This is a genomic window from Sphingobacterium sp. UBA6317 (genome assembly GCF_002440385.1).
Lineage (GTDB): Bacteria > Bacteroidota > Bacteroidia > Sphingobacteriales > Sphingobacteriaceae > Sphingobacterium > Sphingobacterium multivorum.
Genome location: NZ_DJTD01000044.1, coordinates 1 through 57,671, shown reverse-complemented (window position 1 = coordinate 57,671; position 57,671 = coordinate 1). Strand labels below are relative to the sequence as shown.

At 40.0% G+C, this 57,671-nt stretch carries 43 protein-coding genes; 20 read left to right on the top strand and 23 right to left on the bottom strand.

Annotation, left to right across the window (positions count from 1 at the left end; all coding sequences use genetic code 11):
- Positions 1–306: 306 nt before the first annotated feature.
- From B3E92_RS14465 to B3E92_RS14455, 3 genes are all read left to right on the top strand, one after another.
- Positions 307–939, top strand: coding sequence for a porin family protein (locus B3E92_RS14465; RefSeq protein WP_070562978.1), 633 nt, complete (start codon positions 307–309; stop codon positions 937–939).
- A gap of 116 nt (positions 940–1,055) precedes the next feature.
- A complete protein-coding gene (locus B3E92_RS14460) occupies positions 1,056–2,192 on the top strand; it encodes an AI-2E family transporter (protein WP_083295825.1) in 1,137 nt (378 codons plus the stop codon).
- Between the two features lie 53 nt (positions 2,193–2,245).
- On the top strand, positions 2,246–2,872 hold the full coding sequence (locus tag B3E92_RS14455) for an outer membrane beta-barrel protein (RefSeq protein ID WP_070562975.1): 627 nt from the start codon (positions 2,246–2,248) through the stop codon (positions 2,870–2,872).
- A gap of 213 nt (positions 2,873–3,085) precedes the next feature.
- Here B3E92_RS14455 and rpsJ read toward each other — a convergent pair whose 3' ends face one another.
- The 4 genes from rpsJ to rpsL all read right to left on the bottom strand — a co-directional run bounded on the left by rpsJ (position 3,086) and on the right by rpsL (position 6,625).
- Positions 3,086–3,391, bottom strand: a complete 306-nt coding sequence (gene rpsJ / locus B3E92_RS14450) for a 30S ribosomal protein S10 (protein ID WP_028070501.1) — start codon at positions 3,389–3,391, stop codon at positions 3,086–3,088.
- 78 nt (positions 3,392–3,469) lie between these two features.
- Positions 3,470–5,593: an elongation factor G gene (fusA, locus tag B3E92_RS14445; RefSeq protein WP_070562972.1), complete on the bottom strand. Its 2,124-nt coding sequence runs from the start codon at positions 5,591–5,593 to the stop codon at positions 3,470–3,472.
- 131 nt (positions 5,594–5,724) lie between these two features.
- Entirely contained in the window at positions 5,725–6,192 is a 468-nt protein-coding gene (rpsG, locus tag B3E92_RS14440) for a 30S ribosomal protein S7 (RefSeq protein ID WP_046671863.1), read from the bottom strand.
- Positions 6,193–6,211: 19 nt separating this feature from the next.
- Positions 6,212–6,625, bottom strand: coding sequence for a 30S ribosomal protein S12 (gene rpsL, locus B3E92_RS14435; RefSeq protein ID WP_002993550.1), 414 nt, complete (start codon positions 6,623–6,625; stop codon positions 6,212–6,214).
- 585 nt (positions 6,626–7,210) lie between these two features.
- On the opposite strand from rpsL, the gene B3E92_RS14430 reads away from it, so the two are divergent.
- The gene (locus tag B3E92_RS14430) at positions 7,211–7,630 is read left to right on the top strand and encodes a hypothetical protein (RefSeq protein WP_083295824.1); all 420 of its coding nucleotides are present in this window, start codon (positions 7,211–7,213) and stop codon (positions 7,628–7,630) included.
- Between the two features lie 121 nt (positions 7,631–7,751).
- Here the strand turns inward: B3E92_RS14430 and rnr are convergent, their stop codons facing one another.
- The 3 genes from rnr to fsa form a co-directional block, all read right to left on the bottom strand.
- On the bottom strand, positions 7,752–9,884 hold the full coding sequence (gene rnr, locus B3E92_RS14425) for a ribonuclease R (RefSeq protein ID WP_070562969.1): 2,133 nt from the start codon (positions 9,882–9,884) through the stop codon (positions 7,752–7,754).
- A 256-nt stretch (positions 9,885–10,140) separates the two neighbouring features.
- The gene (locus B3E92_RS14420; protein WP_046671865.1) at positions 10,141–10,569 is read right to left on the bottom strand and encodes a Fur family transcriptional regulator; all 429 of its coding nucleotides are present in this window, start codon (positions 10,567–10,569) and stop codon (positions 10,141–10,143) included.
- Between the two features lie 266 nt (positions 10,570–10,835).
- Positions 10,836–11,495: a fructose-6-phosphate aldolase gene (fsa, locus tag B3E92_RS14415; RefSeq protein ID WP_070562966.1), complete on the bottom strand. Its 660-nt coding sequence runs from the start codon at positions 11,493–11,495 to the stop codon at positions 10,836–10,838.
- A 181-nt stretch (positions 11,496–11,676) separates the two neighbouring features.
- Here fsa and B3E92_RS14410 point away from each other — a divergent pair, with 181 nt between their 5' ends.
- Positions 11,677–12,897 carry an MFS transporter gene (locus tag B3E92_RS14410; RefSeq protein ID WP_286770003.1) on the top strand — a complete coding sequence of 407 codons (1,221 nt, stop codon included), beginning with the start codon at positions 11,677–11,679 and terminating at the stop codon, positions 12,895–12,897.
- On the opposite strand, the gene B3E92_RS14405 is transcribed toward B3E92_RS14410, so the two are convergent.
- The 7 genes from B3E92_RS14405 to B3E92_RS14375 form a co-directional block, all read right to left on the bottom strand.
- A complete protein-coding gene (locus tag B3E92_RS14405; protein ID WP_286897366.1) occupies positions 12,883–13,326 on the bottom strand; it encodes a retropepsin-like aspartic protease in 444 nt (147 codons plus the stop codon). The genes B3E92_RS14410 and B3E92_RS14405 overlap by 15 nt on opposite strands.
- A 154-nt stretch (positions 13,327–13,480) precedes the next feature.
- A complete protein-coding gene (locus B3E92_RS14400; protein ID WP_046671868.1) occupies positions 13,481–14,419 on the bottom strand; it encodes a malate dehydrogenase in 939 nt (312 codons plus the stop codon).
- A 370-nt stretch (positions 14,420–14,789) separates the two neighbouring features.
- Positions 14,790–17,114, bottom strand: a complete 2,325-nt coding sequence (locus tag B3E92_RS14395) for a BamA/TamA family outer membrane protein (protein WP_286831958.1) — start codon at positions 17,112–17,114, stop codon at positions 14,790–14,792.
- On the bottom strand, positions 17,086–22,371 hold the full coding sequence (locus B3E92_RS14390; RefSeq protein ID WP_286897365.1) for a translocation/assembly module TamB domain-containing protein: 5,286 nt from the start codon (positions 22,369–22,371) through the stop codon (positions 17,086–17,088). The genes B3E92_RS14395 and B3E92_RS14390 overlap by 29 nt, the downstream gene beginning before the upstream one ends.
- 377 nt (positions 22,372–22,748) lie before the next feature.
- Positions 22,749–23,123: a MauE/DoxX family redox-associated membrane protein gene (locus B3E92_RS14385; RefSeq protein ID WP_070562952.1), complete on the bottom strand. Its 375-nt coding sequence runs from the start codon at positions 23,121–23,123 to the stop codon at positions 22,749–22,751.
- A gap of 19 nt (positions 23,124–23,142) precedes the next feature.
- On the bottom strand, positions 23,143–23,445 hold the full coding sequence (locus B3E92_RS14380; RefSeq protein ID WP_112375521.1) for a DUF4342 domain-containing protein: 303 nt from the start codon (positions 23,443–23,445) through the stop codon (positions 23,143–23,145).
- 475 nt (positions 23,446–23,920) lie between these two features.
- Entirely contained in the window at positions 23,921–26,557 is a 2,637-nt protein-coding gene (locus tag B3E92_RS14375; RefSeq protein ID WP_286897363.1) for a valine--tRNA ligase, read from the bottom strand.
- 287 nt (positions 26,558–26,844) lie between these two features.
- On the opposite strand from B3E92_RS14375, the gene B3E92_RS14370 reads away from it, so the two are divergent.
- Both B3E92_RS14370 and B3E92_RS14365 read left to right on the top strand, forming a co-directional pair.
- Positions 26,845–28,725 (top strand): LTA synthase family protein, encoded by a 1,881-nt coding sequence (locus B3E92_RS14370; RefSeq protein WP_286897361.1) that lies wholly within the window; start codon positions 26,845–26,847, stop codon positions 28,723–28,725.
- 4 nt (positions 28,726–28,729) lie between these two features.
- Entirely contained in the window at positions 28,730–30,655 is a 1,926-nt protein-coding gene (locus tag B3E92_RS14365; protein ID WP_286897359.1) for an LTA synthase family protein, read from the top strand.
- An 11-nt stretch (positions 30,656–30,666) separates the two neighbouring features.
- On the opposite strand, the gene B3E92_RS14360 is transcribed toward B3E92_RS14365, so the two are convergent.
- The 4 genes from B3E92_RS14360 to B3E92_RS14345 form a co-directional block, all read right to left on the bottom strand.
- Positions 30,667–31,737 carry a hypothetical protein gene (locus B3E92_RS14360; protein WP_286897357.1) on the bottom strand — a complete coding sequence of 357 codons (1,071 nt, stop codon included), beginning with the start codon at positions 31,735–31,737 and terminating at the stop codon, positions 30,667–30,669.
- Positions 31,738–32,081: 344 nt separating this feature from the next.
- Positions 32,082–33,323 (bottom strand): 2-oxoglutarate dehydrogenase complex dihydrolipoyllysine-residue succinyltransferase, encoded by a 1,242-nt coding sequence (gene odhB / locus B3E92_RS14355; protein ID WP_112375525.1) that lies wholly within the window; start codon positions 33,321–33,323, stop codon positions 32,082–32,084.
- Between the two features lie 63 nt (positions 33,324–33,386).
- Complete coding sequence (locus B3E92_RS14350; RefSeq protein ID WP_115046707.1) at positions 33,387–36,128, bottom strand: 2-oxoglutarate dehydrogenase E1 component; 2,742 nt, start codon at positions 36,126–36,128, stop codon at positions 33,387–33,389.
- A gap of 181 nt (positions 36,129–36,309) precedes the next feature.
- The gene (locus tag B3E92_RS14345) at positions 36,310–37,566 is read right to left on the bottom strand and encodes a deoxyribodipyrimidine photo-lyase (RefSeq protein ID WP_286897354.1); all 1,257 of its coding nucleotides are present in this window, start codon (positions 37,564–37,566) and stop codon (positions 36,310–36,312) included.
- A gap of 482 nt (positions 37,567–38,048) precedes the next feature.
- Between B3E92_RS14345 and B3E92_RS14340 the strand changes: the two genes are divergently transcribed.
- The 3 genes from B3E92_RS14340 to B3E92_RS14330 all read left to right on the top strand — a co-directional run bounded on the left by B3E92_RS14340 (position 38,049) and on the right by B3E92_RS14330 (position 41,302).
- Positions 38,049–38,918 (top strand): hypothetical protein, encoded by an 870-nt coding sequence (locus B3E92_RS14340; RefSeq protein ID WP_286897350.1) that lies wholly within the window; start codon positions 38,049–38,051, stop codon positions 38,916–38,918.
- A 132-nt stretch (positions 38,919–39,050) separates the two neighbouring features.
- Positions 39,051–40,889, top strand: a complete 1,839-nt coding sequence (locus B3E92_RS14335) for a UbiD family decarboxylase (protein WP_286897348.1) — start codon at positions 39,051–39,053, stop codon at positions 40,887–40,889.
- A 77-nt stretch (positions 40,890–40,966) separates the two neighbouring features.
- On the top strand, positions 40,967–41,302 hold the full coding sequence (locus B3E92_RS14330; protein ID WP_286897346.1) for a HopJ type III effector protein: 336 nt from the start codon (positions 40,967–40,969) through the stop codon (positions 41,300–41,302).
- A 203-nt stretch (positions 41,303–41,505) separates the two neighbouring features.
- On the opposite strand, the gene B3E92_RS14325 is transcribed toward B3E92_RS14330, so the two are convergent.
- Together B3E92_RS14325 and B3E92_RS14320 are read right to left on the bottom strand one after the other, a co-directional pair.
- Positions 41,506–41,967 carry a VOC family protein gene (locus tag B3E92_RS14325; protein WP_286897345.1) on the bottom strand — a complete coding sequence of 154 codons (462 nt, stop codon included), beginning with the start codon at positions 41,965–41,967 and terminating at the stop codon, positions 41,506–41,508.
- Between the two features lie 178 nt (positions 41,968–42,145).
- Entirely contained in the window at positions 42,146–42,721 is a 576-nt protein-coding gene (locus tag B3E92_RS14320) for a Crp/Fnr family transcriptional regulator (protein WP_070562917.1), read from the bottom strand.
- Between the two features lie 235 nt (positions 42,722–42,956).
- On the opposite strand from B3E92_RS14320, the gene asnB reads away from it, so the two are divergent.
- The 3 genes from asnB to B3E92_RS14305 all read left to right on the top strand — a co-directional run bounded on the left by asnB (position 42,957) and on the right by B3E92_RS14305 (position 47,498).
- Positions 42,957–44,645 (top strand): asparagine synthase B, encoded by a 1,689-nt coding sequence (gene asnB, locus B3E92_RS14315; protein WP_286897343.1) that lies wholly within the window; start codon positions 42,957–42,959, stop codon positions 44,643–44,645.
- Positions 44,646–44,958: 313 nt separating this feature from the next.
- Positions 44,959–46,527, top strand: a complete 1,569-nt coding sequence (locus B3E92_RS14310; RefSeq protein ID WP_112375533.1) for a M20/M25/M40 family metallo-hydrolase — start codon at positions 44,959–44,961, stop codon at positions 46,525–46,527.
- Positions 46,527–47,498, top strand: coding sequence for a polysaccharide deacetylase family protein (locus B3E92_RS14305; protein ID WP_286897342.1), 972 nt, complete (start codon positions 46,527–46,529; stop codon positions 47,496–47,498). The genes B3E92_RS14310 and B3E92_RS14305 overlap by 1 nt, the downstream gene beginning before the upstream one ends.
- A gap of 78 nt (positions 47,499–47,576) precedes the next feature.
- Here the strand turns inward: B3E92_RS14305 and B3E92_RS14300 are convergent, their stop codons facing one another.
- Both B3E92_RS14300 and B3E92_RS14295 read right to left on the bottom strand, forming a co-directional pair.
- Positions 47,577–49,760, bottom strand: a complete 2,184-nt coding sequence (locus B3E92_RS14300) for a S9 family peptidase (RefSeq protein ID WP_286897341.1) — start codon at positions 49,758–49,760, stop codon at positions 47,577–47,579.
- Between the two features lie 269 nt (positions 49,761–50,029).
- Entirely contained in the window at positions 50,030–50,758 is a 729-nt protein-coding gene (locus tag B3E92_RS14295; protein ID WP_070562903.1) for a 3-keto-disaccharide hydrolase, read from the bottom strand.
- Positions 50,759–50,830: 72 nt separating this feature from the next.
- Here B3E92_RS14295 and B3E92_RS14290 point away from each other — a divergent pair, with 72 nt between their 5' ends.
- From B3E92_RS14290 to B3E92_RS14280, 3 genes are all read left to right on the top strand, one after another.
- Complete coding sequence (locus B3E92_RS14290) at positions 50,831–51,199, top strand: dihydroneopterin aldolase (protein ID WP_046672427.1); 369 nt, start codon at positions 50,831–50,833, stop codon at positions 51,197–51,199.
- Between the two features lie 78 nt (positions 51,200–51,277).
- Positions 51,278–51,988 (top strand): AAA family ATPase, encoded by a 711-nt coding sequence (locus B3E92_RS14285; RefSeq protein WP_286897340.1) that lies wholly within the window; start codon positions 51,278–51,280, stop codon positions 51,986–51,988.
- 464 nt (positions 51,989–52,452) lie between these two features.
- Positions 52,453–52,896, top strand: a complete 444-nt coding sequence (locus B3E92_RS14280) for an Hsp20/alpha crystallin family protein (protein ID WP_112375535.1) — start codon at positions 52,453–52,455, stop codon at positions 52,894–52,896.
- Positions 52,897–53,051: 155 nt separating this feature from the next.
- On the opposite strand, the gene B3E92_RS14275 is transcribed toward B3E92_RS14280, so the two are convergent.
- On the bottom strand, positions 53,052–53,489 hold the full coding sequence (locus B3E92_RS14275; protein WP_286897339.1) for an acyl-CoA thioesterase: 438 nt from the start codon (positions 53,487–53,489) through the stop codon (positions 53,052–53,054).
- A gap of 117 nt (positions 53,490–53,606) precedes the next feature.
- Between B3E92_RS14275 and B3E92_RS14270 the strand changes: the two genes are divergently transcribed.
- From B3E92_RS14270 to B3E92_RS14255, 4 genes are all read left to right on the top strand, one after another.
- Positions 53,607–54,110, top strand: a complete 504-nt coding sequence (locus tag B3E92_RS14270) for an RNA polymerase sigma factor (protein ID WP_112375536.1) — start codon at positions 53,607–53,609, stop codon at positions 54,108–54,110.
- Entirely contained in the window at positions 54,100–54,741 is a 642-nt protein-coding gene (locus B3E92_RS14265) for a hypothetical protein (protein ID WP_070562889.1), read from the top strand. The genes B3E92_RS14270 and B3E92_RS14265 overlap by 11 nt, the downstream gene beginning before the upstream one ends.
- Positions 54,742–54,946: 205 nt before the next feature.
- The gene (locus B3E92_RS14260) at positions 54,947–56,599 is read left to right on the top strand and encodes an ABC1 kinase family protein (protein WP_286897338.1); all 1,653 of its coding nucleotides are present in this window, start codon (positions 54,947–54,949) and stop codon (positions 56,597–56,599) included.
- Positions 56,600–56,676: 77 nt separating this feature from the next.
- A complete protein-coding gene (locus B3E92_RS14255) occupies positions 56,677–57,462 on the top strand; it encodes an SDR family oxidoreductase (protein ID WP_088162867.1) in 786 nt (261 codons plus the stop codon).
- The last annotated feature ends 209 nt before the right edge of the window (positions 57,463–57,671 follow it).

Here is a 57,671-nt window from a genome sequence, read left to right as displayed (position 1 = left end):
GCAGCAACATATCGGAGGGTTTTCAGCTTGGGATAACCAAGACGTTTTTGACAAAGCACTTTCCTCGGTAAAATCAAACACCGAATCCCTTGCAGCTCGCCATCAGATTGAAATAATACGCCAATCACTGTATCTTTTAAAGGACAATGCTAAATCGTGAAAAGATACTTTTTTGTGATGTTTTACTTTGTAAATTAAAGGCTTATGGATTTTGGAATAGATATTGCAAATGGGAATGTAATAAATCTCATACAGGAAATTATGAGATTAAGTGATAAAAGAAGAAAGTAAATTAAATTAGGAAACATGAAAAAACTATTATTATCTGCAGCAATTTTATTTGGTTCATTAGGAGCCTTTGCACAAGGTGGATTGGGATATGGACTACGTGCGGGGGTAAATATTCCTAAATATTCATTTGAAAATGGAAGTTCTGAATCTAACACGGGTTTTTTTGTAACGGGTTATTTAGATGCACCTATTTCTCCAAACTTTTCCATCCAACCGGGGTTGTCTTTGCAAAATAAAGGTGGTAAATATACAGCAACTTCTGATAACGCTACAGGTGAGTTAAAACAAAGTATAATGTCTTTGGATATCCCTGTAAATGCGGTTGCTAAATTTCCTACGGGAGGATCTGGTAATTTCTTTATTGGAGCTGGCCCTTACGTGGGATTTGCACTTAGTGGTAAAAATAAATTTGAGGCAAGTTCAAATAATGCTAGTGTAAAAAGAGAATGGGATGTAAAATTTGGTAGTGGAGATGGTGATGAATTAAAACGTACCGATTTCGGTATAAACTTCTTGGCAGGCTATCAATTATCAAACGGTTTTCAGATTAATGCTGGTTACGGACTTGGTTTAACTAATTTATCTCCAGTATCTAACCTTTCAACGAAAAACCGTGTTTGGTCTGTGGGTATCGGTTTCGGACTATAAGAAATATAAGTACTTAAACTTATTATGAGGAAAGAGTCCCTGCATTTGTGGGGACTTTTTTATTGGATTAAACTTAAGTCAACCGAAATTGTTATTTTTATTCAAAAGATTGCTGCATGAAAAGATTTCTTCCTTTACCCTTTTATGTTAAACTTGTCAGTGTATTGATCAGTATACTTTTATTGGGATATTTGGCAAAGATCGGAGATACCATACTTATTCCCATGATTTTGGGCTTGTTGTTTTCGCTGCTGCTGATTCCGTTAAGTAATTTTTTGGAGCGAAAGCTGCGGTTCCCAAGGACATTGGCTGGCATATTGAGCGTTATTTTATTTTTCGGTGTGTTAGGTTACGGACTTTTTCTATTAGCTTCTCAGCTTACACTCCTTAAAGAAGATTTCCCGGCTTTTAAGCAACAGATTATGGATGGTGTGGGCAATTTACAGACTTGGGTGAGCCAGCAGTTTGGAATACAGCATAAAGATCAGATTGATTTTATTAATAAAACAGCATCAAAATCCGTTGATTCGGGAACTTTATTTTTAGGTACTGCATTGGTTTCCCTGTCGTCGATGTTTATTCTGTTTGTCTTTACCTTTCTTTACACATTCTTCTTACTGATATATAGGGGACATATTGTCAAGTTTCTTTTATTTGTCAACCGTATAGAGGACCGACCTATTGTCCTGGACGTCGTTCAACAGGTTCAGTATGTCGTCAAAAAATATCTTATTGGCCTACTGATCCAAATGAGCTTGGTTTCCCTTTTGGTCTTTATTGTCCTTTCTTTAATTGGGGTAAAATACAGTCTGCTTTTGGCATTGATTACTGGCGTATTCAATGTGTTGCCTTATGTTGGTATTTTCTCCTCAATGCTCATCATTGCCATTCTGACGTTTGCAACATCTTCTTTTACCCATGTCGTCCTGGTCATCATCGCCCTCATTATTATACATATGATCGACAGCAACTTTATTGTCCCTAAGATTGTGGGTTCTAAGGTGAAAGTTAATTCGCTGTTTGCTATGCTCTCCATTATTATTGGCGAAATGGTATGGGGTATTTCCGGTATGTTTTTGGCGATTCCTATTTTGGCGATTGTCAAAATTATAATGGACCGCATTAAGGAGTTAAAACCTTGGGGATTTCTTTTAGGGGAAGAAGATAGTAAGGATGACGTTTACAATGATATGTACGCGACCTTGCACCATGAACTTCCCCCTTCGACTGAAATTGATAAAGAAGCCGAATAGTTTTTTTATTACTTTTGCCCGCTATCTCAAGCATAGCGAATAAAAGTAATTATATGAAGAGAATATTATTAACCACATTTGCCATTGTGGGAATGACAACCGGGCTTCAGGCTCAAATGTCTTTCGGCCTTCGTACGGCAGCCAATTTTGCAAAGGAAGTGAGATATTCAAGCTATGGAAGCTCGGCCTATCCTGCCATTACAAGATTACATGTAGAAGCATATGTAGAGCTTGCATTGCGTAATAATTTTGCTTTGCAACCTGGTGTGGCTCTTCAACAGACAGGATCCAAAATGAGTACAGGTTCGCAAAATGGTGAAATTTTGATGGATGGCTGGCGTAAGGTACAATATCTTGAAGTCCCTTTAAACTTAATGTATTACTTTCCTCAAAATAATTTTGGACAATTTTTTCTAGCTGGGGGACCATATACAAGTGTTGCAATCTCTGGGAAAGAGAAATTTTCTAGGACTGTAGAAGAAATTCAGTTTGGGACTAGAAAAAATAGCAATGAGATGAAGAAATATGATGCTGGATTAAATTTTTTAGCGGGATTTAAATTAACAAATGGCTTTTCGGTGCATGGCGGATATGGGTTAGGTCTTTTAGATATCAAGCTAGATGATAAGATTAGTACCTATAATCGTGTATTTTCAATCGGACTTGGTTATCAGCTATAATTTTAATTGGTCGAAAAATGTCTTTCACCTCATGTTTTGGATTTATTAGTTTCATGAGGAATATTTGCGCAAACAAAACCTTCATCATTCCGCGGACAGCAACAGCAATGGAAGCCGACTGAAGGTTTCTTTCTGGCTAATAATATCAGACACATTCACAAAAAAAGGGCTTTTCTTCCGAAAGGCCCTTTCTTTTTCAGTGATTGAAATCTATCACACTTTGATTTCTACTTCAACACCTGAAGGTAATTCAAGTTTCATCAATGCGTCAACAGTTTTAGCGTTTGATGAATAGATATCCAACAATCTTTTGTAAGCACATAATTGGAATTGCTCACGTGCTTTTTTGTTAACGTGTGGTGAACGTAATACCGTGTAGATTTTTTTCTCAGTAGGCAATGGAATAGGACCACTAACAACTGCACCTGTAGGTTTTACTGTTTTTACGATTTTTTCAGCTGATTTGTCAACCAAATTGTAATCGTAAGATTTCAATTTAATTCTGATTCTTTGGCTCATAGTATATGATATTATTTAAAAATGACCGCTGATTAGAGCTATTAACAACCAGCGGTCGGTTTATTTTTGAGTTCTATATTATTCTACAGAACCTTTGATTTTACCTTTTGATTTTGCAATCACCTCATCAGCAACGTTACGAGGAGCTTCTTCGAAGTGATCAAATTCCATCGTAGATGTTGCACGACCTGAAGTGATTGTACGTAATTGCGTTACGTAACCGAACATCTCAGAAAGTGGAACCAATGCTCTGATTACCTGTACACCGTTACGTGAATCCAAACCTTGCATTTGACCACGACGACGGTTTAAGTCACCCATTACATCACCCATGTTTTCTTCTGGTGTTAAAACCTCTATTTTCATAATTGGTTCCATTAACACTGGAGAACATTTAGGCAAGCCTTCACGGTATGCTTGACGAGCAGCTAATTCGAAAGACAATGAATCTGAATCGACAGCGTGGAATGAACCATCAATCAAACGAACTTTCATTCCTGATAATGGGAATCCTGCTAATACACCATTTTTCATTGAAGTTTCAAATCCTTTTTGAACTGAAGGGATAAATTCTTTAGGGATTTTACCACCAACGATTTCATTAACGAATTGAAGCGGTGATTTTGTTAAATCGAAATCTTCGTCCGCTGGAGAAATAACAACTTTGATATCCGCGAATTTACCACGACCACCGGATTGTTTTTTGAATACCTCACGGTGCTCAGTAGTACCGTTGATAGACTCTTTGTATGATACTTGAGGAGCACCTTGGTTAACCTCTACTTTAAATTCACGTTTCAAACGGTCGATCAAGATCTCTAAGTGAAGCTCACCCATACCAGAGATAACTGTTTGACCAGTTTCTTCGTCAGTTTTTACAACGAATGTAGGATCCTCTTCAGCCAATTTACCAAGACCAATACCTAATCTATCAACGTCAGCTTGAGTTTTAGGCTCGATCGCCAAACCAATTACTGGTTCAGGGAAAGTCATAGATTCAAGAACGATAGGTGCTTTTTCGTCACAAAGAGTGTCTCCAGTTTTGATGTCTTTGAAACCTACAACAGCACCGATATCACCAGCCTCGATGAAAGGGATCGGGTTTTGTTTGTTTGCGTGCATTTGGAAGATACGAGAGATACGCTCTTTGTTTCCTGAACGTGTGTTCAATACATAAGAACCTGCATCTAACTTACCAGAGTAAGCACGGATAAAACATAAACGACCTACGAATGGGTCAGTCGCAATTTTGAAACCTAAAGCTGCGAAAGGTTCGTTTACAGATGGTTTACGGAAAATCTCTTCACCTGTATCCGGGTTAGTACCTTTTACAGCTTCTACATCAAGCGGTGAAGGCAATAATTCCATGACCAAATCCAACATAGTTTGAACACCTTTGTTTTTGAAAGATGAACCACAAACCATAGGAACGATAGAGTTATCCAATACAGCTGCGCGTAATGCATTTAAGATCTCGCGCTCAGTCAATGAATCTGGATCTTCGAAGAATTTCTCCATCAAAGTCTCATCATAACCAGCTACTGCTTCCAATAATTTCTCACGGTATTCAGCAACTTCGTCCAACATATCATCAGGAATAGGAACTTCAGTGAAAGTCATTCCTTTGTCGTGTTCGTTCCAAACGATACCACGGTTGTTGATCAAGTCAACTACACCTTTAAAACTATCTTCAGCACCGATAGGCAATTGCAAAGCAACTGCATCAGAACCTAACATATCTTTAACTTGTTTTACAACTTTCAAGAAGTCAGCTCCTGAACGGTCCATTTTGTTAACGAAACCGATACGAGGTACTTTATACCCATCAGCTAAACGCCAGTTTGTTTCAGATTGAGGCTCAACACCATCAACAGCTGAAAACAAGAATACTAATCCGTCTAGTACACGTAATGAACGGTTTACCTCAACCGTGAAATCCACGTGTCCAGGAGTATCGATTACGTTTACTTGGTATTTGTTGTTACGGTAGTTCCAGAATACTGTTGTAGCAGCAGAAGTAATCGTGATACCACGCTCAGCTTCTTGCTCCATCCAGTCCATTGTAGAAGCACCTTCGTGAACTTCACCAATTTTGTGGTTTACACCTGAGTAGTAAAGGATACGCTCAGTTGTTGTAGTTTTACCAGCATCAATGTGGGCAGCGATACCGATATTTCTAGTGAATTTTAAATCTCTTGCCATAATATTTTTAAGCAGCGGACCTTAATGGTCTTATGTGTTTAAATGTAATGTTAAATAAGTACACCGACCTTGATAAAAGATTGTTTTTATCGGAGGTCGGTGTAATCATATTTTTTTGAATGTCTTCAAAATTAGAATCTGAAGTGTGAGAACGCTTTGTTAGCTTCCGCCATTTTGTGCGTATCTTCTTTCTTCTTAACAGCAGCACCTTCACCTTTAGAAGCTGAAATGATTTCTCCTGCTAATTTTTCGAACATTGTTTTTTCACCACGTTTACGAGCGTATGAAATTAACCATTTCATACCCAAAGCGATTTTACGATCTGGACGAACTTCCATAGGAACTTGGAAGTTAGCACCACCAACACGGCGTGATTTAACTTCAACAGCAGGCATAACGTTGTTCAAAGCTTTTTTCCAAGCTTCTAAACCGCTTTCTTGTGTTTTTTGTTCTACTAATTCTACTGCATCGTAAAAAATAGAATAAGCGATAGATTTTTTACCATCCACCATCATATTGTTTACGAAACGTGTTACCTGAACGTCATTAAACTTTGGATCAGGTAAAATGATTCTCTTTTTCGGTTTTGACTTTCTCATTTTTCTTTCCTCCGTTTAATTATTTCTTTTTACCTTTTGCTGGAGCTGCAGCTGCTTGTCCTGGTTTAGGACGCTTAGTTCCGTATTTAGAACGACGTTGGTTACGACCTGCTACACCTGAAGTATCTAATGCACCACGGATGATGTGGTAACGTACACCTGGTAAATCCTTAACACGACCACCACGAATCAATACGATCGAGTGCTCTTGTAAGTTGTGACCTTCTCCAGGGATGTAAGCGTTGACCTCTTTTCCGTTTGTTAAACGTACACGAGCTACTTTACGCATTGCTGAGTTTGGTTTTTTAGGGGTAGTAGTATATACACGTGTACATACACCTCTTCGCTGTGGACATGAGTCCAACGCTGGTGACTTACTCTTATCAACCAGAGCTACTCTACCTTTTCTAACTAATTGTTGAATAGTAGGCATTTACCTGTTTTTGTTTATAAATTTTGTACCTTAAATATTTTAAGTTCGCAAAGATACTGATTCTCTTTTGAATATGAAATAGTTAGTGTATAAAATTTAGATTATTTTTTGAATTGGCGCTGCTCTTTTCTGGAATATACCCATGCCCTTCTTTATTACCTCTTCATGCTTCTTTATTATCTCACTATCCTAATGACCTGGTCGCCCTCTCCGGGATGTTTAGCCTGTAGTCCAACATCTTCATCATTTGTACGCTTCCACTATCAAACTAATTTGTCAGCCACTTATGCTGTCATATGTTGCCAAAATCGAAGAGATAACTCCTTATGCTTGGTTGTACAAAAATATAGACGATTTTAGGGGGGGCGAATAGCCACTCAATGGGGTGAATAGGTTTTTTCTTATATCTGCCGTAAGCTGTTCTTTCTCTGTGGAATATTCTTTAAAAACAGCCTTTTTTCAAAATTTCTCTTCTACTGGTTTCTGAGTATATTGCCTGCTTTGCCTGTTTTTGCGTTCTGTTTGGCAAAGCGTTTGATAAAAACGTATAAATATTTAGTAGAAACAAATTAATGTATTCAAGTTATGAAAATCAAAATGAAATTAATGTATGCAGTGGTATTGGCCTTGGTCACTTTCGCTTTTGTTGGATGTTCAAAGGACAAAGATGAACCTATCCAAACAGGTGGTAGCATCGATGCAGCTGTAGGTACGTATAAAGGTAAATTGGATCTATCAAACACAACTGGTCCTATGTTTGATAAAATCGTGACGGTTACAAAAGTATCTGACAACACACTCAAAGTTGAGATCGGGGACAAAGCATTAAAAATACCAACGAAAGAATTTAAGGTTATTAATAATATGAATGTATCGATTCAAACAGCAGGTGTTTCTCCCGAAGGAACATTCTTGTTTGATGTAAAAAATAAGACCCTTCTTTGCCAGGGAGAGAAAACAAGTGCAACAGAAGTCTTTTATACTTTCGAAGGAACGAAACAATAACTTTTTGTTTCTTATTCCAATGAAAAAGCGGTATTGACTAAATTCAATACCGCTTTTTCATGTCTTAAATCCGATTGGGTACGTTTAATAAGCTCGTTGGACCAGTTATGGTGGTTTTATATTAAGACAATAACGTAAAATCAATCTGCCGTTTATCCAGATCTACTTTCTTTACCCGGATTTGCACCTCATCACCCAACTGGAATTTCTTTTTCTTCCGTTGACCAATAATGGCATAGTTCTTTTCATCAAGTACGTAAAAGTCATCGGTGATATCCCGCAGCCTGACCATACCCTCACATTTATTCTCTTCAATCTCCACATACATACCCCATTCTGTAACACCTGAGACAATACCTGTATATTCAGTGCCAATCTGATCCTGCAAGTATTCGGCCTGTTTGTATTTGATCGATGCACGTTCGGCTTCAGCTGCTTTTTTCTCCATTTGGGAAGAATGCTCGGCCATCTTCTCATAATGTTCCGCATTGATTTTGGTACCTCCCTCCAGATAGAATTGTAAAAGACGGTGTACCATCACATCGGGATAACGACGGATAGGAGAGGTGAAATGAGTATAATAATCAAATGCAAGTCCATAGTGACTTGTCTTCTTTGTCGTATAGATCGCTTTGGCCATCGAACGTACCGCAAGTGAAGTCAGCATATTTTGCTCTTTGCTACCTTCTATCTTCGTCATCAGCGCATTTAAAGATTTCGCTGTTTCCTTATCCGTTTTGATGGTCAATTTATGACCAAACCGCGCTGCAAATTGAGAGAACGTCGTCAGCGTCTCCGGATTAGGTACATCGTGGAACCGGTATACAAAAGTAAGCTTGTTTTTTCCACGGCCTTGTTTGCCAATAAACTCGGCAACCTTACGGTTCGCCAATAACATAAAATCTTCAATCAGCTTGTGCGCATCTTTACGGACTTTGGTATATACCCCTGTAGGTTTGCCATTTTCATCCAAAGTGAATTTTACCTCTTCACTTTCAAAGGCTATTGCACCATTCTTAAATTTACGCTCCCGCAGAATATAAGCCAGTTCATTTAATTTTAGGATCTCTTCACTGAAATCACCCGATTTCGTTTCGATCACCTCCTGTGCTTCTTCATAACTGAAACGTCGGTCCGAATGGATAATCGTACGGCCGAACCATTGATCATGCACATTGGCTTTTTCGTCCAATTCAAAAACAGCCGAAAAACAAAGTTTATCTTCATGCGGACGTAGCGAACAGACACCATTGGAAAGACGCTCCGGAAGCATCGGGATAACACGGTCCACCAAATAGACCGATGTACCACGGTTAAATGCTTCTTTGTCCAATTCTGTATCGGGTATCACAAAATGCGAAACATCCGCAATGTGAACACCGATTTCATAGTTGCCATTCTCTAATTTTTGAAAAGAGATGGCATCATCGAAATCTTTTGCATCCGCGGGGTCAATGGTAAAGGTTGTAATGTTTCTAAAATCACGCCGCTTGGCAATTTCCTCCTTGCTTATTTCTTCTGGAATTTTATTCGCTTCATCCTCTACTTTTTTAGGGAACTCCAATGGGAAACCATAGTCGGCCAAAATAGCGTTCATCTCGGTGTTATTTTCCCCTTTGGTGCCCAAGACATGTTTAACCGTTCCAACAGGATTCTTGCTCCCGCTTGGCCAGTCGATAATCGACACGACCACTTTTTCTTTGTCCTTGGCTCCATTCAGATTGTCCAAAGGAATAAAAATGTCGTGTAGCATCTTGCGGTCATCCGCAATAAAAAAAGCAAAATTGTTGGAGATGCTGATTGTTCCCGTGAAATCAGTCTTGGCCCTTTGCAGAATTTCAACGACTTCACCCTCTTTTTTGCGGCCACCTTTTCTTTTTTCGAAGGTATGGACCTTGACAATATCGCCATGGAGTGCCTGTCTAAGTTTCCGTGGAGCGATATAAATATCATTTTCAAATTCGTCATCCGGAATTACATAGGCAGAACCATCGGCGGTCATATCTACTTTCCCTGTGACATACACTTTGAGTTGCTTCAAATTAAATTTGCCTCGATCCACCTCAATAAAAAGCCCATTCCTTACATTGTCATGTAAAATATCGGCGATAGCGACTTTCGAGTCGTTATCGTTGAGGTTCAATTTTGACGAAACTTGTTTATAGTTGAGGGGCTTATTACCCGATTTTTCGAAAATATCGATAATCAGTTGTGTTAACACCTCTTTATATGGATTTTCTTTTCTTGTTTTCATTCACTTATTATTTATTATTATTCATTTACATTGGTCTTTTACAGCCCAATGGATCCTTTGACTGGCTACGATAATGGATTTCAAAAAACCAGTCTTTACCACAGATTACGAGCGCTGTACATCAAGATCGATGCCAATACAATATACGAAAAAAACTGCATTTGACAGGACAATAAGGAGCTAAACGGAGCACCTTCCGATAGCCAATGTATAGACAGTTCAGCCGAAAAATAGTTTTGGATTGGTACAGCCTGATTTACTTTTTGCAATGATTGCACACACCAAGTGCATTTACTGCGATCGCTTCAAGACTAAAACCTGCTGGGATCGACACCTTTGGTAAGGTCATATCTTCCAGACAGTATACAGAATTGCATACCCGGCAAATAAAATGCACGTGTTGATCATGATGATCATGTTCTGAACAGTTTGTCGAACACATGGCATAAGTCGCTGTACCATGTAGATCAAAGATTTTATGGATAATCCCTTTCTCTTCAAAACTGGCCAATACCCGGTATAATGTGACACGGTCAATATCCTTGCCCAGTAATTTCTCTAGCTCCGGCTGCGAAATTGCCGAGTCTTTCCTCGAAATAATTTCAAGTACCTTCAACCGGGGTTGGGTAACTTTTAAACTATTTCGTTTGAGAATTTCTGGATATACAGTGTTGGAATCTTCCATGGATTTCTTCGTTAAGCCTTAGATCAAATACAAACTAAGAGAAATTTAAACTTATTTGCAAGTTTAAAAACTATCCGACGGATTTATTCATCGTATTTTTTCCCTTTAAATAGACCAGTAAGGAACAGAAACTGAATGTTTCATTTCTCAGAGATCATTTTTACAGTACAAAAATACGGAATCTTTTAAAAATAAGAAAACCGATAAGTTTAAGATTAGTGTCATCTTACCTATCGGTTTTCGTTATTATATGAAATATAGGAATCTTATTTGCCTGCAGCTTTCGCGTGATCAGCTAAGAATGTCGCTAGACCGCTATCTGTCAATGGGTGTTTTAATAAAGCTACAATCGCTGATAATGGACCTGTCATGACATCAGCACCGATTTTAGCACAGCCTAAAATGTGTGCGCTGTGACGTACAGAAGCTGCTAAAATTTGTGTAGGGTAGTTGTAGTTATCATAGATTAAACGAATATCTTCGATCAACGCTAATCCATCTGTAGAGATATCATCCAAACGACCGATAAAAGGAGATACATAAGTTGCCCCAGCTTTAGCAGCCAATAGTGCTTGACCAGCTGTAAATACCAATGTACAATTTGTTTTAATACCTTTTTTGCTGAAATATTTAATTGCTTTTACGCCATCTTTAATCATAGGGACTTTTACAACAATCTTGCTGTCAAGAGCCGCTAAAGCTTCTCCTTCTTTGATCATTTCTTCATAAGTTGTAGAAATAACTTCAGCACTGACATCGCCATCAACGATTGCGCAGATCGCTTTATAATGGTTGATTACGTTTTCATCACCGCTAATACCTTCTTTAGCCATTAAACTTGGATTGGTTGTTACCCCGTCTAATACACCTAAGTCTTGGGCTTCTTTGATTTGCTCTAGGTTCGCTGTGTCAATAAAAAATTTCATTGTATATGTTATTGAATGATAATAATTTGATTATTCTAATGTTCAAAATAATGACGCAAAGTTATTGATTATATTCCAGTATTGAAGCATTGATTTTCACCTATTGTATCTTTATTTTAGCAAAAAGGAATCTCTTCTCCTAATTTTTTGTTATACTTTTAATATACTATTATCTTTACGTATGCAGGTTTTTCGTTCTCTCCATTATAGAAATTTCCGTTTACATGTTATAGGACAAGCAATTTCCCTTATGGGGACCTGGATGCAGCGAATAGCCATCAGTTGGTTGGTCTATGAATTGACAGGATCAGTGTTTTGGCTTGGTTTTGTTCAGTTTATCTCCCTATTGCCCTCTTTGGTCCTGTCTCCATTTATCGGCAGTTTTGTCGATAAGCACAAAAAGTATAAATTGGTTCTGATGACCCAAATTGGTTTGATGATACAGGCTGGAATCTTGACCTTGGTCGTTTATCTGAAATGGGAGAGTGTCTTATGGCTTTCCATCTTGGGTCTTATACAAGGGGTTATTAATTCCTTCGATGTTTTGGGACGTCAATCGCTGATGATGTATCTGGTTGGTGACCGTAAAGATCTGCCGAATGCCATTGCCCTGAATTCAACAATTTTCAATGGTGCCCGAATGTTGGGACCTGCAATAGGAGGTATTTTACTGAGTACATACGGTGAACTCGTCTGTTTTGCCCTAAATTTTATCAGTTTTGTTCCGGTCATTATTACATTGTTGATGATGCAGGTCGATGAAACGCATGTTCAACTGAGCAAGGGAAGCAATTGGGAAGGCTTGGTCGAAGGCTTTCGTTACCTCAAACGCTCACCGCATATTGCTTCACTGATTATTATCATGACATTCTCCAGCTTGATCGTTATTCCGTATACCTCGTTGCTACCTGCCATAGCAAAAGAAATGTTTCATGGCGATGAGCGTACGTTTTCCTGGTTTGAAAGTGCCGCCGGCTTGGGTGCAATGATTGGTGCATTTAATATGGCCCGTTTAAAATCGGGCACCAATTTGCGCTATCAGGTGATGGGTGCTGCTGCACTTATGGGAATTGCGTTATTGTTTTTGGCGCATTCAAGTATGCTGCAGATGGCACTCGTCTATGTGATGTTGGTGTCCTTTGCCATGATGATGCAAAACTCAAGTATCAATACCTATATTCAGACGCATGCCATACCAATCTATCGCGCCCGGGCAATCTCGTATTACGTTATGGCTTTTCAAGGAATATTTCCCATCGGTACATTGATGATCGGTTCCTTAGCCAGTTACTGTGGGCTTCGAATGACATTATACGTCATGGGTGGATTGGGGATATTGATCGCAATCGTATACTATGGCTATCTCCGGCTCCATATCCACAAACGCCTATTTAAGTTTTAATTTCCGGTTTCTTAATTTTAAGGTGCGTTTGGCATAATCAATGACAGCGCCATAGTCTGCAAAAATATCTCCACCCAATACGCCGATCACGGGTTCCAGATCCATCTGCTGATAGGCATAGTTGATCGAGCTTAAATCCAATACCGCCGTATTTAAGTTTTTTATCCGCCATTCACCTATGGTCAGACTCGGAATTTTCATGTTGAAACTCTCCATCGAATTGGTGCCAAGTCCTGTTGATAATGTTTCTGAAGGCTCAAGCTGTAATTGGTCTTCCAAAAGATGGACTAACTGTGTTTTGTCAAATACAGTTTTAGAGGCACCTGAATCAATCACCATCTTGAATGAACGGCTATATAATTCCACATCGACTAAAATATGTGTGCCCTGGCCCTGCAGATCCAGTAATTGAAATGGTACTGTTGTCATATAACCAAACATACCCAAAAAATCCCTTAAAAAAGAAATTTAAGGCCTCTAGCGTATGTTTAAAATGCCCTGAAAACGTTTATGCGTTAAGCCGATCATAAAAAAAGCTGTTATTTGAAGAATAACAGCCTTTCACCTTTTTATAGTTTATGCGCTACAGCGCTTTTATTTCTTTTAATACATTATTCATTGTACGCACTGCTTCTGCACTTTTACTGAATTTTTCTTTGTCCTCTTCATCCAGCTGAAGGGGGACAATCCGATCCCATCCTTTTTTATTAATGATAACCGGTACGCCAAGATTAATATCTTCTTGTCCAAATTCACCTTCGAGGTAAACGGATGCAGTAAATAACTTGTTTTGATCACGCACGATACTTTCGACCACTGCGGCTGTTGCGGCTCCTGGAGCATACCAGGCTGAGGTCCCGATTAGACTGGTTAGGGTTGCGCCACCAACCATCGTTTTGTGTACAATTTCGTCCTGCTCTTCCGGGGTAAGGAAATCAGTGACTGGAATACTGTTCCACGTGGAGTGCTTGATAAGTGGAATCATCGTTGTATCTCCGTGGCCGCCAATGACAATGGCATTGAGATCGGCCGCAGAAGCATTCAGTTTTTCGCTCAGTTGATATTTGAATCGGGCTGAATCCAATGTGCCGCCCATTCCAATGATTCTATTTTTTGGTAATCCACTTGATTTAAGTGCCAGGTAAGTCATGGTGTCCATGGGATTGGAAACGATGACAATGATAATATCCGGAGAATATTTTACCAGGTTCTCCACCACAGACTTGACAATATTCGCATTTGTGCCAATTAGTTCTTCGCGTGTCATTCCGGGTTTACGTGGAATTCCCGACGTAATGACGGCAACGGTAGAACCTGCAGTGGACAGATAGTCATTGGTTACTCCCTTGATTTTTGATTCAAAACCCAACAAGGCGGCAGTTTGTGCCATATCTTGCGCTTTACCTTCCGCAAATCCTTCTTTAATATCCAATAATACAATCTCTTCGGCGACATTTCGACGGATTAAATTGTCCGCTGTAGTTGCTCCTACAGCTCCGGCACCAACAATAGTTACTTTCATATGTAAATTATTTGTTTATTCATGAGCTAATTTCCGCTTAAGAATTCATGCTGCCTTCGGCGGTTTTCTATGCCGTATAAATATCCAGTCTCTCTTCACGAATGCGCGTATTTTTTACATGGATATTTCATGTGCATTGATGTGGATTAATAAATAATTCTTGAATTTAATCAATTATTGTCAGTAAATCAATGTATTTCGTGGGAATAACTTGTTTTTTGACATAATAATATGAGGGCAAACGCCGTTGGGCGAATAGCGTATAATAATACCCTTCAAAGGGTACGATCCTGATGGAATACACCCAAAGAAAAAAGGCCTGAAATTCGCTCAAGCCTGTTTTTTTATCGTTTATATCAAATTTTAAATCCTAGAATGGATAACCGATGGCTAAATTAAACATCAAGTTATCCTTTCTCCATTTTGAACTTCCAAAGTCGATATCCTTAAATACCCAACGTTCTCCTTTAGGAAGATACGGGATGCGGAAAGGTATTGACATATCGGTACGAAGGATCAAAAAAGTAAAGTCGAAGCGTAATCCAGCGCCACCGCCAACAGCTAATTCATTCAAAAAGTTCTTGCTGAATTTACCGCCGGGCTTGTTGACGTCATCCCGTTGCAACCACACATTCCCCGCATCAATGAACGCTGCCCAATGAACAAAGCCCGCTAATTTGGCTCTATATTCGGTATTCAGCTCTAATTTGATGTCACCGGTTTGGTCTGCATAGAAAAGCCCATTGCTTAATTTTTCAGGAGCAACTGTTCCTGGGCCAATTGCACGAGCACCAAAAGCACGGATACTGTTAGGTCCACCCACATAATATTGTTTTAAATAGGGGAGTGACCGCGAGTTGCCATACGAATAACTTAAGCCCAAACTGACCCGCGAGGCAAGCTGCGAATTCTCCGACAATTTGAGATAATGTCTTCCATCGCCACTGATCTTGATGTATTGGGAAAAATACGCATCGAACAATTTGAAGGTTTTCCCTTTATTGAAATCTGCTCCCTTTATTAATCCGAGTATATTCCCCGAGAGGTCCAAGTTGCCTTTGAAATAAAAGGTATTTTTCAAATGCTGCTTCATCGTATTTTGAAACGTGAAATTGTAATTTGGGCCAATCGTAAATTGTGGATCTATTGCATGCCTTAACGCCGGAATGGTATCCATTTGTTTTTGATAGTTTTCTGAGATCCCTTTAGGCTGGACATAGGTAATCTCCATTAAAGCAAGATCGTGCTGCTTCTCCTCAGACTCCTGCCAGATATAACCGTAATCCAATGCGATGGAATTTAAGGTATATGCTTTGCGGCGATTTAAAAATTCATACCGTCCTTTGACGTAAGTCTTCGGGATAAAACGCCGTGTCGGTGAAATCCGCCCAAAAGGGGACAATATCCGTGGAAAAGTCAGTGTAGCCTCCATCCCGTAACGGTAATAACTCGAATTGAGGTCGGCCGACCCACCGGTCTGCGTTTCATAACCTCCGAATACATTAAAACTCAACTGCTCCGCGCCTTTAAATGCGTTGCGTAAAGTCCAGTTGACATTGACCTCGGTACCATTGTATACTGAGGCCATTTTTCCTAAAAGTTCCACACGGAGTGATTTCTTGGGCAATGGAGTTAAGTAGTAGTAGACGTCCAGTGCGTTGGGGACTTCTTTGCTGTCGACAAAGTTATTTTTGACAAACTTCCAGCTATTGAGATTCACCAGGTGGCTGATGGTTTGATTGTGGGCATTACGGTTATAGACGTCGCCGGGATGGAAGAAGATATGATTCGCGATCACAGGCTTTCTATACAGATGCTGGCGGTCTATAAAATAGTAACTGCTATCATATAGTTCCGCATTGCGGGTGGATCGCTGATAACCGGAGCTTGTTTCCGTGTAGTTCGGGAAAATGTAGATTTTATTGATCTTGGACGGTACCCTTGCCTGTGCCGGTGTCTCCTTTTTCACCGTAACATACATGTCGACTTTGTTGTTCCGATGCGAACTGTCTACCTGAACTAGGATGTAATCGGGACTGAAATAATAATACCCCCTATTTTTGAGGTCATTGTCGATGCGGTCGCGCTCATTGAGGATAACATCTAAACTGTAATTCTTACCCACTTGCAAGAGGCTTTTATCCGAGCTCGAACGGATATCTTTACCCAACTGTGTTGTGCTGTCGATGTCGAATTGAACAGATCTGATTCGGTAGATCAGATTAGGCTTGGCTGTATAATTAATGGTTGCTTTTTTGTCTTCAACTAAGGTGTCCGATTTCACTTCCGCATTGAAGAATCCGAAATTCTCCAGACGATTGCGCAATAGGTTTTCATTATATTCGCGATTGACGTCGCTCAATAGTACTGGTTCTTCACCGATCTTCTTGAGGAATTTTTTAATGATGTTATTCCCCGCAGAGTCCCCGGCCATATTGTTGAAATAGAGCTTGAATGGCACGCCGGCCAAACGTTTGTTGGGCTTTGGCATCAGTGCAGCTTCTAAATGAGTCGCAATCTTTTCCTTATTTTCTTTGGATATCGTGTCCGAATCGACTATTACATTGCCCTTGACATATAAGCTTTCCCCTTCTTTTAGATTCTTGGTGGAAGAGCAGGATGCTATGAATGCAGCGCATGAAACTATTCCCACAATATACTTTAGTTTAGTTTGCATGGTAATTCCTTTCCTCATCTTCATTTTTTATAGCTGTCGTTCTGATGGTATCTATAGTTGATTTTGGACTATCGCTTTTCGGCGTACGTTTCGTTGAGTCCAGCTGTTGCTTACGTCTCTCTTTTTCTCTTTCCTCCATACGCTTTCTGTATTCAGGACTATGGGTCATCAAACTATCTCGGATAACGGTGCGTACACTGTCGCGATAGACTGAATCGGTTTCCATACGTTCTACATCGAAACGTTTTCTGAAACCCTTGCTATTGGTGTCGTAATACTCTTTGAGTTTTTTCGAACTCATCCAGATCTCCTTAAATCGGTTGTAATCCATATTGATGATAAATCCGATACCCGTTTCTACATATTGACCTTGGAGTGTAACCTGATATTGATTTTTACGATATACCCGCGCAAAATAGCGGCCATCTTGCGAAAGTTGGTAATCCAATTGGATATCTCCAGCAATGTTGTTGGCTGTTTCTCCCGGACGTGTATTTCCTTCAACTTCAAAATTAGAGCCAACGGTAATTTTTAAACGGTCATTTAAAAGCATTTTAGACACGCCGATATTCAGATCTGTTCGGGTCTGGCCAGCTCCAGTAGCGTAATCTTCTTCCGAAGTTAGGTTGAAGTCCAGCTCTACTCCGGTGATAAGCTCGGAGGCAAGGCGGTTCAATTGACCGCTCAGGAACGAACTGATGCTATTTCTGACAATGGCTTCCGTACCACCGCCACCGGATAAACTCTCAAATGGATTGGTCGACATAAAGCGCCCCAAAACAATCAGTGAAAAGACCTGTTTGTTCAGCTCAGACGGATTTTCACGTAAGGTGGTCAAAGCATTATTAACCTTGCTAATCACATCTTGCGAAACAACCGAGTTGTTTTCGTCCAAGTCGATATCAAAATTTAGTTGCGGTTGGAACAGTTTGTCTGTAATCTTCAGTAAGACATTGAAAGGAATCCGCTGCTTGTACAAATTAGCGTTTTCCGACCCCAGCTGCGTCGCTACAAGTTCGAGGGTTGGTGCTTTGGTTGTGTATGCTGCCGTGATATTTAGCTGCGCATCCAAGGGATCTCCATTCCAAGTGATGGTACTTCCTTTTCGGAATGTAAAATCCTTTTTCACGGGGCCAAAACTGAAGGAATAACTTCCTTTGTCTACTGTAAATGTACCTGACAAGGTAATTTTGCTACTTGCATCAATACCGGCGTTCAGTTCCGCTTCACCCTGGATATTCAGTGCATCCTGTGAACCAGCATCCAAGAGGATCTTAAATTTGGCGTCCTTATCGGTTTGAAGATTTAGATCTACGTCGATTCCCGTCAATCGGGTAACAGTCATAGAATCTAATTTTGCAAATACATTGGCTCTTGTTGTATCACTCTTATCAACAAATTCGACAACACCTTTACGATCGGCCATCCCAGGATCCTCGTTTGGCATGACAAAGGTAAAGTCCGTATCATCTAACACCTTGATTGTCCCATCAACGATAGGCTTATCCAGATTCCCCCGAATGCGCAGGTTCGACGTAAGGTACATTTTACCATAAAACATGTCGTTGTCGCTTTGTGTTGAATTGAGTACCTCAAAATTGTCGGTATTGACATTGAGATTGAAATCAAAATCAGTATATGTTTTGGTTTCTATGGATCCCGTTACCTTGGCAATATTTCCCTTTTTGTCTTCCAATGCAAATTTTGGGAAAGTAATGCCTCTTTCATCCAAATGAATGGTTTCATCTTTCGCTTTGAATAGTGCATTCAACATAGCAATATTGAACTGAGCATCTTTAAACCTAACATCGCCGTTAATGCGGGGTTTGGATGGCGATCCTGTTATTTTTAACTGGCCTTCCAAGTTTCCCTTCGAGTCTTTTAGATAGCCCAGACTAAATGCCTGAACCGTCTGCATAGAAAGCGGTGCAATATCTAAAGTGAAATCCAGGCTTGCCTCTCCCTGAGGAGGACTGATAAAATCACCACTTAATACGACATTATTGCCATTTTCACTGATACTGATATTCGCATTATAGGTGTTTTCTTTTTGATTATTCACTTTTATATTGACGTTACCAACGGTATCTTTTCCAATATAAAATTTATCGATCACAAGATCAGAAACAAATACAGGGCTGCTTTCTAGGCGTGATATCGTGGCCTGGCCATTAATGCCGCCGCCAAGATCGACTGTTTCACTTTCAAGCATTTTACTTAATGTCTCAATGCGGAAATTCTTAAATGCAATGTTGAGCGGCGAATTGAGCACACTATCCTGCGATGATATGCTCAGCTCCTGTCCTTTATTACTTAAGATAAAATCACTGGCCTGAATACCTGTGCTTCCAAATTTGAGTACATTGTTTGGATTTATCGTCCACTTGTCGTAGTTCAGCATAAGGCCGTCCTGAAGTAGGCTAAAAACGAATGCGCCATTATCAACGCGCATATTGGCACCCAAATGATACTGCTCTTTCTCTTTCTTGTCTTTTATCCAGAGACCGAAATCCAAATTGTTTTGGATGACTTTACCACTGAATACGGTATTCACCAGTTCAATATTGCTTACCTTGATTTTATTGATCAATGCCGAGTAATACAGTGTACTGTCGAGGGTATTGATATCCAAAGTAACGTTATTGATTTCAGTGCCATTATAGATTATTTTCGGTGCATCCAACTTGGCGAGAATCGTTTTTGATTGACTGTTAAACATACCATCCAATGTGATATCCGACATCTCTGTCAGTTCTGGCAAGAAATCTTTGATAAACTTAGTTCGCGTCAATTGGGCCGAAAACTCGATGTTCTGTGGGTCGTATTTGGGCACTTTAACAGCTTTGCCTGGTTGGTAATATACCTGTAAGATGTCTTGAACGGCATTCTGCAATTCTAGAATTTTGTATTTTCCGACCAAATGGGCGTTTAAAAAGTCCGATTTTAAAAGTAGCAAGTTGCGGCTAGTATCCGCTTTTGCAATTAGTGATATACTGTCTAGCGAGTAATAAGCATCATTGTAAACAATGGATGAATTGGTAATGTGTGCTTCTCCGTTCAAAAAATTTGGATCGGCTGAACTGAAATTTCCAACGAGTTTACCATGGTATTTGAACTCGTCATCCATCAATTTTAACTTTTTAAGATTGATAGTGTCTACCATAAGCTCAAAATCCACCTGTGGATACTTGGATTTCATATTGGCTGTCGCATTTAACTTCAATTGGATATTTGGATCAGGGCTGACGACAGCGGCTTTTATGTCCCCTTTGTCTGCTGTAAGATTCATATCGATATTCTGGTAGCGATAGCCCATGGCATCCATCCGATTTACTTTGCCATCAAAGTTGGCGACAAGCTTCTTGGGATCTGTTCCATGACCCTTAATTTTCCCTTCAAAGGAAAGTATGCCTAACGTACTGTCCATTTTCATGATCTTACCAATGTCAAAATCACGAATACTGACGAAAGCATCATAGGTTGTATCGCGGCCTATCATGCCTACTTTACCATTAAATTTGGCCGTCCCTTTCTCTGTTACCAACGAAAGATTGGTGTTAAACGCATTCATTCCGCCTTTAAAAGTTCCGGTAAGTCCGATTGTATTGGGTAATTCTATTCCGCTCGGCAACATTTTTTTTGAAACCAGCTTTTCGATATCCGAACGTCCTGTAGTCAATTTTTTTAAATTAAGATCCATGGACATTTTATCGACATTGGGTAGCCCCTTTAAATGTAGACTTGCAATGACACGTGTGTTGGACAGGGTTTGAAAATCAATTGCCGGAATATTGAGGTCATTTAACTTCCCGACAACGCGACCATCAATATTAAATTTTTTGTCCATCAACGGTTTCATCACCTGCATGGTGTCCAAAAAAGGAGCGAAATAGTAGATATCGCGCATATCAACACGGCTCTTTTTGATGGTTGCATTGACGTAGATCAGTTCTGGTTTTTTAGCGATAACATCCAAAGAAGGATAAGTTATTTTTAAGTAATCACGCAGCAGAGTGCGTGGCGTCTCTGCATATAGATTTTTGATCTCCGCACCGGTATTTGTATACTTAAAATCCCCCTTCAATTGCTTGATCACAAACCCCGATTGATCGGAGGCTACAAGTTCTTTGAGTGATCCACTGATGGAATCGGCACTGTAGTAAAGATCATTTAAACTGGTTTTCATCCCAGGGATCTTAATGTTGAAGTAATCAAAGCCTTTCATACGGGCCTGATTATCGTCTCTATAAGCTAAGCTTGTTTTATTGATCTGGATTTCTTTGGCAGAAACAACCCAGTTTATTTTGGTTGTATCCGCGGTGTTTTTCGCTGCTGCGTTTACTTTTTTCTGGATCTTTCCAAAGAGCACAGTATTGTCTGAACCGTCAAGATTGATCGTCTGAATATCGACAAGTTCTTTGTTAAGGTCGATCTTGTTAATGTCCGCATGGAGGTTCTTAATATAAAATTTGGTGTTCAACAGGCTAGACTGATCCTCGTAGCGTACTAAGATATTCGTCAGGTCTGCGATCTGTATACCGACATCGGGAAGCAAGGCGGTTGTTTGTGCGGTTTTATCCGTAATGCCAAAGTCTTCGACCGAGGGAGCTGTACCGTCCTTAATCGGCCGCCATTGTTTCACTGTGGCGCTCAGACCATCTATTTTCACTTTTGGAAGATTGAAGGCCATGTTTTTTGTGAGGTCGAACTTTTTGATATTGGTATTTAGGCTGTTCAGGTAAACATCGGCACTTGTTCCAATGACGTCATCGGCATAAACAATATGAAATTTGTCAAATTTGACTTTATCGAGGTTAAATAGGAGGGCTGAACTGCTGTCTGCAGTTGCTGTGCTTTCTTTTTGGGAAGCGAAAGCTTTAACAATATAATCAAAGTTGAACGAACTGTCCGGCAATGTACGTCGAATTTTTGCAGTGATTCCTTCTGCTTCGAGACGCTGTATTTCAACTGTGTTTTTCAACAGCTTGAGCATATTGATATCAACAGCAATGCTTTTTCCTGCTACTAAGGTATCTTTACTTTGGTCGGCTAAATAGATATCCTCCAATACCAGTTTTTTAGGAAAATCAATATTAATGTAGCCAATTTTAACAGGGGTACCAATCTTGTTTTCTACATATTGCGTTACTTTTCCGGCAATATAATTCTGAACGGCAGGTATTCTGATTAAAAATACAATAAGAATAGCCAGCGCAATGATGACTCCAATAATCCACAATATTGTTTTAAAAGCAATTCGGGTAAATCTGTTCAACGTATTATTTGATTAAGTATCTATTAATAAAAATTAAAACGGAAAAAAGTTTGCTAAGTTTACAGATATTAACATATATCGCCACTATTTCAGCAAACTAAGATAAATTTGCCTGTAAATGCAAGTTTAATTTCTGTGTTATACCTGCTAGCAGATATTAGACAGTTTCTAATTTCCCTTATATAAAGTCATTATATCTTCGGGGCTGTTCTAAAAACACATCAAATAATTGACCAAACCATTCTAGCCGTACAAAGTTTTTTGTTTTTTAATTTTATGTTAATAAAAGCATTAAATACCTATTAATTTGTCAAAAAAATAGGTAATTAATACATGTAGTATTCTGTCGAATAGTTGTTTTGGGGAAGATAAGGCAATTATTCCATCAATTTTTTATACTTGCCCCAGTTTTCAAATACCACCCATAGCCATATAATGAAAAGTACGGCCCAAATAATTAATCCCAGTTGGCTGTAAAAAATCATATTGTGGGTAAAAATGCCAATGAGTATTGGAAAGATGACTAATGCACCTAAAGTTCTTGTCTTTGGAAAAATAAACAGTAAACCACTCAGGAGTTCGATAATTCCGACTAGTGGCATTAACCATTTTATCGTAGCAAAAGCCTCAAATACCTTTTTCATGTCCATATCCATAGGTGGCGTAGGCATATAATGAAAAAGCTTATCTAGCCCCGCATTGATGAAAAGCAAGGCAAATAAAATGCAAAGTATATTTTTAAAAATCTTCATAACGGTCAATTTTAGTTCATTATTTTACTGTTATCGTTGTTGGCGGATCAGTATTGTTATCCTCGTCATTTTTTTCTTCCTTGTTTGTATTTCGTTCTACAGTGATGGTACATTCTGTAAGCAATGCTGCGACAGCACCAATTGCTGCAAAAACAGGTGCTAAGATCAAGCCTATTGCGCCGATAGTCACCGGAAAACTCATGATTTCTTTACCATGTTTGTCCGCAATGCTGATTTTGCTCACATTGCCCTCGGCAATGATTTCCTTGATTTTCTGTAAAAGGTTTTCACCGTTAATCTGAAATGTTTCTTTGAATCCCATAATGCTATAATTTAAGTTCGCTCTTATAAAGTTATTCATTTTTTTACAGGAATCCGTATAAAGTTAATTGCATTGTTTGTTGCTGAGCAATTATAAAGTGCACTGTTTAAACGGGAGAACTTCATGTTGCATTTTTACTTTACAAGTTTATATCGTGCATCCTTAACATATATATTACCTGTGAATGGCCAACCGAAATTCTCTTGAACCGCCTGTTTAGCATTTTGCAGAAACCGGATTTTCGGTGTGTAAAATCTAGGAACCGACTTCATCATTTACACGATTATTTAACGTAAATGATACGGATATAGGACGGAGCTTATTCGGTTGCGACCGAATAAGCTCCGAAGAAGTACCGAACAAGCACCGAAGAAGCACCGAAGGATCTCCGAATTTGATCATCTTGAAACATAAAAAAAGTCCCGCGCAGCGCACGGGACTTTTTACAAAATTTATTAGCTCTATTGCATAGGTCTTAGCCCAATGCTATTAAGCTTTCTTCAAGAATTTTAATCTTTGCTTCGGCATCTGCCTTTTTACTTTTTTCGTTTTCAACAATTTCAGGTTTAGCATTTTGCACAAACCGCTCATTGGAAAGCTTTTTGTCTACAGATACAAGGAAACCTTTTAGGTATTCCAATTCTTTGGCAATACGTTCACGTTCAGCATCCGCATCAATATTGTTCTCCAAAGTAACATAACATTCGTCTTTGCCAGCAAGGAAACTTGCGGCTCCGGCTACTTTCTCAGAAACAAAAGTTACGCCTTCCAAGTTTGCAATTTTGGTAATGATGTCAATATATTGTGCTAAATTGATATCTGATTGTTGATTGATAGCCAATGGCAATGCTACTTTAGGGGAGATACCTTTAGAATTGCGGATATTGCGAACTTCCGAAATAATTTGCTGAGCGACAGCGAAATCTTTGATAAGCTGCTCATCAAAATCAGTTGCTGTCGGATAAGCGGCGGCGATAATGCAATCTTTCTCGTCTTTCACACCGAACAGTTCGTCGTGCCACAATTCTTCTGTCAAGAAAGGCATGAAAGGGTGTACTAAAGTGAGTATACGTTGGAAAAAAGATTTTACTGTCTCTAAGGTTTCACTAGAAATAGGGGAGCCATAAGCCGGTTTCACTAATTCAAGGTACCAAGCACAGAAGTCATCCCATACCAATTTGTAGGTTGTCATCAATGCATCTGATAAACGATAGTGTTTGAAGTTTTCTTCGATATCGACCAAGGCTTGATTTAACCTTGCCTCAAACCAAGATGCTGAAATCTTATCTGAATCTGAAGCCGGAGTAGCAGTAATTTCCCAACCTTTAACCAAGCGGAAGGCATTCCAGATTTTATTGGCAAAATTACGGCCCTGTACACAAAGTTCTACATCAAAAGGAAGGTCGTTACCTGCTGGAGCAGTCAATAACATGCCCATCCGCGTTGCATCTGCACCATATTCGTTCATCAAATCTATCGGATCGGGAGAGTTGCCCAGTGATTTAGACATTTTGCGGCCCAGTTTGTCCCGTACAATACCTGTGAAATAAACATTTTCAAAAGGCAATTGTCCACGGAATTCATAGCCCGAAACGATCATACGTGCTACCCAAAAGAAGATAATATCCGGAGCAGTGACTAAATCTTGCGTAGGGTAATAGTAATTAATTTCTGCATTTTCTGGTTCGTTGATGCCATTGAAAACTGAAATTGGCCATAGCCAAGCTGAAAACCAAGTATCAAGCACATCCTCATCTTGACGTAGATCGGTCAATTGAAGCGCTGTATTACCTGATTTTTCTTGCGCTAGAACAAGGGCCTCTTCAACCGTTTGTGCAACCACAAAGTCTTCGTTTCCGTCGCCATAGAAATACGCCGGTATCTGATGTCCCCACCACAATTGTCTTGAAATGTTCCAATCGGTAACATTCTCCATCCAGTTGCGGTAGATATTTTTGAATTTTGTCGGATGAAATTTAATGGTATCATTCATCACATTATCCAATGCCGGTTTTGCAAGATCTTCCATCTTTAGGAACCATTGATTGGAGATTTTTGGCTCTATAACAGCACCTGTTCGCTCTGAAGTTCCAACATTATTGGTATAGTTTTCAACTTGCTCCAATAACCCTTTTTCCTCAAGCTCTTTCTCGATTTCTTTACGTACTTTAAAACGATCCATACCTGCGTAATGCAGGCCATTGTCGTTTAGTTTTGCTTCGTCGGTAAAGATGTCGACAAATTCCAGGTTGTGCTTTTTACCTAGTGCATAGTCGTTCACATCGTGTGCTGGAGTAACTTTAAGGCATCCAGTACCAAACTCCAAATCGACATATTCATCTTCGATGATGTTCACCTTTCTGCCAACGATCGGCACAATGACTTGCTTTCCTTTTAACCAGGTATAGCGTTCATCATTGGGATTGATACACACGGCTGTGTCACCAAAGATGGTTTCAGGACGGGTAGTCGCCACAACAATGTATTGATCTGTTCCCTCAACCTGATATTTCAAGTGGTATAATTTGCCGTTTTTCTCTTTATAAATAACCTCTTCGTCTGAGATATTTGTTTTTGCTTCAGGATCCCAGTTGACCATGCGGTAACCACGATAGATTAATCCTTTATGATATAGATCGACGAATACACGGATAACAGATTGGTATAATTCTGGATCCATGGTAAAACGTGTACGATCCCAGTCACAGGAAGCGCCAAGTTTTTCGAGCTGTTTTAGAATAATACCACCGTATTTTTCCTTCCATTCCCAAGCATGTTTTAAGAAATCTTCACGAGATAAAGATCGTTTATCAATTCCTTGTTCTTTCAACATAGCGACGACCTTAGCTTCAGTGGCAATGGAGGCGTGATCGGTCCCCGGTACCCAACAAGCGTTTTTCCCCTGCATACGTGCCCGGCGAATCAAAACGTCTTGAATGGTATTATTCAGCATATGCCCCATGTGCAATACTCCCGTGACATTCGGAGGGGGCATCACAATCGTGTAAGGTTCACGTTCGTCCGGGGTGGAACGGAAAAATCCATTCGCTTTCCAATAGCTGTACCATTTTTCTTCAGCTTCTTTTGGATTGTAAGTTTTCGCTATGCTCATTTTAAATTTTTGTATTCAAACTTTTAAGGAACACAAAAGTAAGGAATTCTATGTTATTTTCCTTAGTAATCCATTGATCTTGTTCTCAAACAAAAAGAAGTTATGAATAATGGCTAAGCAATACGTTTAATGAGGATCCTCCTAAGCAGAAGAGGCGGTTATTGCAGTTAGGTAAAGCATAACGTAAGATTTATACTTTTTTAATCTTTTCTTCATATTACTAAGTAATTAGCCCGTATTTCATGTAAATTAATGTAAATTTGCCTGTTTTATTTTTACACGAAGGGATGCAACGATTTGCTAATGAGCTTAGAGCTTTAACACAGTATTTTCTGTTCTGGTTAATTATCTGTTTTATAGATAGATTGATTTTTGTTATTGCTTTTTTTGAGAAGATAGGTTTTTCTAATTTCACAGAAATTTTCAGGATTTATTACCATGGTCTGAATCTGGATTTTTCTGCAGTCTCCTATATCTGTGCATTACCATTTCTGGTGTATTGCCTATTAAGTTTCTTTCCAAAACTGAAACCCAAAAGACTGATCCTCGATATTTATACCATTATCGTCCTGGTATTGTTCTTTGTGACAAGTTTTATCAATGTCAATATTTATCGGGAGTGGGGCGACAAGATTTCTAAACGTGCCATAGATGCATTTTTTGCTTCGCCTTCGGGTGCCGTCGCTTCGGCTGAATCCACGCCGGTGTTTCTCCCCATCGTTGGGATGTTGATCGGTATATTCTGCGGTTATTTTCTGTACCGTTGGATGTTTAAAAAAGTCTCTTTTTTCAATCTCAAGTCTCCTGTCAGTAATTTTCTCAAACTGGCGATCGGAGTTTTTGTACTTTTCACGTTTATCCGTGGTGGTTACGGAAGAGCGACGTTAAACCCCAGTAAGGCCTATTATTCCGAGGAAACATTTTACAACCATGCAGCAGTCAATACACAATGGTCGCTTTTGCGGGATTTTTTTGCTAAAAGTACCAAGCTTAAAAATCCCTATACTTATTATGGTGATCAGAAGGACATTCAGGACAAGCTACGGCCCGCCTTTCAAAGTCAGCCTGATTCTGCTGTTGAGGTCCTGTCAACCACTCGTCCAAATGTTGTTATTATCATGCTGGAAAGCTTTGTTGGCGATCTCATTCAGTCTCTCGGAGGGGAAAAGGGAATTACGCCACACATGGAAGAATTGATTAAGGGTGGTATTTTGTTTGACCATATTTATTCTGCAGCTGATCGATCCGACAAAGGCATGGTAGCGGTGTTGAGCGGTTTTCCGGCGCAAGGGCCCGAGAGTATTATCAAATATATCGACAAGCATGAAAATATGCCTGCCATTGGACAGGAGTTCGATCATGCCGGCTACGAAACATCATTTTATCACGGTGGCCAGAGCGAGTTTTACAATTTTAAATCGTATATGCTGACACACGGGATATCTAGGGTGGTGGATAATGCCAATTTTGGCTTAGATGCGGAACGTGCCTCATGGGGTGTCTATGACCATGTCGTGTTTAATCAGATGATCAAGGATTTTAAAAAAGAAAAACAACCTTTCTTTTCGACGATCTTTACTTTAATTAATCACGAACCATTTGAATTAAAACACGGCTATAAATTTGGGAATGCCACCAATGCAGATAAATTCCGAAGTACGGCAAATTATACAGATTCAGCTGTTTTTGATTTTATTAATAAAGCCCAAAAGGAAGCTTGGTATAAAAATACCCTTTTCGTTATTGTCGCTGACCATGGACATCGCCTTCCTTCAGAAAAATGGGAGCTGTTTCACCCCAATCGCTTTCATATTCCGCTGATCTTTTTCGGCGATGTGATCAAACCTGAATATCGCGGCAAAATATTCAATAGAATTGGTAACCAAACGGATCTGGCGGCAACTTTATTGACACAATTGAAGCTTCCGACAGATCATTATCACTGGAGCCGGGATCTGTTTAATCCCACAACACCACAAATAGCATTCTATAATTCTAAAGACGCCTTCGGTGTAATTACACCAAAACAAGCCGTTTCATTTGATAACGTTGGAAGGATCATTAACTATAGAGCCAATAAGGAATATCCGGTTGGCAAAACAGATAGCTTATTGAATATTGCCAAAGCGTACTATCAAGACGTATACCGTGAATTTTTAAAATATTAGGGCTATGAAATTAAAAGGAGTATTTGCACCTTATTTTGCTGTCGCAATTCGTTTTGTCTTTCTTCTGCTCATCTACGCACTATTGCGATTGGGTTTTTATGGCATAAATGCTTCCTTATTCCCCCATGTCGATGCCGGTAAGCTTCTGGTTATGTTTGCCGGTGGCGTACGCTTTGACATTGTGGCACTCCTCTATTTAAATATCCTGTATATTGTCATGCAGACTATTCCAGGACCGTTTAAATTAAATAAACACTATCAAAATGTTGCGAAATGGATCTTCATCGTGACCAATTCAATTGGCATAGCGTTAAATTTGATTGATTTTGCCTACTACCCATTTACCCTCAAAAGGACCACTGGAACGGTAATTGACCAGTTCTCCAATGAATCTAACTTGATCAAGCTGACCTTTGATTTCTGTTTGGATTATTGGTATCTCATTATACTATTGGTGCTGATTGTCTATGGGTTGATTAAATCCTATAAACTTATTCAGATTGAAAGGACGACGAGATATAGCTGGAAGTCATTTTTGATCCAATTGCCTTTGTTTTTACTGACAGCCTTCCTTTTTATTGGTGGAGTGCGTGGCGGTTGGGCGCATAGCACACGTCCCATAACATTGAGCAATGCGGGTGATTATGTGGAGACACCGGAAGAAATGAATATTGTGCTCAATACGCCATTCAGTATATTGAAAACATTAAAGGCCGTGAGCCTCAAACCCGTTCATTATTTTTCCGAAACAGAGCTTGAACAGTTATACAATCCCATTCATGTACCGCAATCAGACCTGCCCTTTACAAAGAAAAATGTCGTTGTTCTGATTTTGGAGAGTTTTGCAAAAGAACATTTTGGAGAATTGAATAAAGATATCCAAGGTGGAAAATACAAAGGTTATACGCCTTTTTTGGATTCCTTGATACGCAATGCTTACACCTTTACAGATTCTTATGCCAATGGCCGTAAATCAATTGATGCGCTACCGTCAGTCATTACGGGCATTCCTTCGATAGGTGAGCCTTTTGTGCTTTCCATCTATTCTGGAAATGAAACCACCAGCTTAGCGAAGCTCTTAGGGAAAAAGGGATATGAGACTGCTTTTTTTCATGGCGCACCAAATGGGAGCATGGGCTTCTCTGCCTATATGAAATTGGCAGGTATCCAACATTATTTTGGCAAAAACGAGTATAACAATGATGCTGATTTCGACGGGATATGGGGAATCTGGGATGAACCATTTTTGCAATTTGTAGCAAACAAGATCAATACCTTTCATCAGCCATTTTTTGCTAGTTTCTTCTCTTTATCATCACATCATCCATTTAAGGTGCCTGAAAAGTATCAGGGGAAATTCCCTAAGGGACCTCTGCCCGTACAGGAGCCTATTGGATATACCGATAATGCCTTACGCGAATTTTTTGCCACAGCCTCTAAAATGTCCTGGTACAAGAATACCGTATTTGTTATCTGTGCCGACCATGCTACTGTAAGCTATCTGCCGGAATATCAAACCACTGCAGGAGCATTTGAAATCCCTATTATATTTTATGCACCTGGTGATAATCTGGTGGGCAAAGCGGATAAATTGGTGCAGCAAATAGATATCATGCCGACAGTGTTGAATTATCTGCACTATGACGAGCCTTATTTTGCCTTTGGTTCAGATGCCTTAAAACCGGGCAAGGATAATTTTGTGCTCAATAATAATTCAGGGAGCTACAACCTCTATTATAAAGATTATATGATGTCTTATGATGGACTGAAAGTGACCTCATTTTATGATCTTAAGAAGGACCGCTTGATGAAACAGGACCTGTTAAAACAGCATCCAGCGGTATTGGATACGATGGAAACCAAGATGAAAGCTTTTATCCAGCAATATAACAATCGTATGATTGAAAACAAGCTGACCTATAAAAAATAACAGCCGGTTTTCTACCTGCTTAATCTAGCGCGAATGCTTCTATCGATAATAAGTAAAACCAAATCATAGACGAGATAGATCAAGGGTAAGGTGAAGATGACCAACAGGATAAAACCACGGGATTTTTCGTCAAAGACTCCATTGACAAAATAGTTGGTCAGACTGGACCAAAACCAAATGAACAAGTAGAAAGAGCTTGGAATGACTAGATTCCCGATCAGGAGTGCATATCGGTATTTGCCAGTTTTGTATTTTAGATAAATATACCGGATATGTAGGTATAGCAAAAATAACGATCCGATCAGCGCAAGTACATCTGGACTTATCCAAAGAATTACTTTCGCCAACAAGGAGGTTTTTAAGACAACTTCAATATGAAAACGCTCTTTCTTTTCTACCTGATCAATTCTCCAGTGAACAATGGAATCTGTCTGTAATTTGGCGGTTCCCAGATCTTGTGTAAGTACCTCCATCTTCCCATCGAGGTGCAGATACAGTTCAATCGGGCCAAAGGACGACCAGTATCTGGAGGGGAATAAGAGATAATCAATTTTGTATCTGGTCCGAATATCCCGTCGGTCATAGCCCATATAAGCACGGTATTGAACCTGAATGCTGTTATCACCTTTGTGAAGCTTCGCGGTAAAATAAAAGGCATCATTCAGCGAAATACGCTTCCATTCATCGCTGTCGTAACTGAGCTCATAATAGCCATCCTTTAAACGTAAAAAGGGGAATTTTGAACCGGGTTGATCCATCTTTTTTCCTTCAATTTCGTTCTGATTGACAAGGAGGCGATCCAATCCGTTCATATTTAAAGCGAGAAATACCAGCGGCAATTCAATAGCCTCTTCTGCATGGATGTTATAAACAATGTTGAAGTGGCTTTGATAGTCCGCATGATCATCCGAAGTGTCCGTTAAAAGACGAATGTCAATACGTTCGCTGGTAACGCTCACTTTCCCTGCGGGAACGAGCTGTCCTGTTATGCTATGGGGGCTCATTGGATTTGCCATGTTGGCAAACAAGGTCATTACAGCAAGTAATAGATATACAATTGTTATTAGAATTTTATACTTCATTTGCTTGTTATGTCTGCTTAATATCAAGTTCCATATTCGGATACCGACCTTTACATGATAGCGGTGTTTGCATATTAGGATATCCTTGATCTTTAACAAGCTGAAAGTAAAAATTAAAAGGGAGAAATTAAAAAGGTGATTTATATTCGTCTATCTCCGATTCATATTCGTTAAGTATATTGCTTCATTCCGATGTAAATAAAACCTTCATAATTTCGCTGGTACCAACAGCAATGGAAACGAACTGAAGGTGCCTCCAGACCAAGGATAGGAGACACTTTGAGAAAGAAAAAGACCTATGCCGCAAAGCATAGGTCTTTTTATATTTCCAATTTTATTGCGGTTTAAACACCCAACAATAAACGAGCTGGATCTTCTAATAATTGTTTTACACGAACCAAGAAGCTTACTGATTCACGACCATCGATGATACGGTGATCATAAGAAAGCGCAATGTACATCATTGGACGGATCACCACTTGGCCATTTTCAGCAATAGGACGTTGGATGATGTTGTGCATACCCAAGATTGCAGATTGTGGAGCATTGATGATCGGCGTAGACATCATTGATCCGAATACACCACCGTTGGTAATGGTAAATGTACCACCAGTCATCTCGTCAATCGTTAATTTGTTGTCACGGGCTTTACCTGCCAATGTAGCAATTGCTTTTTCAATTTGCTCCAATGACATGGCATCAGCATTACGGATAACCGGAACAACCAAACCTTTAGGTGCAGAAACTGCGATTGAAACGTCTGCAAAATCAGAATATACAATCTCGTTATCTTCGATACGGGCATTTACGGCAGGCCATTCAGCCAATGCAGTTGTTACTGCTTTTGTAAAGAATGACATGAAGCCAAGACCGATACCAAATTTCTCTTTAAAGGTGTCTTTATATTTAGCACGAAGATCCATGATCGGCTGCATATTGACTTCATTGAATGTTGTCAACATAGCCGTTTCATTTTTAACGGCAACTAGGCGTTTCGCGATTGTTTTACGTAATGAAGATAATTTCTCACGACGTTCGTTTCTTGCACCCGCTACTGGAGCAACTGTCGCAGCAGGAGCAGCGGCAGGTTTTGCTGCTGGTGCAGCAGCTTTAGCGACAGGTTGAGCTTTTTCGGCATCTTCTTTTGTGATGCGACCTTCTTTACCTGTTCCTTTTATTGTAGCAGGATCAATTCCTTTTTCTCTTAAGATTTTTGCAGCAGCAGGAGAAGCTGTACCAGCAGCATAGCTGTCTGGATCTTCATCTTTTGCAGCGGCAGCCGCAACTGGAGCTGCATTTGACGCTTCTGCAGCAGGGGCAGCAGCTGGAGCTGAACCACCGGCAGGAGCAGCGCCTTCTTCAATTGTACAAACAACGGCACCGATTTCTAAAGTATCACCTTCTTGTGCAATGATTCTTAAGATACCCGCTTTCTCAGCTGGTAATTCAAACGTTGCTTTGTCTGATTCCAGTTCGGCGATGTTTTCATCCATCTCCACATAATCGCCATCTTGTTTCAACCATTGTGATAAGGTTACCTCCGTGATTGATTCACCTACGGTTGGTACTTTAATTTCTAAGCTCATATATAATGTTCTTTATTGACAATTGCGTCCTATAGCTAAGACGCAATTGATTTTAAATTGTTTTTATTCGAATGATTTATTTAAGATTTCTGCTTGCTGTGCAACGTGTTGTTTCATGTAACCCGTAGCCGTACTTCCACTTTCTTTACGGGCAACAAAACCTGTAAATGCAATCTCAGTACCCATTAGTTTACGGCAGTAATAAGACCATGCGCCCATGTTCTCATTTTCTTCCTGAACCCAAACAAATTCTTTTGCCTTGTTGTATTTTTTACGGATTGCTTTCAATTGCTCTGTAGGAATTGGGAATAACTGCTCCAATCTCACGATAGCGATATCTTTGCGTTTTTCCGCCTCTTGTTTCTCTAATAGGTCGTAGTAAACTTTACCCGAACAGAATAACACGCGTTTAACGTCTTTCGCCGCAACATTTGCATCATCAATTACCTCTTGGAAAGCAGCTTCTGTAAAATCTTTTAACGGTGATACCACTTTAGGGTGGCGCAACAATGATTTTGGCGTAAATACAACCAATGGTTTACGGAACTCACGTACCAGTTGACGACGTAACAGGTGGAAATAGTTAGCTGGAGTAGTACAGTTTGCTAAGATCATATTCTCATCTGCACATAACTCTAAGAATCTTTCGATACGCGCTGAAGAGTGTTCAGGACCTTGACCTTCCATACCATGAGGAAGCATCATCACTAAACCGTTAGAACGTTTCCATTTTGTCTCTGCACTCGATAAATATTGATCGACGATGATTTGAGCACCGTTGTAGAAATCGCCAAATTGAGCTTCCCAGATTGTCAACGAATTTGGATTAGAAGATGCATAACCATATTCAAATCCCAAAACAGCATATTCGGAAAGTAATGAATTGTAGATAGAGAATTTATCACCACCTTTAATATTCGCTAAAGGAACGTATTTCTCTTCCGAATCTTCAAGTGTCAATACCGCATGACGGTGCGAGAATGTACCACGTTGTACATCTTGACCCGAGATACGTACACGGTTACCCTGATCCAATAAAGTCGCGTAAGCCATCAATTCGCCCATTGCCCAATCGTATGAATCAGCAGTGATCATTTTGGCACGATCTTCAAATAAACGTGTGATCTTACGGAAGAATTTTTTATCCGAAGGTAAGGTCGTGATTTCTTTCGCTAATTTTAAGAATAAATCCTTTGCAACTTTCGTTTTATCCGAGGTTGTTAATACTTCACCTTTTTTAGCGGGACGTAATCCTTCCCATGCTCCTTTAAACATCGGAATTTCTTCAGTCAATACCTCAACTGTTTTAGCTTCCTCAAATTTAGTTTGCAATTCAGCCTTAAATTCCTTTTCGATATTTTTTGAATACGCCTCGTCAATACTTCCTTCAGTAATTAATTTTTTAGCGTAAACTTCTTTTGGGTTTGGATGTTTTTCGATGATTTTATACAACAATGGTTGCGTGAATTTCGGTTCATCTGCCTCGTTGTGTCCAAATCTTCTATAACATAATAGATCGATAAATACGTCTGTTTTATATTTTTGACGGTATTCAACAGCTAAATTAATCGCATAAACTACCGCTTCAGCGTCATCACCGTTCACATGGAACACGGGTGAAGAAGTGATTTTTGCGACGTCTGTACAATATGTTCCAGAACGCGCATCCTTATAGTTCGTTGTAAAACCGATCTGGTTGTTGATCACAATATGTACCGTACCACCAGTTTTGTAACCATCTAATTTCGACATTTGGGTTACTTCGTATACCACACCTTGTCCAGCAATTGCTGCGTCACCATGAATAATGATCGGTGCAATTTTAGACGAGTCACCTTCGTATTTGAAGTCAATCTTAGAACGAACCATGCCTTCAACGATTGGATCTACAGTTTCTAAATGCGAAGGGTTCGGTGCCAAACTTAAATGGACAGATTTGCCATCGTTTGTTTTAACCTCAGAAGAAAAGCCCAAGTGGTATTTTACGTCACCACCAAAGTTTACTTCAGGATCATCAGCGTAGGTCTTACCTTCAAATTCAGAGAATACTGATTTGTAAGATTTACCCATGATATTAGTCAAGACATTCAGACGGCCACGGTGAGCCATACCGATAACGAATTCCTGGATACCGATTTCTGCACCTTTTTCAATGACCGAATCTAATGCTGGGATTAAACTTTCTGCACCTTCCAACGAGAAACGTTTTTGACCTAAAAACTTAGTGCCTAAAAAGTTTTCGAATACAACGGCGTGGTTTAATTTGTTTAAAATTCTCTTTTTGGTATCCAACGAAAATTTTGGCATGTTGCGATCCGCTTCCATGCGGTCCTGTAACCATTTAATTTTTTCTGGATTACGGATATATTTGAATTCTGCACCAATAGAACGGCAGTAAGTATCCTCCACCAATTGACGGATGTCTTTCAATGTTGCTGGACCTAAACCGACTTCAACACCAGCATTAAAAACGGTGTTCATGTCTGCTTCTGCAAGACCAAACGTTTCCAATTCCTTTCCAGGATAGTATTTACGTCTCTCACGAACAGGGTTAGTGTGTGTGAATAGGTGGCCACGGTCGCGGTAGCCATTGATCATGTTCAGCACATTGATTTCTTTCAATACGTGCTCGGGAGTAGCCTCGCCTACTGAACTTGTTGTTCCGCCAGCATTTTGACCGAAATCAAAACCTTCAAAGAATTTTTGCCATCCGAAATCTACCGATTGGGGATCTTGCTTGTACGATTGATATAAGCCATCGACATAAGCCGAATCAGCATTACTCAAATATGTCAGATTGTCCATTTACAATTAAAACTATGAAATTTGTCAAAGTTATGAATAAAAAAAGAGTTTCTAATACTGAAATTGAATAATTTAATCAATAAACCTATCCAATTCTTAACATTTTTAGCATGATTTAAAAAGGGCTTCCAGCGTCCTACAAATTTATTTTCTATTGGAATTATTTATTTCTGCCGAAGATTTATTTAACAAGTATTTCGTCCAATTTTGGAAGTCCATTTGGGAAATGAGTTTTGATCAATTTTTGCCAGTCCAGCGCTTTATTGTCTTTTTCGCTTGTCCCAACTCCGGCAATATGAGACCACTGTCCGTAAACAGTTGCCGGAGAATAGTCTAATAGGTGCTCCTCGTACCAGGAAGCGCCACGAAGCCAGTTGACCTGGTACTCATGAACTAAATAGCTGGCTGCGATTAAGCGTGCTTGATAAGGGATATAGCCGGTCTTCTGTAGCTGGATCATCACACTGTTTATAAAATCATGTTCCGTGTGGCCCGATTTCCATTTTTCAAATAATTCTTCATTCCCGTCTAAGGTCGGATGATCCTGAGGGGAGCTGTTTTTAGTGCCTTGTAGCTTAAAGAATATATTCGGATATTTTTTAAGCATAAACCTAAAATAATCGCGCCAGAGCAGAATGTCGACAATCTTTTCAAATCGTTTGTCTTTCTTACCTTCACCAAGTTTTTTGATATTGTTATAGAGTAAAATAGGCGACAAGGCCCCTGACGCTATAAAAGGCCCTAGAATCAAAGGGTCCTGTTCTGTCTCCGGAAAGGTTGACAATAGCGCATGCATAATACTAAGCGCAGTGTCTTCGCCACCGAGAATATAGATGTCATCAACAGATTTGATCTCCTCTTCTGAATAGCCCAAATCTTTTAATGAAGGAATTTTGGTGTCCTCAAGATGGGGCGGCGTAAGGAAATTGGTCGGAAATGGGATGGGTTGCCTCACCAGACTTTCCCGCTCTACTTTTTTCTTGAAAATGGAAAAACCATTGGGTATGTCTTTAATAGGGAAAGGAAGATCTTCCTTATGGTAGAGGGTGTGACCGATGAAATGGCGCAAATTTATTTTGCTGCTCCAAAGCTCACTTTCTACTTTTTCCGAAATAGAAGTTTCCCGAAGTGCCACCTCGCGGTGATGATAAACTTCGTTGACTTGGTATTTTTGTGCTATTCTTGGGATAATATCTTCAGGTTTGCCAATATAAGTCAACAAGTCGCTACCATGACTCTTTAATTTTTCTTTTAAAGCGGTCACGGCTTCAATGACAAAGGCCGCTCGCAGAACACCTGTGTTTAAAGTGCCAAATTGATTGCGGTCGAAATATCGGGGGTCAAAACAGTATACCGGGATGATGAATGAACTTTTTTCAGAAGCTTGATAAAATACTTCATTGTCATGAAGTCTTAAATCATTTCGAAACCAGATCATTGTAGCCCTTTTGTCCATAGAGGTGAAGATAAATACTTTTTAGTGCAGCCTATTTTCAGAAGATTTACAAATATATAAGGATATTGTGTTCTTGAAAGTATTTATGCGCGAATTGACAAAAAAAGGACAATGGCGGTACTTGTTTGGATGGTTTACGCTATTTTGGTTAGGAAAAAATAAAAATAGTGTTAAACTTATTTGATGTTTCTCTGTTCTAAAATCAGGGAATTATGATATTTGTAAGTTATTTCCGTTACTCTTGAAACAATCCGAGTAACATACTAAAAGCGTAAGAAAAACATGGAAAAGATTGCTGCATCATCAATGGAACCGTCCTAGGGATTTTATTCGTTTTAGCGAATAAAAGGGTAATATATAAAATCAGCGTACTAGGAAGGAACGATCCTATTTAATGGCTCACGATCGTGAGAACGAATCATTAAATCGTGGTAGTTTCAAAGCCAAAAATATAGAGAATTCGAATGAAAAAGGTTTTAATCAGCGGGCTAAATACCTATTTGGGACGACGGGCATCCTGTTATTTGCAATCCAAAGATTTTGATGTGACTGGATTAGTGCGCAACTTATCTCTTTTTAATAAAATAGTAAAGGAAAAGGTGACGGCAAAGCTTTTTGAATTGGACCTGTTGCGAAAAGGGGAAGCTTTTGAGAATTTTCAGATTGCTGAACTCAATTTTGGAATTTATTTTACGCAGGTTCCCTCACTTGACAATGATATACAGCTTCAGCTTGAATTGCTTGGTCTGCGCAATTTCGTGGAAATTTGTAGACGTGCCGGAAATAACCGCGTCATTTATGTCGCGAGGCTAATGGATGAACATTTTTTGGAGCCTGTGCGCGATCTGCTGGAAAATTTACGCGTCCAATATACCATTGTGATTAAAAGTAGCGTCATCGGGAAGGAGAGTGTCTTGAACCGCATATTTGCGAAACTTGCCAAACGGCAGACCATATTTTATTGGAACTGGGTGGCTTCCCTGAAGTTTCGCCCCCTGCCTTCGCTCGATGTTTACCGCTGGCTACGAGAAATGCCTTGGGAAAATAATTTTATATCAGAAGTTATTTACCTCGGTGGCAATGAGGAAATGACATTTAGAGGCTTATTTTACCATTTCCTGAAGTGCACTTCCGAAGACCAAAAGAGAGAAATAGGCGTCAATAAATTCTTTGCTAAGCTCTTGTTGACAAGGTTGAATGATATCAATAAAGAAGATATTGATGAATTTAGGCGAGTACTTTATTATGAGAAAAATGTAGATAATTCAACTTGGCAGCGCGTACAGGCATTTGAATTTACGCCCTTGAAATCCTATGTCTGCATGGATACCTAGGTAATGGTTGAGGTTGTTATACTGATGATAAGGGAGCGGGATCCAAGATCGCTAAAGGTTTTTTCTTTATATCCTGTTTAATAAATTATTCTGTTAAATTTGTGGATTAACATGTTGAAGCAGATTTAATATATGGGATACAATAGTTTAGAAGCATGTGTTGCGGATCTTGAAAAACATGGTCATTTAATCCGGATCAAAGAAGAGGTCGATCCCTATTTGGAAATGGCCGCCATCCATATGCGGGTGTTTGATGTTGAAGGGCCCGCCTTATTTTTTGAAAATATCAAAGGTTCGGAATTTCCGGCTGTATCTAATTTGTTTGGAACGCTGGAACGCTCGAAGTTTATGTTCCGGGATTCGTTAGACCACCTGAAGAAATTGGTGGATGTTAAGATGAATCCTGCTGCAGTACTTAAAAATCCTTTTCAATATATTGGTTCCTCGATGACAGCCCTTGGGGCTTTACCCTGGAAAAAAAAATCGGGGGCTCCCATACTTCATGGTAAAACATCAATTAGTAAACTTCCGCAGATCGTCAACTGGCCAATGGACGGCGGTGCTTTTGTGACGATGCCGCAGGTATATACAGAAGATGTTGCCAAACCCGGTATTATGCAGGCCAATCTGGGGATGTATCGGATTCAGCTTTCTGGGAATGATTATCTGCCTGATCAGGAGATTGGTTTACATTATCAGTTGCATCGTGGTATCGGAATCCATCAAACTAAGGCAAATGCGCTCGGTAAACCTTTAAAGGTGAGTATTTTTGTCGGCGGACCGCCAGCACATCCCTTGTCTGCTGTAATGCCGCTACCGGAAGGACTCTCTGAGATGATCTTTGCCGGGGCATTGGGAAATAGAAGGTTCCGTTATTTTTATGATGATGAAGGTTTTTGTATCTCGGCAGATGCAGACTTTGTGATTACCGGTACTGTTTATCCCAACGAAAATAAACCGGAAGGTCCTTTTGGTGACCATATCGGATACTATAGTTTAACTCACCCGTTTCCCTTGATGAAGGTGCATAATGTGTACCATAAGAAAAATCCAATTTGGTCTTTTACCGTTGTGGGGCGGCCGCCGCAGGAAGACACCAGTTTTGGTGCCTTAATCCACGAAATTACGGGGGCGGCCATTCCAAAGGAGATTTCAGGTCTCCATGCAGTTAATGCTGTTGATGCCGCTGGTGTACATCCCTTACTTTTTGCAATAGGGTCTGAACGGTATACGCCTTATCAGCATGTGGATCGACCGCAAGAAATTTTAACGATAGCCAATCAGATACTGGGTAAAAATCAGCTCAGCCTTGCTAAATATTTGTTTATTTCAGCAAATGAAGATAATCCGCAATTGGATATTTATGATATTCCGGCTTTTTTGGGTCATATCCTTGAACGCATAGACCTTACTCGAGATGTTCATTTTCAGACTAATACGACTATCGATACCTTGGATTATTCTGGCGATGGATTAAATACCGGTTCCAAGGTGGTTTTTGCTGCCGCTGGTACAAAGAAAAGAGAATTGGGCCGTGAATTGCCGGCTGGTTTTGAACTACCCCGACCTTTCAATCAGGCAAAATTTGTTATGCCCGGTATTATTGCCATTGATGGTCAGGCATTCTCTACTTACGAGCATGAGCCGAAAATAATGGCCGAATGGTGCCGCGCTGCCGCAGGACTCGCCTGGGAAGGTTTCCCGTTGATCGTCTTATGTGATGATGCTCACTTCACCGCTGCTACCGTCAATAATTTTGTTTGGACAACGTTTACCAGAAGTAACCCTGCGTTTGATATTTATGGAATACATAGTTTTACAACATTTAAACATTGGGGTTGTAAAGGACCGCTAATTATTGATGCGCGGACAAAACCCCATCATGCGCCGGCGTTGATTAAAGACGAAGCGGTGGAAAGGCGTGTGGATCAACTTGCTGCAAAGGGAGGGTCACTACACGGAATTATTTAAGAGCGCTAATTCCTGTTCATTCAGGTTTATGGTTGAAAAATTAATTTAGAATAGATTTTAAAAGGTTTAATATCAAGATGACTACAACAGAATTATTGAATAAATCAAAAGGAAGCGAATTACAGTTTCAGGAAGTATTGGCGCATATTGCCGATCAGTACAGCTATAGTCCCAGTGCATTTCAAAATGGGACGCTGAAAAATTCGAAAGAAGAAAATCAAGGTAGTGCAAAAGTTTTCTATTTTGCACAGTTAAATAATTTTTCGCAGGAGGATACATTGCGCCTTTTTGCCGAACATTATCAAAATGTACTCGATAATCCAGACGGAGATGGCCATCAGAACATTCGTCAATTTAGGACAAATGGTTGGGATGGGATCCTGTTTGAGGAAGAAGTACTGGTGAAAAAATAATAAATTTAACCCGGTAGCGGTAAAAACCTGAGATGCACAGGAAAACATCTTGTTGTGGCAGTTTTGAAAAGACAAAATTGAAATGGCCATTCCACAGGGTAGCATAGGTGCTACACGATAACGAAACCACGGGAATAGAGAGGGCAGTAACAATAGATTACTGCCCTCTCTTTTTCAACTATTTTGTCGGCTAAGCGGTTGGCTTAAGCATTACTTTCGCAATCCTGGTCTTTGTTCCCACCAAAATAAACCATCCAGCAGATACCGAATTGATCCTGAAAAGCGCTGTATAGTTCGGCAAAAAATGTTTCGCCAAGTGGCATTTCAACGACCTTTGCATTGGTGCTCAGTGGATCGTACAAAGCTTTCGCTTCGGTGGTGCTTTCGCACATCAGCATGACATAGCTGTTGTTTCCTTGGATATATTGTTGTCCAATAGCAGGAACAACATCAGCTCCCATCAGCATACTATCGCCGTTGATCGAAATTGCTGTATGACAGATTTTGTTTTTTGCTTCGTCTGGAACAGGTGGCATCTGTGGGTCGGCAGGGATATCTCCATAACGCATGAAGCCAGGATTTTTTGTATTGAAGACTTTTTCATAAAAGTTGAATGCTTCTTCACAGTTTCCGTCGAAATTTAGATAAGCGTGTAATTTTGCCATGATTTCTAATTTTTGAATATAATGATTACTTCTTTTAACTCTTTTCTCAATTTTTCCTTCCTATAAGACTATAAATAAATAGCTTGGAAGCACATTGGTAAAATTAAGCTGAAGTTTTCTTAAAAATCTTGCCTTAAGGCAAGATTTAAAAAAGTAGTCCTTTGGGCGTTACCACGGTTTAATTTCCGTGGACAATTTCTTTCCGGATGCGGCTTAGGGAAGTGTCGGTGATGCCCAGGTAGGAAGCAATATGCTTGAGTGGTGCCTGCTGTATCAATATTGGTTTTTCTTTTATCAAGCGCAAATAGCGGGTAGTAGCAGGCTCGGTAATCATGGCAATAGCCCTATTTTTACTGTGAACAAGTTCCTTGGCCATCCAAGAACGCCCCCATTCCCTAAATTCAGGAATCTGATGAAAAAGTTCCTGAAAATCTTCAAACTTTATTTTCCAGAGACGGGTTTCCATGAGTGCCTGGATATTTTCCACCGTTGGATGGCGTTGAAAAAAAGAGGCGACTTCAATGACAACATCATTGTCCGTACAGAAGCTTATGGTAACTTCATTGCCTTCATAATCGTGTAAAAAGGAGCGTGTAAGTCCATACTCAATTAAGTAATAAGCATTTGAAACCTGTCCTTTGGTCAATATAAAATCGCCCTTTTTGACGGTTATGGCTTCATGTTTTTCTGTAATTGCAGTTAATTCCTGTGGAGTCAGTGCAAGCTCACTATAGAAGGTTCTAATTAGATCCATATCCTGGTTATTTGATTACGAAGTTAATTTAACGATTAATCTGCAGATCAATTGTTAATAGATTGTGTGATTATTGTAAACAAATAAGTGTTTCATTGATAATTTTGTTTGTTTTGAAAAGTATTTTTGATAAAAATATAATAAATATTAAAAATTATTATGAATTTAGTTTTTAATTGTTTTACTTTGTGTCAATAACATAATGTAAAAACGAAATATTTAAAATTTTCATAATATGTGTGGAATTATTGGCGCTTTTGAATTAAAGCAACCTGCAAGCTCATTGAGATCTCAAGTATTAGAAATGTCAAAACGTATTCGCCACCGTGGTCCGGACTGGTCGGGTATATTCACTGGTGAGAAAGCTTTATTAGCACACGAGCGGTTAGCTATTGTTGACCCTAAATCTGGAAGTCAACCATTGTACAGTCCGGACGGTAAAGTTGTACTAGCAGTTAATGGCGAGATCTATAACCACCATGAATTAAGAAATAGCCTTCCTGATTATGAGTTCTCGACACAAAGTGACTCTGAAGTTGTGTTGGCATTATATTTAGCGAAAGGTCCCTCATTTGTGGATGAATTAAATGGTATTTTTGGTTTTGCACTCTATGATTCACGTGATGATTCCTTTTTTGTCGCACGTGACCATATGGGAATTATCCCTCTATATTATGGTGAAGATGAGCAGGGGCAATTGTTCGTTGCATCCGAATTAAAATCACTGGAAGGTTTCTGTACGACGATTGAACAATTTCCTCCGGGGCATTACTTGTATAGCAAAACGGGGAAAGCTCCGCAGCGCTGGTATCAACGTGATTGGGAAAGTTACGATGTTGTAAAAGACAACGAGACCGATATCGCTGTTTTGCGCAAAGGTTTGGAAGATGCGGTGCATCGTCAATTGATGTCAGATGTACCTTACGGTGTACTGCTGTCTGGTGGATTGGATTCATCGGTTATTGCTGCGGTAACGAAGAAGTTTGCATCCAAACGTATCGAAAGTGACGACAAAGAAGATGCCTGGTATCCTCAACTGCATTCATTTGCGGTGGGATTGAAGGGAGCACCGGATTTAATTGCGGCACAGAAAGCAGCAGATCATATCGGAACAATACACCACGAGATCAACTTTACCATCCAAGAAGGATTGGATGCGATCCGTGACGTGATCTACCACTTGGAGACTTATGACGTCACGACGGTACGCGCTTCTACACCGATGTATTTATTAGCTCGTGTAATCAAATCAATGGGCATTAAAATGGTATTGTCGGGTGAAGGGTCAGACGAACTCTTTGGTGGGTATCTTTATTTTCATAAAGCGCCAAATGCACAGGAATTTCACGAGGAAACTGTACGTAAGCTGAAAAAGCTTTACCTGTACGACTGTCTGCGGGCAAATAAATCACTTGCAGCATGGGGTGTTGAAGGGCGTGTACCTTTCCTAGATAAAGAATTTATGGACATTGCGATGCGTATCAATCCTTCCGATAAAATGATTCGCGATGGAAGGATGGAGAAATGGGTTGTACGTAAGGCATTTGAAGACTATCTGCCAGAAAGCATCGCATGGCGCCAGAAAGAGCAATTTTCTGACGGTGTAGGCTATAGCTGGATCGATACCTTGAAAGAGCAGGCTGAAAGTAAAGTTTCTGATCAGGAGTTTGCCGAGGCTTCAACGCGCTTCCCGATAAACACACCGAAAAACAAAGAAGAGTTTTTATATCGGACAATTTTCGAATCACATTTTCCTTCAACAGCGGCAGCACAAACTGTTCCATCGGTAAAATCTGTCGCATGCAGTACGCCGGAAGCCTTAGCTTGGGATGCTTCTTTCCAGAATCTGAATGATCCATCGGGTCGGGCTGTGGCCTCGGTTCACCAAGAGAGCTACGAAAAATCCAAAGTGGAAGCCGTGTAACTAATCAACCCTCATATCTATATTTGGTAAAGCCTGGAAAGTTTCTTTTCAGGCTTTTTATGTTTTTTTTTCAACTAAATAAGGGTATATCATTTAATTGATTAAAAATGAATGTGTGTTTTTAAATATTGTTTAGTAATTTTCGGAAAAACCAATCACAGGAAACTTTGGGTTTCTAAATTAACTAAGGTTGACCGGAGCACTGTCTTTTTCTGGAGCTTCTTTGAGAGCTAGTGGAATATAGTAACATGTAGTTTGCGCTCGTAGCGTTAGCGTATTAACGGAGAATTATACAATAAATAAAGATATATACATGAAGGTAGATTTAATGAAACAGCGTGGAATGAAATCTTTAGGGCTGGCACTTCTATTGCTGAGCACTCCAGCTATTTTTGCTCAAAATAAAGAAGCGATGGTTTCGTCAATTGTGCAGGAGGCAAATGCAAATTCACAATTGGAGAAGTATGCGTTTGAGCTTGTCGATATGATTGGCCCCCGTCTTGTCGGGAGTCCACAAATGCAACAGGCGCATGATTGGGTTGTCAAAAATTATAATGCGCTTGGCGCACAGGCCCGCAATGAGCCCTATGGTGAATGGCGTTCGTGGGAACGAGGAACTTCTCAGGTGACGATGACCTATCCCCGCATAAAATCTTTGGAAGGTACACAGTTGGCGTTCAGTCCCGTGACCAAGGAGAAAGGGGTTGAAGCCGAGGTTGTGGTAATGCCTTTATTTAGTTCCCCGTCTGATTTTCAGTCTTGGCTTAAGACAGTCAAAGGCAAGATCGTATTGATTGGAATGAATCCGCTTTCAGGACGGTCAGATGCCAACTGGAAGGAGTCAGCTTCCCCGAAAGGTTATGAAAAATATCAAGCCTTAAAAAATGATCAGTTGAAAAAATGGGAGAGTAGTATGTCCTATACGGGAAGCACGCGTCGGACATTGCCCTTGGCTTTGGAGAATGCTGGCGCCGTTGGTGCCATTGATTCCTATTGGACAGAGTTGCCTGGTATTACACGGATTTTTGATGCGAAGTCCAAACAGATTCCGGTATTTAACGTAGGGCTGGAAGATTACGGTCTGTTATACCGCATGGCAGAACATGGGGTCAAACCTCGGGTTTCGCTGCAGGGAAATTCAAAAGAGCTTGGAATATCAAAGACCTATAATAGTATCGCAGAGATCAAGGGAAAGGAAAAACCGGGCGAGTATGTTGTGCTTTCGGCACATCTAGATTCGTGGGACGGCGCTTCGGGAGCGACAGACAATGCGACAGGAGTAATTACCATGATGGAGGCTGTCCGCATTTTAAGGAAGGTTTACCCGGATAATAAAAGAACGATTTTGGTCGGTAACTGGGGAAGTGAGGAGCAGGGGCTGAATGGCTCTTCAGCTTTTGTCGAAGATCATCCCGAGATCGCTAAAAATATACAGGTGGTATGGAATCAGGATAACGGCACAGGGCGAATTGTCCGGATAGGGGGCAGTGGTTTTGAAAAATCTTACGAATATATAAGCCGCTGGGTGCAATATTTGCCTGAAGAGTTCCGTAATGAAATCCAAACCAGTTTTCCAGGTATGCCGGGGACGGGGGGAAGTGATCATTCTTCTTTCGTTCAAAAAGGAATTCCGGCCTTTGGGCTCTCTTCCACATCCTGGGACTATGGTAAGGTGACCTGGCACACCAATCGGGATACCTATGATAAGATTGTGTTTGATGAAGTAAAACAAAACGCCATTATCGTTGCGATTTTGACTTACCTTGCCTGTGAAGAGCCTGCTTTGGTCTCCCGCGATAAGATCACATTGCCAATTGATAAAGATGGCAAGCCGACGGTATGGCCAACTAATCTACAGTCTAAAAGAACGAGTGGCAACTGATGATGAAACAGCTCATTTTTGTTGGTCTATTTTTGGTGTGCGCCCTACTCTCTAATGGACAGGTTTCATTTGCCAATTTAGAAAACTACAGAACCGAGTGGTTGATCCTCCGTGAAAATAATAATTCTCTGGTGGGGATCCGTAGTTTCACGACAAATACTGTAAAATATTATTTGACGGTAGATCCTACTACACTGCAAACGCGTATAGTAGGAGAACGATCGGTCAGCGTTCTGTACAACGATGCGGCTCAGGTTACAAAAAGTCTAAGTGGTTCGGTATACGAAAGCTGCTTCTCTTTAGTCAGAAAAACTGAAAACAACTTACAGGATGCGGGGCTGAATTTTAGGCTTCCCAAAGAGGCTGGTATTAATTTGACGATTGATCTATGTCCTTCACATAAACCTTTGGACAGGGCTATTTTTGAAGATCTTCTCGCTGCATTTAAGGGGATAGATCGCAGCCTGCCACTGGCCGTTTCTGTTTCGGGTAAATGGATGCTAAATCACGCCGCAGATCTAGCATGGCTAAAGTCATTGGATGCAAAGGGAGTAAAGATTACCTGGGTCAATCATACGTATGACCATGTTTTTACTAGTAATCCTTTAACATCCAATTTTTTGCTTTCCAAAAATACGAATCTAGGTTATGAAGTGTTGGAGAATGAAAAATTGATGCTGAAAAACGGTCTTCTGCCTTCGGTATTTTTTCGTTGTCCGGGCTTAGTTTCCGATCGGCGTATCATTGAGCAGCTATTGTCCTATGGTCTTATTGCGGTAGGCTCGGATGCCTGGTTGGCAAAAGGGCAGCAGGCCAAAAACGGAAGTATTGTCCTGATTCATGGTAATGGGAATGAGGAGGTTGGGGTGCAGGATTTTATCCGATTGCTTCGGACAGAATCTCAGGCCATAAAAACAAAACACTGGACATTGTATAGTTTATCCGAAGGCCTGGATCAGGAGTCACATTAACCTATACTAAATTGCATAAAAAAGGGCAGTCCAAATCTTTTTGGATAGCCCTTTTTGGTTTTTCTTGTTTTCCTGAGTTTATGACGGATTTTTGAGGTGCTGATTGAAGTAGTCCGCAATTTTTTCGTACATATGAATACGGTCTTTTCCCATTACATTGTGCTCATGAGTCGGGTATAGAAAATAATCTACTTGCTTTCCGGCTTTAATACAGGCTTCTAAAAACTCCATGCTGTTTTGTTGTACAACGACAGGGTCTTGTGCGCCGTGAATAATCAATAATCTTCCTTTCAGTTGATCGGCTTTATTGAGGAGTGATGTCAATTTATAACCTTCCGGATTTTCTTGCGGCGTGTCCATGTAGCGTTCGCCGTACATCACCTCATAAAATTTCCAGTCGATTACAGGACCTCCAGCTACTGCAGCCTTGAAGATATCGTTATGATGCAGCATGAAGGAAGTTGTCATAAAACCACCGAAACTCCACCCGAAAATACCCATGCGCTGTTGGTCGACAAAAGATTTTGATTTAAGGAACTCTATTCCTTTCATCTGGTCGGCCATTTCGTTTTGACCGAGGTTGCGATGCGTAGCTGTATAGAAATCACGGCCTCTGTAATTCGTGCCGCGATTATCCATCGTGAAGACGATATAGCCCTGTTGCGCCATATACATATCAAAATATCCAGCGCCTCCTAGCCATTTGTTGGAAACAAGCTGCGAATGTGATCCGCCGTATAAATAATACATGACCGGATATTTCTTAGCTGGATCAAAGTCGTTGGGATAAATGATACGTCCTGTCAATGGGTATTTCCCATCTGCGGATGTCAACTGTACAAATTCGATTTTAGGATCATTTATTTTTCCGGAAAAAGGGTTTTCTGCATTGACTAAGGTGGTTTCTTTAGCAGATTTAACTTCTTTGACCTGAACTTTATTTGGTGTTTTTAAATTACTATATTGATCGTAGATATACTTGCCATCGCTACTTAGTGCAGCATGATGCGTACCCGATTCATTTGTTAATTGAACCGTTTTCCCAGATTTTAGGTCGACCTCAAATAATTGGCGATCTAAACCGTTGTTGGTGACTCCTGTATAGCTAACTTTGCTGCCATCAGCCGAAAAGTCGAGCAATGCCTCCATAACGATGTCTTTATAGCCGAGTTTTTTGATCAGATTACCTTCCGTGTTGTAGAGGTAAAGTTGATTATAGCCATCTCTATCGGATTGATAAAGGAATTGATCCGGTTTGTTTGGTAAGAATGTCAATGGGTTTTCAGGTTCAACCCAGGTTGTCGCAGTTTCTTCAAACAGGGTTTTGACCAAAGAACCGTTTTCTGCATTATATTTGTTGACTTTAAGATCATTTTGCCCACGGTTAAGTACTCCGACGTAGATGTATTTACCAGAAGGATCCCAGGTAACTATGGTCAAATACTGCTCTGAATGCTCACCGGTTTGAAGGGTTACCTTTTGTCCCGTGGTGGTGTTGTAAACGATCAACGAAACTTCTTCCGATTTTTGGCCTGTCATTGGATATTTAATCCATTTGATATTCGTAATTTTGGAACTCCATTGCGGTAATGGATAATTGGCGACCATCGTTTCGTCTTTGTGATAGTACAGCAGTTTGTCATTTTGATTGTTCCACCACATTCCTTTCTTGATGCCAAATTCCTGGCGATGGGTGTAATCACTACCATTGACAATTCCTTTGTCGTTATCGTTGGTGACGGAAGTAATTTTGCCGTCTTTGTCAACAATTGCGATGTTATTGTCTACTAAGTAGGCGATTTTTGAAAAATCCGAACTTACCTCGCGATTAGCTCCCTTGTTGTCATTGCCGATAAAGCTTTCAATATTTTTTGATTTGATATTGTAAGCCACCGTGTAAGTTTTATCTTTTCCATCGACTTGGAGTAATAGCGCGTTTCCATCACGCCATTTATAGTCGTAAGGAAACATCCGCAGATTGAATGTTTCGCCCGGAATAGCCGTTTTCAATGCTGCTTCGAGGTCTGCTTTAGAGGCTAGATTAGTTTCGCTCCAGTTGTTGGAAGCGCTTTTTGATAATAGATTCTGGTACGATTTATCGAGATAGGAGAGGTTGTTTGATTTTGGGATCCACGATGCTCCGGCTATTGATGTTGGGGCGTAAGTTCGGGGTCCAAATACTGTTTCTTCTAAATTGAGGTTGCGTTGTGCATAGCTGCTGATGGAGCTTGCCAACAAGAAGAATAGCGCAATTCTTTTCATTAAACTGTAATATTGTGTGAATGTTTATACACAACGTCATACGTGAGCCCATTTCAGTGGTTATTTTGCGCTTCATTAGTCCAATAATCACATGAGGCTTCTAAACCTGTTGCGATAGGAAATTAAAGGCGCAAGTAGCTCATTACATTCCGTTTGTTTTTAAATTTTATAGGGCTAAATTAGGGAAATAGCCCTATAAAACCTAGTACAGAATTGTTGCTTTTCTAACTTAAATTGTTTGCTATAAACCGCTACGTCTTGCTGCTAAGTTATAGTTTACGTAGCCAGATGTTTCTGAACTGGACCAGATCACCATGATCCTGCAGTACAATTGGACCTGGGCCGTGGCTTATTTGTTTTGGTAGTCCGATATATTCGGTTGTGCCATCGATTTGAGTATTGTTTTGTACAACGACGCCATTATGTAGGACCGTTACTGTTCCTTTAGCGGTCAAGATTCCATCCTTATTGAACTGAGGGGCTTTATAAATAATATCGTACACATGCCATTTTTCCGGAGCAATTACCTGCGCCAGGGGTGGGCGTTGTTTGTAAATACTGCCCGCTCCGCCATTGACATAGGTTGGGTTGTTATTGTTGTCCAATACCTGAATTTCATAAAGCCCTTGTAGGAAAATTCCGCTATTACCTCTTCCTTGGCCCTCGCCTTTGATTACTTCGGGGCTTTTCCATTCAATATGCAATTGAAAATCGCTAAAGTGTTCGTTGGTCTCAATGGCTCCAGCCCCCGGTTTTACTTCAAGTACGTTGTTGGCTACCGTCCAATTGGCTTTGCCTTTTTCACTTTTCCATTGACTAAGATCCTTGCCGTCAAAAAGGACAATGGCATCGCTTGGTATACCCTGATTGATTGTAACTGTCGGTGGTACCGGACTATAATATTCGGTGTCGCTGGGTTTCATATTTGTTTGGGCCTGTAATGCAGTGGCGCCAAATAAGAGTGTTGTTGCTATCGCTGAGGATAAAGAAAAGTTCATCTGTTGGGTTTTTGGTATGGTTAAATATACAAATAATCCCACTTGTTTGGAACAATTTCAGTAGGTTTGTGCATGGCAACCATTTTACAGACAGTATCGCTGAAAGAAGCTCGGTTCTATGCACCAATAGGTTACTATGAAGAAGAACAGGTGCTAGGCAATGAATTTTTTGTTTCTATTGACGTATGTTTTCCCTTTTTGAATGCCGAGACAGAGGACTTAAACAATACGCTCAACTACGAAGAACTTTACCAGATTACAGCCGGTGTCATGCTACCTAAACGCAAACTACTGGAATCTGCGGCTTCAGAAATACTTGAACAGATTCGGGAAAGAGTATCCCATGCTCTGACGATCGAAGTGGTGATACGCAAATCGAACCCTCCCTTTGGAGGGGACCTTTCTTGCTCCCAAGTTAGTCTTAAATATTTTAAGGATTAAAACGAAACTGGATCAGCGATATACCAACTGAAAGATTTAGTTTTGCCAATCGTTATCTGATAGTCTTAAATTAATAGTATGAATATTTACGATCTTGTCATAGCCGATAAGGAAAGGATTGCTTTGGAGGATGTTTTCTTGGAAAAGGACAGCCGTCAAAAGCTGCATCAGCTGATTAAAGAGCATCGTTATATTAAAGAGCTTTCGCAATATGGTCTGCCGGTGAGCAATAAGATTTTACTGCACGGTTATTCGGGTTGCGGAAAAACAACAACGGCGAAAGCGCTGGCTACAGCGCTTGAAAAACCAATTTATGTGTTGAATTTGAGCAACCTCATTTCTTCTCGTATTGGCGAATCCTCGCAGCACATCAAACAGGTCTTTGATAAAGCAGGGCGTGAAAAAGCAGTTCTGTTTTTAGATGAATTCGATCAGATCGGAAAGGCGCGGATTAGTGAAGAAAAGGATGTGGGTGAAATGCGCCGTCTCGTGAACACCATTATACAGCTGATCGATTATTTTCCTGCTGAAGCGGTATTGATTGCAGCAACGAATCATCCTGAAATATTGGATACAGCCATTATCCGGCGGTTTCAGCTTCGTTTGGCTTTTGAGTTGCCGACCATAGTACAACTGGATGCCTATTATGATAAATTATTTACGCCATTTCCACATTATGCTGATGTCGTACAGCGACGCTATGGGATCTCCTATGCAGAGGCTAAGGACTATATTTACGATGCTGTCAAATTCTTATTGATTGCTTCGCTGGAACAAAATCAAACTTAATGGTTTTTTGAACGTTACGTTTCGGATGCCTAATAAAATACCAACTTCTGATAAAATCTTTTTCTCTTATATGATACACTACTATTCGAACGCTCTGTTTGAGGTGCTCAGTAAAAATAACAACGTTTCATAAAAGATTTTTCTCTTATACGGTACGCTGCTAATTGAGCGCTCTGTTTCAGACTCTTAATAAAAAATGACAATTTCTGATAAACTGTTTTATCTCCTATACGTTAGTCTGTGTATAGGGACAATTTGGGATTGGGGACAGGGAGCCCGCTAATGACAAATTGATCGCTAGGTAGTTGGAAACAGTTGTTTTTAAGACAAAATGACATTATTTTTTATTCTTAAATGACATTTTGTCTTTTAAAACCTGCTGGTACGCAAATTGAATAGCTCTCTTCAAATAGGTAGAACAAAAAAAGCTTAACAATAAAACAAAAAATTAGGAGGACAAAAAAATGGCATTAATTAAATTCCCTACAAAAAGTTTAAACACGGATGCAGTAAATCCATTTGTGAACACTGTATTCGACAACTTATTCAATGATAACTTCATCTCCGATCGTTTGGTGTCCCGTGTACCTGCGGTCAATATATCAGAAACTGAAAAATCCTTTAAAATTGAAATGGCAGCGCCTGGATTGGATAAATCTGATTTTAAGATCAATGTCGATAAAAATCTAATTACCATTTCAGCTGAGAAAAAAGAGGAAAGTGTGAGTGAAGAAAAATTATACAGCAAAAAAGAATTCAATTATTCTTCGTTCTCAAGATCATTTACCTTGCCAGAGACCGTAGATTACAGCAATATCGAGGCTGCCTATGAAGGTGGTATATTAATTTTGACTGTTGGCAAAAAAGAAGATGCAATCATTGCAAAACGTTTGATTGAAGTTAAATAATCCAGCAGCATACAAGAAATAGTTCATTTTGGGAATGACCAAAGGTGAGCAAAAGACAATAGTTTTTAGGTTTAGTTTATGTTTTAATCCCTCGGAATTCCGTTTGCGTTCCGAGGGATTTTTTTTATCAGGATGGTCCTGACATGATGAAAAGACTATTCAGTTTCCGCATAGTTTTCAGATCGGGGAATTTTGGCGAGATAAGGCTCCATCTTTTCCGGTAACTTCGTTAATTTCCGCTTATGAAGGTCGAGCCAGGCTCCATCGACGTTGACGGTACAGCACAAAACTCCGTCATTACGAAAAACTTGGTGTATAAATGAGAAACGACTATTTGTTTTGTTGTATTTCGTCAGTTCTACTTTTACCTGTACATATTCATCTAAATGCACTTCTTTAAAATAGATGAGTTCTTCCCGAAATAAAATTGGACCGATATGAAATTCGGCAAATTTATCCAGTGAAAAGCCCATTTTGTTCAACATGTTACTGCGGGCCTGTGCGCAGATATCAGCGTAAGCAGAATGCCGCATATGTCTATTTGCATCGATCTGCGCCCATATAATCTGACCTTGATAAAATATATTCTCCATAATCTTCAACGATTAGCCTCTTTTTTCATAACAATTTACATATTTTTAAATAAAGCTGTAACACTTTGTTTGTTTGCTATACTTATTAACTAAATATATTTAAAGAAAAATCGCTAGGTGAACCCATCAGAAATAGAATTTCTTCGACTGATTGACGAGAATAAAGGTATTCTCGTTAAGGTGAGCCGTATGTATATGGATGATCATGAAGGGCGACAAGATCTGTATCAGGAGATCGTCTATCAGCTGTGGAAATCCTATGCAACATTTAAGCAACAGAGTAAATTTTCAACGTGGATGTACCGTGTTGCCCTCAATACCGCAATGGTATTCTTAAAAAAAGAAAAGAAACATCAGATTTATGATACGTTAGAGGAACGACATGATTTTGCAGAAGAAGCTTACGATACCGATAAAGATGAGCAACTGAACGTTTTTTATCAGGCCGTTCAAGAGCTCAACGCCATTGAAAAAGCCCTGATATTTTTGTTTTTGGAAGGTCAGAGTCATCGCGAGATTGCAGAAAATCTGGGTATATCGGAAGTCAATGCCCGCGTAAAATTAAACCGCACGAAGGAGCGAATTCAACAAATCATTAAAAAATACAAGTATGAATTTTGATGAGTTAAAAAAATCTTGGCAGCAACAGCCTACAGACGAGGATTTACAGAATCCAAATCTCAAATACTATAAGGAAGTCGGCAATATCATGGGTAAGCTGCGCAAGAATATCAAACGTGAGTTTATCTCTTGGGCCGTGTGTATGGGCTTTCTGTTTTTGGTGCCCATCTTACCGATATATAAGATTGAAGGTTATGCTGCATTTGCCTATTACTTTTTTATCGTACAGATATCCTTATCTAGTCTTTTATATTATCGGAGGTTCTTTTATTTGGTAAAGAGTACGAAAAAGATCGAGTTGTTGGCTTCTAAAGAACACTTGCTCAAATTGTATTACGATTTGAAGTATGCCGTAGAGACCTATCGGATCGCGGCCTACGTGATGATACCGCAAGCTCTATTTCTTTATCTTATTATGATCGCACAGAATCGGACTACCGTCTGGTTTGATCGATTATACCATTTCAAGGAAACTTTCCAACAGGATCCAAACTTTATTGTGTGGATGATCCTTTCCGCAATTGCTTCCATTATTCTTGTTGTTGGTCTGACAGAATTTATGATTCGTGCTTATTATAGCAATTATATTACACAGATAAAGGAAAAGCTAGATCAAATGGAAGCCGAATAGTTTACAGCGTCCTTGTATTTATTTTATGCTGTTGAAGACTTGATTTTCCGTTCAAAATGGCTCGAACTAAAATAGGTAAGGTTTTTGTTTCATCTCCTTCTGATTAGTTTTTTTAGTCCATATGGAATATCCGCTTCATTTTATGCTTGTTTGCTTTTTGGGGCATGGATATTTCGTATATTGTCATTGAAAACCATTGTCCATTATGTTTAATCCGACAAAGAAGTTACAGCGCAGTTCCCAGATCTTAAGTATATTGGCCAAATATGGTTTTAAAGATGCGATCGCTCGATTGCCGTGGAAGGGACCCCGATCTGCTGTAGAACATGCTATTGACGTCGATAATATCAGTGTTTATGCCCGTATTCGCATGGCTCTTGAGGAGCTCGGTCCGGCTTTTATCAAGCTTGGACAATCGGCTTCGACGCGGGAGGGGTTGTTGCCCAAAGATCTCGTAGATGAACTTAAGCGCCTTGAGGATAATGTTCCCCCTTTTGAAGTGGATATTAAATCTTATCTCAAAGAAGAACTTGAGCTGGATATTGATGGGCATTTCCAGGAGATTACTGCCGAACCTTTTGCTGCGGCCTCTATCGCACAGGTATATCGCGCAATCTTAAAAGATGGAACCCAAGTCGTTTTAAAAGTCCGCCGTCCTGGCATCGATGAGGTTATGCGCTGTGATCTGGCACTTATGCGTGATATTGCCAAAATCCTAACCATGTACAATGATGTACTGGAAAACCTTAACCTTCTGCTGATTGTTGAATCTTTCGCTACGACCATGCAGGAAGAGATGTCCCTGGTGATTGAGCGGCATAACATCGAACGCTTCACAAAGAACTTTAAAGGAAATAAACTGATCAAGGTACCCCGTGTTTATCCTGAACTCTCGTCGGACCATGTTCTTTGCATGGAATATCTCGATGGTTTCAAGGTAACTGATGCCGATGAAATTAAGCGTCGGGGAATGGATGTCCAAACGCTGGTAAAAAATGGGATCAATTTATACCTTGAGCAAGTGATTATCCATGGTTTCTTTCATGGCGATCCGCATCCCGGCAATATGATGGTGATGCCGGATGGGCGGATTGCTTTTTTGGATTTCGGAAATATGGGTAAATTATTGGGGATAGACCGTAGGCAGCTTGAAGAGTTTATTCAATCGGCTATTTCCGAAGATGCTGTCCGGCTTGCTGACGTAATTGAAGACGTTGCCGTGGTGAGCCATATTCCGGATCGTAACCGGTTTGAAAGATCCCTATATGAGATTTTCGATATGATTGATAATGTATCTCTCGGGGATCTTAGCTTAGATTTATTGTTCAATAAATTGTGGAACATCATTGGTGACAACCGCTTGTATTTTCCGGAATATATTTATCAGTTGATGCGGGGCATTTCGTTGATGGAAGGTATTGGACGCCAGTTATATCCCGATCTTAATATTATGGAGAGTATCAAGCCCTTTGCACGTAGGATTATGATGGAGCGGCTCTCTCCAGAGGCAATCTTCCAAAAAGGAAAACATAAAGTTGAATCTTTTGCGCGCGATGTCGAAAAACTTCCCGAAGATATGCGCGCCCTTGTGCGCTTATTTCGAACAGGAAATTTTACACTCAACCATCGATTGATCAGTGCGCGATCTTTTAATGCTATTTTACGCAAGGGGGTCAATCGTATTGTCATCGGAATTATGTTTATGTCACTCAATTTACTAGGTGGGATGATTATTGTCGCACGCGTAGAACCACAGTGGTGGGGAATTCCCATTTTTGCTTGGATATGCCTTGGCTCAGCATGGGTCTTTGCCATATATTTATTTGTTGCAATGATCCGAGCAAAGGACAACGATTAACCGGGGTTAGAACGCATTTTCAGCCATGATGATTGGCTATGCATACATACACGCTATAAAATAAAAAATAAAAAGATATGGAAATCAATCTAAATGGGAAAAAAGCCCTGATCGGAGCGAGCTCTGCTGGTATAGGTGCAGGTATTGCCCAAGTGCTTGCCTCATGTGGCGTATCTGTAACATTGGCTTCCCGACAGGAGGAAAAGCTACAACGTACCTGTGAAGGTCTTGATACCTCCAAAGGACAGGTACACCAATATATCGTGGTGGACTACAATGATCACGAAGCATACAAAAAGCAGATAACACATTATTTTGAGTCGAATAAGGTTGATATTTTAATCAACAATTCGAATGGGCCGCAAGCAGGAACCATAGACCAAAAAAATTTGGCGGATTACCAGCATGCTTTTGAACTCTTATTTCAAAATCACTGTTACACGACCTCATGTGCGCTGCCTTATATGTTGGCAAATCGATACGGACGTATTATTAATGTGTCTTCTTCAACTGTGAAAGAACCGGTATCTAATTTAGTGTTGTCTAATACGATCCGTACAGCATTGCTTAGCTGGAGTAAATCGCTGGCAACGGATGTCGCTAAAGAAGGGGTGACGGTCAATAGCATCTTGACAGGCCTATTTGATACGGACCGTATCCAGTCGCTAACCAACCTTGACGCTCAACGTATGGGTATATCCTACGAGGAAGCGCTACAATTGCGGTTAAAACAGGTTCCTGCGCAGCGTCTGGGTAAACCTGAAGAATACGGTTATCTCGTCGCTTTCCTTTGCTCCGAATATGCAAGTTATCTGACTGGAGCCAATATTCCTCTGGACGGCGGGATGTTAAAAGGCTTATAAAAAATGAGCTGCTCAATTACGTCAGGTCAAAGCCCTTGATTTGAGCATTCCATAGCTGATTGCTGTAGCCAGAACTCGGTGTAAAATTGCATAAAAAGAGGCTGTCTCAAAAAGGCAGTCTCTTTTTTTGCATTATCTAAGGTTTATTATTTGTTTTAACGGTTTGATTTTCATATATTTATAGTGTAAAAAAAGGATATATGCCATCT

Excerpts from the sequence above, each read along its gene's own strand:
- B3E92_RS14275 (WP_286897339.1), bottom strand. The coding sequence starts at position 53,489 with ATGGAGAATATATTTTATCAAGGTCAGATTATATGGGCGCAGATCGAT.
- B3E92_RS14465 (WP_070562978.1), top strand. The coding sequence starts at position 307 with ATGAAAAAACTATTATTATCTGCAGCAATTTTATTTGGTTCATTAGGA.
- B3E92_RS14375 (WP_286897363.1), bottom strand. The coding sequence starts at position 26,557 with ATGAGCATAGCGAAAACTTACAATCCAAAAGAAGCTGAAGAAAAATGG.
- B3E92_RS14410 (WP_286770003.1), top strand. The coding sequence starts at position 11,677 with ATGCAGGTTTTTCGTTCTCTCCATTATAGAAATTTCCGTTTACATGTT.
- B3E92_RS14320 (WP_070562917.1), bottom strand. The coding sequence starts at position 42,721 with ATGGATCTAATTAGAACCTTCTATAGTGAGCTTGCACTGACTCCACAG.
- B3E92_RS14295 (WP_070562903.1), bottom strand. The coding sequence starts at position 50,758 with ATGAACTTTTCTTTATCCTCAGCGATAGCAACAACACTCTTATTTGGC.
- B3E92_RS14330 (WP_286897346.1), top strand. The coding sequence starts at position 40,967 with ATGACTACAACAGAATTATTGAATAAATCAAAAGGAAGCGAATTACAG.
- B3E92_RS14430 (WP_083295824.1), top strand. The coding sequence starts at position 7,211 with ATGAAAATCAAAATGAAATTAATGTATGCAGTGGTATTGGCCTTGGTC.
- B3E92_RS14300 (WP_286897341.1), bottom strand. The coding sequence starts at position 49,760 with ATGAAAAGAATTGCGCTATTCTTCTTGTTGGCAAGCTCCATCAGCAGC.
- rpsJ (WP_028070501.1), bottom strand. The coding sequence starts at position 3,391 with ATGAGCCAAAGAATCAGAATTAAATTGAAATCTTACGATTACAATTTG.
- B3E92_RS14335 (WP_286897348.1), top strand. The coding sequence starts at position 39,051 with ATGGGATACAATAGTTTAGAAGCATGTGTTGCGGATCTTGAAAAACAT.
- B3E92_RS14350 (WP_115046707.1), bottom strand. The coding sequence starts at position 36,128 with ATGGACAATCTGACATATTTGAGTAATGCTGATTCGGCTTATGTCGAT.
- B3E92_RS14395 (WP_286831958.1), bottom strand. The coding sequence starts at position 17,114 with ATGAGGAAAGGAATTACCATGCAAACTAAACTAAAGTATATTGTGGGA.
- B3E92_RS14365 (WP_286897359.1), top strand. The coding sequence starts at position 28,730 with ATGAAATTAAAAGGAGTATTTGCACCTTATTTTGCTGTCGCAATTCGT.
- B3E92_RS14360 (WP_286897357.1), bottom strand. The coding sequence starts at position 31,737 with ATGAAGTATAAAATTCTAATAACAATTGTATATCTATTACTTGCTGTA.
- B3E92_RS14420 (WP_046671865.1), bottom strand. The coding sequence starts at position 10,569 with ATGGAAGATTCCAACACTGTATATCCAGAAATTCTCAAACGAAATAGT.
- B3E92_RS14310 (WP_112375533.1), top strand. The coding sequence starts at position 44,959 with ATGAAGGTAGATTTAATGAAACAGCGTGGAATGAAATCTTTAGGGCTG.
- B3E92_RS14260 (WP_286897338.1), top strand. The coding sequence starts at position 54,947 with ATGTTTAATCCGACAAAGAAGTTACAGCGCAGTTCCCAGATCTTAAGT.
- B3E92_RS14380 (WP_112375521.1), bottom strand. The coding sequence starts at position 23,445 with ATGGGATTCAAAGAAACATTTCAGATTAACGGTGAAAACCTTTTACAG.
- B3E92_RS14385 (WP_070562952.1), bottom strand. The coding sequence starts at position 23,123 with ATGAAGATTTTTAAAAATATACTTTGCATTTTATTTGCCTTGCTTTTC.
- B3E92_RS14455 (WP_070562975.1), top strand. The coding sequence starts at position 2,246 with ATGAAGAGAATATTATTAACCACATTTGCCATTGTGGGAATGACAACC.
- B3E92_RS14305 (WP_286897342.1), top strand. The coding sequence starts at position 46,527 with ATGATGAAACAGCTCATTTTTGTTGGTCTATTTTTGGTGTGCGCCCTA.
- rnr (WP_070562969.1), bottom strand. The coding sequence starts at position 9,884 with ATGAAAACAAGAAAAGAAAATCCATATAAAGAGGTGTTAACACAACTG.
- B3E92_RS14280 (WP_112375535.1), top strand. The coding sequence starts at position 52,453 with ATGGCATTAATTAAATTCCCTACAAAAAGTTTAAACACGGATGCAGTA.
- B3E92_RS14255 (WP_088162867.1), top strand. The coding sequence starts at position 56,677 with ATGGAAATCAATCTAAATGGGAAAAAAGCCCTGATCGGAGCGAGCTCT.
- B3E92_RS14325 (WP_286897345.1), bottom strand. The coding sequence starts at position 41,967 with ATGGCAAAATTACACGCTTATCTAAATTTCGACGGAAACTGTGAAGAA.
- B3E92_RS14460 (WP_083295825.1), top strand. The coding sequence starts at position 1,056 with ATGAAAAGATTTCTTCCTTTACCCTTTTATGTTAAACTTGTCAGTGTA.
- asnB (WP_286897343.1), top strand. The coding sequence starts at position 42,957 with ATGTGTGGAATTATTGGCGCTTTTGAATTAAAGCAACCTGCAAGCTCA.
- fsa (WP_070562966.1), bottom strand. The coding sequence starts at position 11,495 with ATGAAATTTTTTATTGACACAGCGAACCTAGAGCAAATCAAAGAAGCC.
- B3E92_RS14290 (WP_046672427.1), top strand. The coding sequence starts at position 50,831 with ATGGCAACCATTTTACAGACAGTATCGCTGAAAGAAGCTCGGTTCTAT.
- fusA (WP_070562972.1), bottom strand. The coding sequence starts at position 5,593 with ATGGCAAGAGATTTAAAATTCACTAGAAATATCGGTATCGCTGCCCAC.
- rpsL (WP_002993550.1), bottom strand. The coding sequence starts at position 6,625 with ATGCCTACTATTCAACAATTAGTTAGAAAAGGTAGAGTAGCTCTGGTT.
- odhB (WP_112375525.1), bottom strand. The coding sequence starts at position 33,323 with ATGAGCTTAGAAATTAAAGTACCAACCGTAGGTGAATCAATCACGGAG.
- B3E92_RS14405 (WP_286897366.1), bottom strand. The coding sequence starts at position 13,326 with ATGACAACAGTACCATTTCAATTACTGGATCTGCAGGGCCAGGGCACA.
- B3E92_RS14265 (WP_070562889.1), top strand. The coding sequence starts at position 54,100 with ATGAATTTTGATGAGTTAAAAAAATCTTGGCAGCAACAGCCTACAGAC.
- B3E92_RS14285 (WP_286897340.1), top strand. The coding sequence starts at position 51,278 with ATGAATATTTACGATCTTGTCATAGCCGATAAGGAAAGGATTGCTTTG.
- B3E92_RS14400 (WP_046671868.1), bottom strand. The coding sequence starts at position 14,419 with ATGAAAGTAACTATTGTTGGTGCCGGAGCTGTAGGAGCAACTACAGCG.
- B3E92_RS14345 (WP_286897354.1), bottom strand. The coding sequence starts at position 37,566 with ATGATCTGGTTTCGAAATGATTTAAGACTTCATGACAATGAAGTATTT.
- rpsG (WP_046671863.1), bottom strand. The coding sequence starts at position 6,192 with ATGAGAAAGTCAAAACCGAAAAAGAGAATCATTTTACCTGATCCAAAG.
- B3E92_RS14340 (WP_286897350.1), top strand. The coding sequence starts at position 38,049 with ATGAAAAAGGTTTTAATCAGCGGGCTAAATACCTATTTGGGACGACGG.
- B3E92_RS14370 (WP_286897361.1), top strand. The coding sequence starts at position 26,845 with ATGCAACGATTTGCTAATGAGCTTAGAGCTTTAACACAGTATTTTCTG.